General features: G+C 65.4%; 50 protein-coding genes (2 of these 50 running past the window's edge). 29 read left to right on the top strand and 21 right to left on the bottom strand.

Annotated elements, in window-relative coordinates:
• The 10 genes from clpA to QEP15_RS15440 form a co-directional block, all read left to right on the top strand.
• A protein-coding gene (gene clpA / locus QEP15_RS15485; RefSeq protein ID WP_056324674.1) for an ATP-dependent Clp protease ATP-binding subunit ClpA crosses the window boundary here: on the top strand, window positions 1-1389 show its 3' portion. Its footprint begins 924 nt before the window's first position; only the last 1389 of its 2313 coding nucleotides appear in the window; its start codon lies beyond the left edge, outside the window; its stop codon occupies window positions 1387-1389.
• Window positions 1389-2705 carry a paraquat-inducible protein A gene (locus tag QEP15_RS15480; protein WP_062840678.1) on the top strand — a complete coding sequence of 439 codons (1317 nt, stop codon included), beginning with the start codon at window positions 1389-1391 and terminating at the stop codon, window positions 2703-2705. Before clpA ends, QEP15_RS15480 begins: the two co-directional genes overlap by 1 nt.
• A 47-nt stretch (window positions 2706-2752) precedes the next feature.
• A complete protein-coding gene (locus QEP15_RS15475; RefSeq protein WP_253855748.1) occupies window positions 2753-4417 on the top strand; it encodes a PqiB family protein in 1665 nt (554 codons plus the stop codon).
• Window positions 4418-4423: 6 nt separating this feature from the next.
• The gene (locus QEP15_RS15470; protein ID WP_280147671.1) at window positions 4424-5107 is read left to right on the top strand and encodes a PqiC family protein; all 684 of its coding nucleotides are present in this window, start codon (window positions 4424-4426) and stop codon (window positions 5105-5107) included.
• A gap of 173 nt (window positions 5108-5280) precedes the next feature.
• Window positions 5281-9102 carry a trifunctional transcriptional regulator/proline dehydrogenase/L-glutamate gamma-semialdehyde dehydrogenase gene (gene putA / locus QEP15_RS15465; protein WP_223576068.1) on the top strand — a complete coding sequence of 1274 codons (3822 nt, stop codon included), beginning with the start codon at window positions 5281-5283 and terminating at the stop codon, window positions 9100-9102.
• 239 nt (window positions 9103-9341) lie between these two features.
• Entirely contained in the window at window positions 9342-10487 is a 1146-nt protein-coding gene (locus QEP15_RS15460) for a branched-chain amino acid ABC transporter substrate-binding protein (RefSeq protein WP_056324296.1), read from the top strand.
• A gap of 153 nt (window positions 10488-10640) precedes the next feature.
• Complete coding sequence (locus QEP15_RS15455) at window positions 10641-11570, top strand: branched-chain amino acid ABC transporter permease (protein ID WP_056324299.1); 930 nt, start codon at window positions 10641-10643, stop codon at window positions 11568-11570.
• A complete protein-coding gene (locus QEP15_RS15450; RefSeq protein WP_152384799.1) occupies window positions 11567-12655 on the top strand; it encodes an ABC transporter permease subunit in 1089 nt (362 codons plus the stop codon). The genes QEP15_RS15455 and QEP15_RS15450 overlap by 4 nt, the downstream gene beginning before the upstream one ends.
• Complete coding sequence (locus QEP15_RS15445) at window positions 12652-13455, top strand: ABC transporter ATP-binding protein (RefSeq protein WP_280147670.1); 804 nt, start codon at window positions 12652-12654, stop codon at window positions 13453-13455. The genes QEP15_RS15450 and QEP15_RS15445 overlap by 4 nt, the downstream gene beginning before the upstream one ends.
• The gene (locus QEP15_RS15440) at window positions 13452-14180 is read left to right on the top strand and encodes an ABC transporter ATP-binding protein (protein ID WP_056324308.1); all 729 of its coding nucleotides are present in this window, start codon (window positions 13452-13454) and stop codon (window positions 14178-14180) included. Before QEP15_RS15445 ends, QEP15_RS15440 begins: the two co-directional genes overlap by 4 nt.
• Window positions 14181-14226: 46 nt before the next feature.
• Here the strand turns inward: QEP15_RS15440 and QEP15_RS15435 are convergent, their stop codons facing one another.
• The 3 genes from QEP15_RS15435 to QEP15_RS15425 form a co-directional block, all read right to left on the bottom strand.
• Complete coding sequence (locus QEP15_RS15435; RefSeq protein WP_226846217.1) at window positions 14227-15501, bottom strand: CaiB/BaiF CoA transferase family protein; 1275 nt, start codon at window positions 15499-15501, stop codon at window positions 14227-14229.
• A 21-nt stretch (window positions 15502-15522) separates the two neighbouring features.
• Window positions 15523-16323: an enoyl-CoA hydratase/isomerase family protein gene (locus QEP15_RS15430; RefSeq protein WP_280147669.1), complete on the bottom strand. Its 801-nt coding sequence runs from the start codon at window positions 16321-16323 to the stop codon at window positions 15523-15525.
• Between the two features lie 90 nt (window positions 16324-16413).
• Window positions 16414-17409 carry a tripartite tricarboxylate transporter substrate binding protein gene (locus tag QEP15_RS15425; protein WP_152384797.1) on the bottom strand — a complete coding sequence of 332 codons (996 nt, stop codon included), beginning with the start codon at window positions 17407-17409 and terminating at the stop codon, window positions 16414-16416.
• Window positions 17410-17536: 127 nt separating this feature from the next.
• On the opposite strand from QEP15_RS15425, the gene QEP15_RS15420 reads away from it, so the two are divergent.
• On the top strand, window positions 17537-18238 hold the full coding sequence (locus QEP15_RS15420; protein ID WP_280147668.1) for a GntR family transcriptional regulator: 702 nt from the start codon (window positions 17537-17539) through the stop codon (window positions 18236-18238).
• Window positions 18239-18302: 64 nt separating this feature from the next.
• Here QEP15_RS15420 and QEP15_RS15415 read toward each other — a convergent pair whose 3' ends face one another.
• Complete coding sequence (locus tag QEP15_RS15415) at window positions 18303-19586, bottom strand: MFS transporter (protein WP_180098440.1); 1284 nt, start codon at window positions 19584-19586, stop codon at window positions 18303-18305.
• A gap of 127 nt (window positions 19587-19713) precedes the next feature.
• Here QEP15_RS15415 and QEP15_RS15410 point away from each other — a divergent pair, with 127 nt between their 5' ends.
• Together QEP15_RS15410 and QEP15_RS15405 are read left to right on the top strand one after the other, a co-directional pair.
• Window positions 19714-20340, top strand: a complete 627-nt coding sequence (locus QEP15_RS15410) for a TetR/AcrR family transcriptional regulator (protein WP_152384795.1) — start codon at window positions 19714-19716, stop codon at window positions 20338-20340.
• 172 nt (window positions 20341-20512) lie between these two features.
• On the top strand, window positions 20513-20734 hold the full coding sequence (locus QEP15_RS15405) for a hypothetical protein (protein WP_056324328.1): 222 nt from the start codon (window positions 20513-20515) through the stop codon (window positions 20732-20734).
• An 80-nt stretch (window positions 20735-20814) separates the two neighbouring features.
• Here the strand turns inward: QEP15_RS15405 and QEP15_RS15400 are convergent, their stop codons facing one another.
• Together QEP15_RS15400 and QEP15_RS15395 are read right to left on the bottom strand one after the other, a co-directional pair.
• The gene (locus tag QEP15_RS15400) at window positions 20815-22104 is read right to left on the bottom strand and encodes an Nramp family divalent metal transporter (RefSeq protein ID WP_280147667.1); all 1290 of its coding nucleotides are present in this window, start codon (window positions 22102-22104) and stop codon (window positions 20815-20817) included.
• A 129-nt stretch (window positions 22105-22233) separates the two neighbouring features.
• Entirely contained in the window at window positions 22234-22659 is a 426-nt protein-coding gene (locus QEP15_RS15395; protein WP_062840687.1) for an OsmC family protein, read from the bottom strand.
• A gap of 278 nt (window positions 22660-22937) precedes the next feature.
• Between QEP15_RS15395 and QEP15_RS15390 the strand changes: the two genes are divergently transcribed.
• The 6 genes from QEP15_RS15390 to QEP15_RS15365 all read left to right on the top strand — a co-directional run bounded on the left by QEP15_RS15390 (window position 22938) and on the right by QEP15_RS15365 (window position 28487).
• Entirely contained in the window at window positions 22938-24092 is a 1155-nt protein-coding gene (locus QEP15_RS15390) for an ABC transporter substrate-binding protein (RefSeq protein ID WP_280147666.1), read from the top strand.
• A 177-nt stretch (window positions 24093-24269) separates the two neighbouring features.
• Window positions 24270-25181: an ectoine/hydroxyectoine ABC transporter substrate-binding protein EhuB gene (gene ehuB / locus QEP15_RS15385; RefSeq protein ID WP_081101021.1), complete on the top strand. Its 912-nt coding sequence runs from the start codon at window positions 24270-24272 to the stop codon at window positions 25179-25181.
• A 9-nt stretch (window positions 25182-25190) separates the two neighbouring features.
• A complete protein-coding gene (gene ehuC, locus QEP15_RS15380) occupies window positions 25191-25844 on the top strand; it encodes an ectoine/hydroxyectoine ABC transporter permease subunit EhuC (RefSeq protein WP_180098443.1) in 654 nt (217 codons plus the stop codon).
• Entirely contained in the window at window positions 25841-26512 is a 672-nt protein-coding gene (gene ehuD / locus QEP15_RS15375; RefSeq protein WP_056324341.1) for an ectoine/hydroxyectoine ABC transporter permease subunit EhuD, read from the top strand. Before ehuC ends, ehuD begins: the two co-directional genes overlap by 4 nt.
• Complete coding sequence (gene ehuA / locus QEP15_RS15370) at window positions 26509-27279, top strand: ectoine/hydroxyectoine ABC transporter ATP-binding protein EhuA (protein WP_180098444.1); 771 nt, start codon at window positions 26509-26511, stop codon at window positions 27277-27279. The genes ehuD and ehuA overlap by 4 nt, the downstream gene beginning before the upstream one ends.
• A gap of 95 nt (window positions 27280-27374) precedes the next feature.
• The gene (locus QEP15_RS15365) at window positions 27375-28487 is read left to right on the top strand and encodes an NADH:flavin oxidoreductase/NADH oxidase (RefSeq protein WP_280147665.1); all 1113 of its coding nucleotides are present in this window, start codon (window positions 27375-27377) and stop codon (window positions 28485-28487) included.
• 22 nt (window positions 28488-28509) lie between these two features.
• Here QEP15_RS15365 and QEP15_RS15360 read toward each other — a convergent pair whose 3' ends face one another.
• The 9 genes from QEP15_RS15360 to QEP15_RS15320 all read right to left on the bottom strand — a co-directional run bounded on the left by QEP15_RS15360 (window position 28510) and on the right by QEP15_RS15320 (window position 39158).
• On the bottom strand, window positions 28510-29544 hold the full coding sequence (locus QEP15_RS15360; RefSeq protein WP_280147664.1) for a formylglycine-generating enzyme family protein: 1035 nt from the start codon (window positions 29542-29544) through the stop codon (window positions 28510-28512).
• On the bottom strand, window positions 29541-30575 hold the full coding sequence (locus QEP15_RS15355; protein ID WP_152384788.1) for a formylglycine-generating enzyme family protein: 1035 nt from the start codon (window positions 30573-30575) through the stop codon (window positions 29541-29543). Before QEP15_RS15355 ends, QEP15_RS15360 begins: the two co-directional genes overlap by 4 nt.
• Window positions 30572-31594, bottom strand: a complete 1023-nt coding sequence (locus QEP15_RS15350) for a formylglycine-generating enzyme family protein (RefSeq protein ID WP_152384787.1) — start codon at window positions 31592-31594, stop codon at window positions 30572-30574. The genes QEP15_RS15355 and QEP15_RS15350 overlap by 4 nt, the downstream gene beginning before the upstream one ends.
• Before the next feature lie 18 nt (window positions 31595-31612).
• Window positions 31613-33856 carry a hypothetical protein gene (locus tag QEP15_RS15345; RefSeq protein WP_280147663.1) on the bottom strand — a complete coding sequence of 748 codons (2244 nt, stop codon included), beginning with the start codon at window positions 33854-33856 and terminating at the stop codon, window positions 31613-31615.
• Between the two features lie 86 nt (window positions 33857-33942).
• Window positions 33943-34845, bottom strand: coding sequence for a DUF4123 domain-containing protein (locus QEP15_RS15340; protein WP_152384785.1), 903 nt, complete (start codon window positions 34843-34845; stop codon window positions 33943-33945).
• Window positions 34808-36862, bottom strand: a complete 2055-nt coding sequence (locus tag QEP15_RS15335) for a type VI secretion system Vgr family protein (protein WP_152384784.1) — start codon at window positions 36860-36862, stop codon at window positions 34808-34810. Before QEP15_RS15335 ends, QEP15_RS15340 begins: the two co-directional genes overlap by 38 nt.
• Window positions 36863-37210: 348 nt before the next feature.
• Window positions 37211-37837 carry a dUTPase gene (locus tag QEP15_RS15330; RefSeq protein WP_280148914.1) on the bottom strand — a complete coding sequence of 209 codons (627 nt, stop codon included), beginning with the start codon at window positions 37835-37837 and terminating at the stop codon, window positions 37211-37213.
• A gap of 117 nt (window positions 37838-37954) precedes the next feature.
• Entirely contained in the window at window positions 37955-38506 is a 552-nt protein-coding gene (locus tag QEP15_RS15325; protein ID WP_152384783.1) for a hypothetical protein, read from the bottom strand.
• Window positions 38507-38519: 13 nt separating this feature from the next.
• Window positions 38520-39158, bottom strand: a complete 639-nt coding sequence (locus QEP15_RS15320) for a DedA family protein (RefSeq protein WP_062840698.1) — start codon at window positions 39156-39158, stop codon at window positions 38520-38522.
• Between the two features lie 107 nt (window positions 39159-39265).
• Here QEP15_RS15320 and QEP15_RS15315 point away from each other — a divergent pair, with 107 nt between their 5' ends.
• From QEP15_RS15315 to QEP15_RS15290, 6 genes are all read left to right on the top strand, one after another.
• Complete coding sequence (locus QEP15_RS15315) at window positions 39266-40306, top strand: metal-dependent hydrolase (protein ID WP_152384782.1); 1041 nt, start codon at window positions 39266-39268, stop codon at window positions 40304-40306.
• 145 nt (window positions 40307-40451) lie between these two features.
• Window positions 40452-41219 (top strand): IclR family transcriptional regulator, encoded by a 768-nt coding sequence (locus QEP15_RS15310; protein WP_152384781.1) that lies wholly within the window; start codon window positions 40452-40454, stop codon window positions 41217-41219.
• 71 nt (window positions 41220-41290) lie between these two features.
• Window positions 41291-41995, top strand: a complete 705-nt coding sequence (gene pepE, locus QEP15_RS15305; protein ID WP_062840701.1) for a dipeptidase PepE — start codon at window positions 41291-41293, stop codon at window positions 41993-41995.
• Complete coding sequence (locus QEP15_RS15300; RefSeq protein WP_152384779.1) at window positions 41992-42921, top strand: DUF1177 domain-containing protein; 930 nt, start codon at window positions 41992-41994, stop codon at window positions 42919-42921. Before pepE ends, QEP15_RS15300 begins: the two co-directional genes overlap by 4 nt.
• The gene (locus QEP15_RS15295) at window positions 42918-43607 is read left to right on the top strand and encodes an AroM family protein (protein WP_152384778.1); all 690 of its coding nucleotides are present in this window, start codon (window positions 42918-42920) and stop codon (window positions 43605-43607) included. The genes QEP15_RS15300 and QEP15_RS15295 overlap by 4 nt, the downstream gene beginning before the upstream one ends.
• Window positions 43608-43720: 113 nt before the next feature.
• The gene (locus QEP15_RS15290) at window positions 43721-44710 is read left to right on the top strand and encodes a Bug family tripartite tricarboxylate transporter substrate binding protein (RefSeq protein ID WP_152384777.1); all 990 of its coding nucleotides are present in this window, start codon (window positions 43721-43723) and stop codon (window positions 44708-44710) included.
• Between the two features lie 148 nt (window positions 44711-44858).
• Here QEP15_RS15290 and coaBC read toward each other — a convergent pair whose 3' ends face one another.
• The 4 genes from coaBC to QEP15_RS15270 all read right to left on the bottom strand — a co-directional run bounded on the left by coaBC (window position 44859) and on the right by QEP15_RS15270 (window position 50567).
• Window positions 44859-46055, bottom strand: coding sequence for a bifunctional phosphopantothenoylcysteine decarboxylase/phosphopantothenate--cysteine ligase CoaBC (coaBC, locus tag QEP15_RS15285; protein ID WP_056324402.1), 1197 nt, complete (start codon window positions 46053-46055; stop codon window positions 44859-44861).
• 156 nt (window positions 46056-46211) lie between these two features.
• The gene (gene lspA, locus QEP15_RS15280; protein WP_152384776.1) at window positions 46212-46742 is read right to left on the bottom strand and encodes a signal peptidase II; all 531 of its coding nucleotides are present in this window, start codon (window positions 46740-46742) and stop codon (window positions 46212-46214) included.
• 2 nt (window positions 46743-46744) lie between these two features.
• Window positions 46745-49612 carry an isoleucine--tRNA ligase gene (gene ileS / locus QEP15_RS15275; protein WP_063955486.1) on the bottom strand — a complete coding sequence of 956 codons (2868 nt, stop codon included), beginning with the start codon at window positions 49610-49612 and terminating at the stop codon, window positions 46745-46747.
• Complete coding sequence (locus QEP15_RS15270) at window positions 49602-50567, bottom strand: bifunctional riboflavin kinase/FAD synthetase (RefSeq protein WP_063955488.1); 966 nt, start codon at window positions 50565-50567, stop codon at window positions 49602-49604. Before QEP15_RS15270 ends, ileS begins: the two co-directional genes overlap by 11 nt.
• 158 nt (window positions 50568-50725) lie before the next feature.
• Between QEP15_RS15270 and purN the strand changes: the two genes are divergently transcribed.
• Entirely contained in the window at window positions 50726-51382 is a 657-nt protein-coding gene (gene purN, locus QEP15_RS15265) for a phosphoribosylglycinamide formyltransferase (protein WP_175155981.1), read from the top strand.
• A 934-nt stretch (window positions 51383-52316) separates the two neighbouring features.
• Window positions 52317-53678, top strand: coding sequence for an RsmB/NOP family class I SAM-dependent RNA methyltransferase (locus QEP15_RS15260; RefSeq protein ID WP_342032965.1), 1362 nt, complete (start codon window positions 52317-52319; stop codon window positions 53676-53678).
• On the opposite strand, the gene QEP15_RS15255 is transcribed toward QEP15_RS15260, so the two are convergent.
• Both QEP15_RS15255 and QEP15_RS25990 read right to left on the bottom strand, forming a co-directional pair.
• Window positions 53662-54042 (bottom strand): hypothetical protein, encoded by a 381-nt coding sequence (locus QEP15_RS15255; protein WP_227741253.1) that lies wholly within the window; start codon window positions 54040-54042, stop codon window positions 53662-53664. The genes QEP15_RS15260 and QEP15_RS15255 overlap by 17 nt on opposite strands.
• A gap of 342 nt (window positions 54043-54384) precedes the next feature.
• The gene (locus tag QEP15_RS25990) at window positions 54385-54561 is read right to left on the bottom strand and encodes a hypothetical protein (protein ID WP_370458371.1); all 177 of its coding nucleotides are present in this window, start codon (window positions 54559-54561) and stop codon (window positions 54385-54387) included.
• Between QEP15_RS25990 and QEP15_RS15250 the strand changes: the two genes are divergently transcribed.
• Complete coding sequence (locus QEP15_RS15250) at window positions 54481-55617, top strand: DesA family fatty acid desaturase (protein WP_369818561.1); 1137 nt, start codon at window positions 54481-54483, stop codon at window positions 55615-55617. The two genes, QEP15_RS25990 and QEP15_RS15250, sit on opposite strands and share 81 nt — an antisense overlap.
• Window positions 55614-56545, top strand: the 5' portion of a protein-coding gene (locus QEP15_RS15245) for a UvrD-helicase domain-containing protein (RefSeq protein ID WP_280147662.1). 1363 nt of this gene lie beyond the right edge of the window; the window shows 932 of its 2295 coding nt (coding positions 1-932); the start codon lies at window positions 55614-55616; its stop codon lies off the right edge, out of view. The genes QEP15_RS15250 and QEP15_RS15245 overlap by 4 nt, the downstream gene beginning before the upstream one ends.

The following is a 56545-nucleotide window of genomic DNA, read 5'->3' as shown; positions in this document are numbered from 1 at the left end:
AACCTGCTCAAGCCGGCCCTGTCGTCCGGGCAGTTGAAGTGCATCGGCGCCACCACCTATACCGAATACCGCGGCGTCTTCGAAAAGGACCACGCGCTGTCGCGCCGGTTCCAGAAGATCGACGTGGCCGAACCCAGCATCGAGCAGACCGTGCAGATCCTGCGTGGCCTGAAGAGCCGCTTCGAAGAGCACCACAGCGTGCGCTATTCGGCCGCGGCGCTGTCGGCTGCCGCTGAATTGTCGGCCCGCTTCATCAACGACCGTCATCTGCCCGACAAGGCCATCGACGTGATCGACGAGGCCGGTGCCGCCCAGCGCCTGCTGCCGCGTTCGCGCCAGAAGAAGGTGATCGGCAAGGTCGACATCGAAAACATCGTTTCCAAGATCGCGCGCATTCCGCCGCAGTCCGTCTCCAACGACGACCGCAGCAAGCTCGCCACGCTGGACCGCGACCTGAAGACGGTGGTGTTCGGCCAGGACGGCGCCATCGATGCGCTGTCCGCCGCCATCAAGATGGCGCGTTCGGGCCTGGGCAAGCCGGAAAAGCCGATTGGCGCCTTCCTGTTGTCCGGCCCCACCGGGGTGGGCAAGACCGAAGTGGCGCGACAACTGGCCTTCACGCTGGGCGTGGAACTGCTGCGCTTCGATATGTCCGAGTACATGGAGCGTCACGCGGTGTCGCGCCTGATCGGCGCGCCGCCGGGGTACGTGGGTTTCGACCAAGGCGGCCTGCTGACCGAAGCGATCACCAAGCAGCCGCATTGCGTGCTGCTGCTCGACGAAATCGAAAAGGCGCACCCGGATGTGTTCAACATCCTGCTGCAGGTCATGGACCACGGCACGCTGACCGACAACAACGGCCGCAAGGCAGACTTCCGCAACGTCATCCTCATCATGACGACCAATGCGGGCGCCGAGACCTTGAACCGTCCGTCGATCGGTTTTGCGAATTCGCGGATGGTGGGCGACGAAATGGCGGAAATCCGCCGCATGTTCACGCCTGAATTCCGCAACCGCCTGGACGCGATCATCCCGTTTGCCGCCCTGGACCACGAGGTCATCATGCGCGTGGTCGACAAGTTCCTCATGCAGCTGGAAGACCAGCTGCACGAGCGCCGCGTGGAAGCAGTCTTTACCACGCGCCTGCGTGAACACCTTGCCAAGGAGGGGTTCGATCCGCTCATGGGCGCGCGTCCCATGCAACGCCTCATTCAGGACACCATCCGGCGCGCGCTGGCCGACGAGCTGCTGTTCGGCAAGCTGGTCGACGGCGGTTCGGTCACGGTGGATCTGGACGAGTCGGGCAAGGTCACGCTGGATTTTGACGAAAGCGGCAAGCCGCCTTCGTCGGACGCGCCGGACAAGCAGGAAGTCGAACTCGTCGACTGATGACCGCGGACCGCCAGCCGCTGATCGAGTGCGAACACTGCGCAAGCATTTATCGCCGACATCAGCTTGAACCTGGCGAGACCGCCAATTGTGCCCGCTGCGGCGCCGTGCTCTGGCGCTACAGCGGGCTTACTTTGTCCAATTGGCTGGCGCTCGCCATCACTGCCCTGATCGTCTTCGGGGTGGCCAACGCCTACCCGGTCGCGTCGATGTCCGTGCAAGGCATGGTCCAGCAGGCCTCGCTGCTGGACGCCATTTCCATCACCTGGCGCCAAGGTCATTGGGTGGTCTCCATCATGACCGGCCTGGCCGGTTTTGCGCTGCCGCTGCTGCAGCTGACCGTGCTGCTGTGGGTGCTGGGGCCGCTGTCGCAGCACCGCGAGCCCGCCGGGTTTCACGGCGCGATGCGCCTGTTGGGCCTGCTGCGGCCGTGGTGCATGGTCCCGGTGTTTCTGCTGGGCGTGCTGGTCGCGGTGGTCAAGCTGGCCGGGATGGCTGCGGTGTCGCCGGGCATTGGGCTGGCCGCGTTCGGCATCCTGACCGTGCTGCTCACGATGCTCGGCAGGCTGTCGCCGCACGTGCTGTGGCGGTATGCCGAATCCGTCGACGTGGTGCCCGTGCATGTGCCCGAGGCCGGGCCGGACGTCGTCCTGACCGGTTGCCACGTCTGTGGCCAGGTGCAGGCCCTGCCGCGCGATGCCGATCCCGAAGCGCACCATCACTGCGTGCGTTGCGACGCCGTGGTGCATTACCGCAAGCCCGATCATCTGGCGCGCACGTGGGCGCTGCTTTTGGCGGCCGTGGTGTTTTACATACCGGCGAACGTGCTGCCGGTGATGAACGTCAACTCGCTGCTTGGCGACAGCGCGCACACCATCCTGGGCGGCGTCGTCGAGCTGTGGCAAATGGGTTCCTGGGACATCGCGCTTATCGTCTTCATTGCCAGCGTGGCCGTGCCGCTGACCAAGCTGATGGCGCTGATCCTGCTGTTGCTGACCGAACAGTGGCGTAGCACAACCAATCTGGGGGCGCGTACGCGGTTGTATCAGATGGTTGAATTCATTGGCCAGTGGTCAATGCTGGATGTTTTTGTCGTTATATTGCTGGCGGCTCTGGCAGACTTCAAAGGTCTGATGGAAATCAGCGCTGGCGCGGGCGCCGCCGCGTTTGGCGTGGTCGTCATCCTGACCATGCTCGCGGCCATGAGCTTTGACCTGCGCCGTAGCTGGGACCTGGAAGGTCAGACCGAAATCGAATCAGCGCCGGTGGAGGGCCGGCATGCGCCGGCGTCTGCCGCCGGCAAGCAAGCGGGCTAGGAAAGGCCTCGCGCCGTTGTTTTCCGCTCAGAACAAGGAAAAAGTAGATGTCCGAGCAAGCACCCGGATCCGGTGAAGAGAAGTTCGCGTCACCCGCGATCTCGCGCAAGAAGAAGAGCCGGATCTCCTGGATCTGGCTGGTGCCTGTAGTGGCCGCATTGATGGGCCTGTCGCTGGTCGTGCGGACCTGGATGCAGGCAGGCCCCGACATTTCGATTTCGTTCAATACCGCCGAAGGGCTGGAGGTGGGCAAGACCCAGCTTCGCTACAAGGACGTGAACATCGGCACGGTCAAATCCATCGGCTTCAATTCGGACCGCAGCAAGGTCGTCGTGAAGGCCGAGCTGGCCAAGGACGTTTCCGATCTGGCGCGCGAAGGCACCAACTTCTGGGTGGTGCGGCCGCGGCTGGACGTCAGCGGCGTATCGGGCCTGGGCACGCTGCTGTCGGGCGCCTATATCGGCGTGGACGCGGAAGAGGGCAAGGACGGCACCGAACGGGCCACCAAGCTGTCTTTCGAAGGCCTGGAAACTCCGCCCGCCGTGACCCACGACCGCGCGGGCAAGCGCTTCATGCTCAAGGCATCGGACCTGGGCTCACTGGATATCGGATCGCCCGTCTATTTCCGCCGCATCAACGTGGGCCGCGTGATCGGTTATGCGTTGGACGAGAACGGCCGCGCCGTGAACGTCGAAGTATTCGTCGATGCGCCCAACGACAAATTTGTGACCAGCGGCACCCGCTTCTGGAACGCCAGCGGCGTGGACTTCAGCGTCAATGCCGACGGCCTGAAGGTGCGCACCCAGTCGCTCGTGTCGATGGCGGTGGGCGGTGTGGCCTTCGCAACCGTGCAGACCGCGCGCGACGGCGACACGCCGGCCCAGGCGGACTCCGAGTTCGACCTGTACGCCACCGAGGCCGCCGCCAAGGCCAACCCGGACGGCGAAGCCTTCCCCATCCGCATGCGCTTTGACCAGTCGATCCGCGGGCTGGCCGTGGGGGCGCCGATCGACTTCAACGGCATCACGCTGGGCGACGTCACGCAGATCACGCTGGACTTCGACCCCGAGACCAAGCGCTTCTATTCGCTGGTGGACGCCACGCTGTATCCCGAACGCCTTGGTCGCGTCTACGAAGAGGTGCGCGAGCGTGCGATCAAGGAAGGCGACGTGGCCGGCGGCCGCTTGCTGGGGGTGATGGTCAAGCATGGCCTGCGTGCGCAGCTGCGCACGTCCAACCTGCTGACCGGCCAGCTTTACGTGGTGCTGGACAACGTCCCGAACGCCAAGCCGGTCGAGTTCCAGATGTCTGAACCGGCGATCATTCCAACGGTGCCCGGCAATCTGGATCAGCTCCAGCAACAGGTCACCAACATCGTCACCAAGATCGAGAAGATTCCATTCGACAAGATCGGCGAGGACCTGCGCGCCACGCTGGCCAGCACGTCCAAGCTGATGAACCGCCTGGACAAGCAGGTGGCGCCCGAAGCGCAGAAGGCGCTCAAGGCGGCCAAGGACTCGATGGCGAACATCAACTCGCTGCTGGCCACCGACGCTTCGCTGCCGGTCAACGCGGAACGGGCCATGCAGGAACTGAGCCGGGCCGCCCGTTCGCTGCGGGCGCTGGCCGACTTCCTGCAATCCAACCCTGAAGCCCTGCTGCGCGGCAGAGGCGACGACCCCATCCCGGGCGCCGGCCCAGTCAGGAACTAGACGCTCATGAAAAGCCGACTCTCTTGCCTCGCAACCCCGTTTGCCCGCGGACGCAGCCGCGCCGCGCTGGCCGTTCTGGCGCTGTCCGGCGCGCTGGCGGCCTGCGGCTCGTCACCGCCCGTGCACTACTACACCCTGCAGACGCCCGAACGGGCAGGGGCGCCGGGCGCGGCGCCCGGTTCCGCCTCGTTCCTGATCGAGGTGCAGCCCGTCACGCTTGCCACGCAGGCCGACCAGCCGCAACTCATGGTCCGCACCGGCGACGGCAGCATTTCCGCCCTGTATTCCGAGCGCTGGAGTTCGCCGCTGGGCGACGAGTTGCGCAATGCGTTGTCCGACGCGCTCAAGCGCGAGCTGGGCGCGCTGGACGTGCAGATGGTCAAGCCCGGGCCGGGCGCGCCGATCTGGCGCATTCAGACCGACGTCCAGCGCTTTGAGATGGTGTCCGGGCGCATGGCACAGCTGGATGCCACCTGGCGCGTGCGCCCCGTGGATGCCAAGGGCACGGGCCTGTTGTGCCGCAGCGTCGTCACCGAAGCGGTGCATGACGACGCCATCCCCAGCCTGATCGCCGCGCAGCAGCGCGCGGTGGTGAGCCTGGCCGGCGTGATGGCGGCGGCAATCCGCGGCCAGACGCCCGCGGGATCGGGCTCGGTTCAGATGATGGGATGTTCCGCGCTCAAGGAATGATCCGACCCGACGATCCGGATAACCTCCGCGATCTCAATCGGTTAACTAGGGTTTAACCTAGGGTTAACCTTAATACAAACGCGGTTGCAACCTGTCTAGCATACGGTCCTACCCCTACTGGGTTCCGATCGGGCCCAGTTACACCTTTGCCATGCGACAGGAAGCAATCTCTTATGGCCAGCACGACCCTTGGCGTCAAAGTCGATGACGCACTCCGCGACCGCCTGAAAGCCGCCGCCCACAAGCTCAACTGCACGCCTCACTGGCTGCACAAGCAGGCGATCCTTTCCTATCTGGACAAGATCGAGCGCGGCCATCTGCCCGCCGAGATGTCGCACCTGAGCGCGGACGCCGCTGGCGAGGACGACGCGGCCGACGCCCATTCCGCGCCCACGCCGCCGTTCTACGAATTCGGCCAGGACGTGCAACCGCAATCCGTGCTGCGCGCCGCCATCACGGCGGCCTACCGCCGGCCCGAGCCCGAGTGCGTGCCGCTGCTGCTGGGCCAGGCCCGCGTGCCCAACCTGGAAAAGGTGCATGCGATGGCAGCCGGCCTGGTCAAGAAGCTGCGCGGCAAGCGCACCGGCGGCGGGGTGGAAGGCCTGATCCAGGAATTCTCGCTGTCCAGCCAGGAAGGCGTGGCGCTGATGTGCCTGGCCGAAGCGCTGCTGCGCATTCCCGACCGCGCCACGCGCGATGCGCTGATTCGCGACAAGGTGGCCCGCGGCGACTGGAAGTCGCACATGGGCGGCTCGCAGTCGCTGTTCGTCAACGCCGCCACGTGGGGCCTGATGATCACCGGCAAGCTGGTGGCCGTGAGCAGCGAGCAGTCGCTGTCCAAGGCGCTGACGCGCCTGATCGGCAAGGGCGGCGAGCCGCTGGTGCGCAAGGGCGTGAACATGGCCATGCGCATGATGGGCGAACAGTTCGTGTCGGGCCAGACGATCTCCGAGGCGCTGGCCAACAACCGCAAGATGGAATCGCGCGGTTTCCGCTATTCGTACGACATGCTGGGCGAAGCGGCCACCACGGCCGAAGACGCCGAGCGTTACTACGCGTCGTATGAGCAGGCCATTCACGCCATCGGCAAGGCCGCCGCGGGACGCGGCATCTACGAAGGCCCCGGCATCTCCATCAAGCTGTCCGCGCTGCACCCGCGTTATTCGCGCGCCCAGCGCGAGCGCGTCATGGCCGAGCTGCTGCCGCGCGTGAAGGCGCTGACCATCCTGGCGCGCAGCTACGACATCGGCCTGAACATCGACGCCGAAGAAGCCGACCGCCTGGAAATCTCGCTGGATCTGCTGGAAGCGCTTTGCTTCACGCCCGAACTCGAAGGCTGGAGCGGCATCGGTTTCGTCATCCAGGCCTATCAGAAGCGTGCGCCGTTCGTCATCGATTACGTGATCGACCTGGCCCGCCGCAGCCGTCACCGCGTGATGGTGCGCCTGGTGAAGGGCGCCTATTGGGATAGCGAAATCAAGCGCGCGCAAGTCGATGGCCTGGAAGGCTATCCGGTCTACACCCGCAAGCTGTACACGGACGTGGCCTACATTGCCTGCGCCCGCAAGCTGCTGGCCGCGCCCGAAGCCGTGTACCCGCAGTTCGCCACGCACAATGCGTACACGCTGGCGGCGATCTACCAGCTTGCCGGCCAGAACTACTACCCCGGCCAGTACGAGTTCCAGTGCCTGCACGGCATGGGCGAACCGCTGTACGAAGAAGTCGTCGGCCCACTGGCGCAGGGCAAGCTCAATCGCCCCTGCCGGATCTACGCGCCGGTCGGCACGCACGAAACGCTGCTGGCGTACCTGGTGCGCCGCCTGCTGGAGAACGGCGCCAACACGTCGTTCGTGAACCTGATTGGCGATGATTCCATCGCCGTCGAGACGCTGGTCGCCGATCCGGTGGAAGCCGCTTCGCGCATCACGCCCCTGGGCGCGCCGCACGAGAAGATCCCGCTGCCGCGCGAGCTCTACGGCAATCCGCAGGATGGCGCCCGCGCCAATTCGGCGGGTCTGGACCTGAGCAACGAACACCGTCTGGGCTCGCTGTCGGCGGCGCTCTTGGCCAGCGCCGGCACGCCGTGGCGCGCCGGTCCCATGCTGGGCGAAGGCGGCGAACACTGGGATGCCGCCAAGGCCATCGAGGTGCGCAACCCCGCCAACCTGCGCGACGTGGTGGGGCATGTCATCGAGGCCGATTCCGCCGATGCGGACATCGCCTTGCGCGCGGCCGCCAACGCCGCGCCGATCTGGCAGTCCACGCCCGTGGCAGAGCGCGCCCAGTGCCTGCGCCGCGCGGCGCAATTGCTGGAAGAGCAGATGCAGACCCTGTTGGGCCTGATCGTGCGCGAAGCCGGCAAGTCGCTGCCCAACGCCATCGCCGAAGTGCGCGAGGCCGTCGATTTCCTGCGTTACTACGCCGATCAGGCCGAGCAGGAATTCAGCAACGACACGCACCGTCCGCTGGGCACCGTGCTGTGCATCAGCCCGTGGAATTTCCCGTTGGCAATCTTTACCGGCCAGGTGGCGGCAGCGCTTGCGGCGGGCAATACCGTGCTGGCCAAGCCGGCCGAGCAGACGCCGCTGATCGCCGCGCAAGCCGTGGCCATCCTGCGCGCGGCCGGCGTGCCCGCCGGCGCCGTGCAGTTGTTGCCGGGCCGCGGCGAGACCGTGGGCGCGCAACTGGTGGCCAACCCTGGCGTGCGCGGCGTGATGTTCACCGGCTCCACCGACGTGGCGCGCATCATTGCCCGCACGCTCGCCGATCGCCTGGACGATAACGGACACACCATCCCCCTCATCGCCGAAACCGGCGGCCAGAACGCCATGGTGGTGGATTCGTCGGCCCTGTCCGAGCAGGTGGTGTTCGACGTGCTCAGTTCCGCGTTCGATTCGGCGGGCCAGCGCTGCTCGGCGCTGCGCGTGCTGTGCGTGCAGGAAGACAACGCGGACCACGTGTTGACCATGCTGCGCGGCGCGATGCGCGAACTCGCCGTCGGCAACCCCGACCGCCTGTCCGTCGATGTCGGTCCCGTCATCGACACCGAGGCGCGCAACGGCATCCAGCGTCACATTGAAGCCATGCGCACGGCCGGTCATCGCATCGACCAGGTCGAGCTGAACGGCGAATGCCGCCATGGCACGTTCGTGCCGCCGACCATCATCGAAATCGACAACGTCAGCGAGCTGACCCGCGAAGTCTTCGGGCCGGTCCTGCACGTGGTCCGCTACAAGCGCGACGAACTGGACGCGCTGCTCGATGCGATCAACGGCACGGGGTACGGGCTGACGTTCGGCGTGCACACCCGCATCGATGAAACCATCGCGCACGTGACGGGCCAGGTTCACGCCGGCAACGTCTACGTCAACCGCAATATCGTGGGCGCCGTGGTGGGCGTGCAGCCGTTCGGCGGCGAAGCCCTGTCGGGCACGGGTCCGAAGGCGGGCGGTCCGCTGTACATGTACCGCCTGCTCGGCACGCGCCCCGCAGGTCTGCCACCGGCGCTGGACGCCGCGGCGCCGCTGCCGCAGCGTATCGCCTTGCCGGGTCCGACCGGCGAGACCAATACCTACATGGTCGAGCCGCGCGGCGCCGTGTACTGCGTGGCCGCCACCGAGGCGGGCGCGCGTGCGCAGTGGTCCGTGGCGCGCCTGACCGGCAACCACGCCTGGTTTGCCGACACGCCGGCCGCGCAGGCGCTGCTGGCGACGCTGGACGCCGAACAGCAGGGCCAGGCGGGCATTCTGGCTGATACCGACGTCGACGACGCCGACTACCAGGCGGTGCTGTTCGAAGGCGATGGCGATGCGCTCAAGGCGCTGAATCAGCGCATCGCGCGTCGCCCGGGCGCCATTCTGGCGGTGCACGGACTCACGTCCGACGCGCTGGCGGCCGGCGCCAGCTACGTGCCGGAGCGCCTCTTGACCGAGCGTTCCGTCAGCGTCAACACGGCGGCGGCAGGCGGCAACGCCAGCCTCATGACGATCGGTTAATCGTCACCAGGGGTAACCCTTGGGCATCCAAGGGTTATCTCCAATATCGGGCTAGGTTGCACTGGAACGAAAATCCGGTCGCACCTCTGGTCTGGCTGCCGCAATCCGGCATTCAGACTCTGCAGAAAATGCATGCGCGGGACCCGGAGATCACTGGGCCCGCGGTAGTAAAAAACCAAAAGCCTGGCTAAAAGCTCAGGTATAACAAGGCCATAGTCCGATACCTCGGAGGATTCCCCATGAAGTTGCGCACCACTTTGAAGCTCCTCGCCGCCAGCATCGCCGCTGCCGGCATGACCGCCGCCGCGCAGGCCGCCGACATCAAGTTCGGCTTTGCCGCCCCGCTGACCGGTCCGCAATCGCACTACGGCGAGGACATGCAGAACGGTCTGAACCTGGCGCTCGAAGAAGCCAACAAGAAGGGCATCAAGGTTGACGGCGAGACGGCCAAGTTCGTGCTGGTTTCGCGCGATGACCAGGCTGACCCGCGCGTGGGCGTGCAGGTGGCCCAGCAGCTCGTCGACCAGGACGTCGTGGGCATCCTGGGACACTTCAACTCGGGCACCACCATTCCGGCATCGCGCGTCTACCATGAGGCCGGCCTGCCGCAGATCGCCATGGCGACCTCGCCCGAATACACCAAGCAGGGCTACGAAACCACGTTCCGCATGATGACCAGCGACACCCAGCAGGGCGCCGCGGTCGGCAAGTTCATCGTGCAAAACCTGAAGGCCAAGAAGGTCGCGATCATCGATGACCGCACCGCCTACGGCCAAGGTCTGGCCGACGAGGTCGAGAAGGCCGTCAAGGCCGCCGGCGGCCAGGTCGTGCGCCGCGAGTACACCACCGACAAGGCCAACGACTTCACGGCCATCCTGACCAACATCAAGGGCTCCGCGCCTGACGCCATCTTCTACGGCGGCCTGGACGCGCAGTCCGGCCCCATGAAACGCCAGCTCGCCACGCTGGGCCTGAAGGCTCCGCTGGTGTCCGGCGAAATGACGCGCAGCGACACGTTCATCAAGCTGGCGGGCGACGCCGCCGACGGCACCTACGCCTCGCTGGCCGGCGTGCCGCTGGACAAGATGGCCGCGGGCAAGGACTTCGAGCAGCGTTACCAGGCCCGCTTCAAGAAGGCCCCCGGCGTGTACGCGCCGTACGCCTACGACGGCGCCTGGAACATGATCACGGCCATCGAACAGGCCGGTTCCGCCGAACCCGAAAAGTATCTGCCCAAGCTGGCCAAGCTGAACCGCAAGGGCGCGACGAGCGAGCACATTTCCTACGACGACAAGGGCGATCTGAAGGAAATCTCGGTCACCATCTACGAAGTCAAGAACGGCAAGTGGGAGATGGTTGAAACGATGGTCAGCCAGGCCAACTAAGCCGGCTCGAAATCAGGGCGGCGCAGGCCACGCGCCACGATCCGCCCGCTTTTTTCCGCACGCGCCGTCCGGCGCAGCGGCGCGCGACGCGCGGCCAGGCCTTTGCGCCCTGGCCGCCCCGCGCGATTCTTCCAGGCTTATTCAGCGGCCCCTATGGATATCTTCATTCAACAACTGATTAACGGCGTCACGCTCGGCAGCGTGTACGCCCTGGTCGCCCTTGGCTACACCATGGTGTACGGCATCATCGGGCTGATCAACTTCGCGCATGGCGACGTCGTCATGATCGGCGCGATGGCGGCCACCACGATCGCCATTTCGCTGGTGGGCGGCGATCCCGGCGTCTCGGCCTTTGTGGTCCTGGGCGTGGGCCTGCTGGTCTCGGTGCCGCTGTGCATGGCGGTGGGCTGGACGGCCGAACGCGTGGCCTACCGGCCGCTGCGCCGCGCGCCCCGGCTGGCGGCCCTTATCACGGCCATCGGCGTGTCCATCATCCTGCAGAACGTGGCGATGATGGGCTGGGGCCGCAACTACCTGAACTTCCCGCAAGTGCTGTCGCCGCAGGTGTTCGAGTTTGCCGGCGCGCGGATGAGCACGCTGCAGATCGCCATCGTGGTGATCGCGGCGCTCATCATGGGCGGCTTGCTGGCTGTCGTGCACAAGACCCGGCTGGGCACCGCGATGCGCGCCACCGCGCAGAACCGCGAGGTCGCGGGCCTGATGGGCGTGAACATCAATACGGTGATTTCGGCAGCCTTCCTGATCGGGTCGGCGCTTGCTGCCGTGGCCGGCATGATGGTCGCCACGTATTACGGCGTGTCGCAATACACGATGGGCTTCATGCTGGGTCTGAAGGCGTTCACCGCCGCCGTGCTGGGCGGGATCGGCAACCTGGTCGGCGCCATGGCCGGCGGCTTGCTGCTGGGCATCATCGAATCGCTGGGCGCGGGCTACATCGGCGACCTGACCGGCGGCTTTTTGGGCAGCCATTATCAGGACGTGTTTGCGTTCTTCGTGCTGGTGCTGGTGCTGATCTTCCGTCCCTCGGGTCTCCTGGGTGAACGGGTGGGGGATCGCGCATGAACGCCCATCTGAAGAAAAGCGGGTTCTCCACCCGCAACCTGATCGGCATCGCGCTGATCGGCGTCGTCCTGGCCGTGCTGCCGTTCGTCATCGGCATGGCCGGCCAGAGCTGGGTCCGCATCCTGAACTTCGCGTTGCTGTACGTGATGCTGTCGCTGGGCCTGAACATCGTGGTGGGCTTCGCGGGTCTCCTGGACCTGGGCTATATCGCGTTCTACGCGGTGGGGGCCTACACGTGGGCGCTGCTTGCCTCGCCGCATTTCGGGCTGCACCTGCCGTTCTGGGCGATCCTGCCGATCGCGCTGGCGGTCGCGTGCTTGTTCGGGGTGCTGCTGGGCGCGCCGACATTGAAGTTGCGAGGCGACTACCTGGCCATCGTGACGCTCGGGTTTGGCGAGATCATCCGCATCTTCCTGAACAACCTGAATGCGCCGATCAACATCACCAACGGGCCGCAAGGCATCAACCGCATCGACACCTTCAAGGTGGGCGAGTTTGTTTTTGGCCGAACGCAGAACCTGATGGGCATCCGGTTCACCGGGCCGGAAAAGTACTACTACCTGCTGCTGGCGCTGACACTGATCATCATCCTGGTGTGCGTGCGCCTGCAGAATTCGCGCATCGGCCGCGCGTGGGAAGCCATCCGCGAAGACGAAATCGCCGCCAAGGCGATGGGCATCAACACCCGCAACATCAAGCTGCTGGCCTTTGCGATGGGCGCTTCGTTCGGGGGCGTCGCGGGCGCGCTCTTCGCGTCGATGCAGGGCTTTGTCAGCCCCGAGAGCTTCTCGCTCATGGAGTCCATTTCGATCCTGTGCATGGTGGTGCTCGGCGGCATGGGCCACATTCCGGGCGTCATCCTGGGCGCCCTGATCCTGGCCGCGTTGCCGGAATTCCTGCGCGCCGTCGTGGAACCCGTCCAGCACATGCTGTTCGGCGCCGTGGTGCTGGATCCGGAGGGCATCCGCATGCTGCTGTTCGGCTTGGCGATGGTGTGCGTGATGCTGTTCCGTCCGGCCGGCCTGTGGCCGTCGGCGGTGCGCAAGCGCGAACTTGCCACCAAGACGCAAGGAGGCGCGGCATGAGCAAGCTGTTGCAAGCCCAGGGACTGGGCAAGCGCTTCGGCGGGCTGCAGGCCCTGTCGGGCGTCAGTTTCGACATCGAACAAGGCGAGATCTACGGGCTGATCGGCCCGAACGGCGCGGGCAAGACGACGCTGTTCAACGTGCTGACCGGCCTTTACATCCCCGAGGAAGGCACCTGCACGTTCAACGGCGAATCCATGTCGGGCAAGAAGCCGCACGAGGTCGCGTACGCGGGCCTGGCGCGCACCTTCCAGAACATCCGCCTCTTCGCGAACCTGAGCGCGGTCGAGAACGTGATGATCGGCCGCCACATGCGCACCCGCGCGGGCGTGCTGGGTGCGGTGCTGCGCACCCGCGCGACCCGTGCCGAAGAAGCCGCCATCGAGGCGCGCGCGCAGGAGCTGCTGGACTACGTGGGCATCGGCCATCGCGCCAACGACGTCGCGCGGTCGCTGCCTTATGGCGACCAGCGGCGTCTGGAGATCGCCCGCGCGCTCGCGACGGATCCGAAGCTGCTGGCGCTGGACGAACCTGCCGCGGGCATGAATGCCTCGGAAACGGTCGTGCTGCGCACGCTGGTGGAAAAGATCCGCGCCGACGGGGTCACGGTGCTGCTGATCGAACACGACATGAAGCTCGTCATGGGCCTGTGCGATCGCGTGCTGGTGCTGGAATACGGGAAGGTGCTGGCGATGGGCAAGCCTGCCCAGGTGCAGCGCGATCCCAAGGTCATTGAAGCGTATCTTGGCGCCGGAGCTGCGCAGGATCCGCTCATCCACAACGAGGGCCAGGCAACATGACCGCATCCCAACCCCTGCTCGAGCTGCGGGGCCTGCAAGTGTCCTACGGCGGCATCCGCGCGGTGCGCGGCATCGACCTGCGCGTGGACGACGGCGAACTGGTTTGCCTGATCGGCGCCAACGGCGCGGGCAAGAGCACGACGCTGCGCGCCATCTGCGGCCTGGTGCCGCTGGCCGGCGGCGAGGTCGTCTATGCCGGGCAATCCATCGGCGGACAGAAGTCGCACGAACTGGTCCGCAAGGGCTTGGTGATGGTGCCGGAGGGCCGCGGCATCTTCGGGCAGCTCACCATCGAGGAAAACCTGGCGATGGGCGGTTACATCCGCCGCGACGCCGCGCAGATCCGCCAGGACACGGACCGCGTCTTCACCTTGTTCCCGCGCCTGGCCGAACGCCGCAAGCAGGCCGCCGGCACGCTGTCGGGCGGCGAGCAGCAGATGGTGGCGATGGGCCGCGCGATGATCGCGCGCCCGAAGCTGCTGCTGCTGGACGAGCCGTCGATGGGGCTTGCGCCGCTGATGGTCGAAAAGGTGTTCGACGTGGTGCGCACCATCGCCAGCGAAGGCGTGACGATTCTGCTCATCGAGCAGAATGCGCGCCTCGCCCTGGAAAACAGCCATCGCGGCTACGTGATGGAGTCGGGCGAGATCACCCTGTCGGGACCCGCGCGCGACATGCTGCACGATCCCAAGGTGCGCGCGGCGTACCTGGGCGAAGTGGAGTAAGCAAAACCTGACGCAAGGCGGGCTCCCGCCTTGCGTTTATTCAGCCTCAGGCCTGCACCGGCTCGCGGTCCACGGCCGCGACCACGCCGGCGTCGATCAGCGCGTCGATCTCCTGCCTGTCATAGCCGAATTCGCCCAAGATCGCGATGGAATCCTCGCCCAGCCGCGGCGCGGCGCGATGATACCGGGCAGGCGTGGCGGACAGTTTCACGGGCATGCCCACGGTGCGGACCTTGCCCGCCACGGGATGCTCCTGTTCCACCACCATTTCACGCGCCAGCGTCTGCGGGTGCGACAACGCCTGCGCGATCGAGTGCACCGGACCGGCGGGCACGCCGGCCGCGTCGAAGATGTCCAGCCATTCCTGCGCGTCGCGGGTTTTCAGGATGGCGGAAATCTCCTCCACCAGTTCGTCGCGGTTCTGCATGCGGTCGCGATTGCGCGCAAAGCGCGGATCGTCTGCCCATTCGGGCTTGCCCAGCGCCTGCGCGATGCGCTGCCAGTTCTTTTCGTTGGCGCCGCCGATGATGATCCAGTCGGTGCGCGTGGGAAACGCCTGATAGGGCGCGCTCAGCACGTGCGCCGACCCCGTGGGACCGGGCGAGACGCCGCTGCCGAAGTAGATGGCGGCATGCCAGTAGAGCTGCTGCAGGCTGGCCTCCAGCAGCGACGTCTCGACGATCTGGCCTTCGCCGGTGCGCTGCTTGTGCTGGTACGCCGCCAGCACGCCGAACGCCGCGAGCAGGCCCGCGTTGATGTCGGCCACCGAGTTGCCGGTGCGCAGCGGCGGCCCGCCGGGTTCACCGGTGATGGCCATCAACCCCGAGAAGCCTTGCGCCACCAGGTCGAATCCGCCCTTGTCGGCGTAGGGGCCCGTCGTGCCATAGCCCGAGACGGCGCAATAGATGAGACCCGGATTCTCCTTGCGCAGCGTGTCGTAGCCCAGGCCCAGCTTCTCCATCGTGCCCTTGCGGAAGTTCTCGGTCACCACGTCGGCGTCGCGGATCATGCGCAAGAGCACCTTCTTGCCGTCGGGATGCTTCAGGTCCAGCGCGATGGCGCGCTTGTTGCGGTTGAGCATCAGGAAAGGCGCGGAGATGCCGTTGATCTGCGGATCGCGGTATTGGCGCGAATCGTCGCCGCCGTCGATCTTCTCGACCTTGATGACATCGGCGCCCAGGTCCGCGAGCATCATGCCGCAGGTGGGGCCTGCCATGATCTGCGACAGCTCGATGACGCGCATGCCGGCCAGCGCGCCGGCGGCGGGGGCATCGGAAGCGGAAAAGGGCGGGCGGCCGGAGCCGCGGTTGTCGTTGTGCATGCGTGTTCCTCGATCGTTCGTTCAGCGGCCGCTGAATTGCGGTTTGGCCTTGGCCAGGAAGGCGCGGTAGCCGGCGCGGAAATCCTCGGTGTCGAAGCAGTCGAAAGCTTCGTCGCGGTCGGCATCGGTCAGCGCCTTGCCTTGCACCAGGTTGCGCACGAACTTCTTGTGCCAGCGGGCCACCAGCGGCGCGCCGTCCGCGATCCGGCGGGCCGTTGCCTGGGCGTCGGCCGCCACCTGGTCATCGGCCAGCACGCGCGAGACCACGCCCAGTCGCAAGGCCTCGGCGGCGTCGAAGATGTTGCCTTCCAGCAGCACCTGCAGCGCCACGGTGGGGCCGACCAGCCGAACCAGCGGGGCCAGTTCCGAATACGACATCACCAGCCCCAGGTTCTTGATGGGCACGCCGAACCGTGAGCTTTCCCCGCAGATGCGCACGTCGGCCAGGCTGGCGATCTCCAGCCCGCCGCCCACGCAGATGCCATGGATCTGCGCCACCACGGGGTGGCGGCACCCGCTGATCGCCTCGATCGTGCGGCGCATGACGGCGCCGTACTCCACGGCCTGCCGCTTGTTGCTGCGGGCCGTCTCGAACTCGCCGATGTCGTTGCCCGGCGAAAATGCCTTCTCGCCCGCGCCGCGCAGCAGCACGCAGCGCACGCCGTCGTCACGGTCCAGTTCGAGAAAGGTGTCGCCCAGCAAGCGCCAGCCGTCGATGGTGAAGGCGTTGAGCTTTTCCGGCCGGTTCAGCACCACGGTTGCGATGTCGCCGTCGCGGTGCAGCAGGATGGGCGAGGAGCCCGGGGTGGAAGTAGCGGTCATGGGATTCCTTTTGCATGCGCGGGGGGGAGCGTCCCCCGCCAGGTGAGTCGTGCCCGTTGTTGGGGCTTACTGCGGGGCTTGCTGCGGGCCTTACTGCTTCGTCAGGCCCAGGCTTGCGGTGAGCTTGCCGTACTTGCTCCATTCGTCCCGCACGTACGAGGCGAAGGCGGCGGGGGATTGCGGACCGCCGCCCAGGTCCATGCCCTGGTCGGCGAGCTTGGCGGCGACCTCGGGGTCGGCCAGCGTCTGGGCAAGCGCCCGGTCGAGCTTTTCCATGATCGGGTGGGGCAGCTTGGCCGGAGCAAGGACCGCGTACCACTGCACGACGTCCAGGCCCTTGATGCCGGATTCGGCCAGCGTCGGCACATCGGGCAGCCGCTTGCTGCGCTGCGGACTGGTCACGGCCAGCGGCCGCAGCTTGCCGGCCTGGATCTGGTTGATCGCGCCCGGCAGCGTGTCGAAGTTCAGGTCCACGCTGCCGCCCAGCAGGTCGGTCATGGCCTGGCCGCTGCCCTTGTACGGCACGTGCTCCATCTGCACCCCGGCAATCTGCGAGAAGCGCGCGGCGCTCAGATGCTGCGGGCTGCCCATGCCGGACGACGCGTACAAGAGTTGCTTGGGCTTGGCGCGGGCGTCGTCCACCAGGTTCTGCACCGTGGCATACGCGTGCTTGGCGGGATTGACGACCAGCACGTTCGGCACCGACCCGATGTACCGAACCGCCGTGAAATCCTTGTTGGGATCGATGTTGGACTGCACGACGTAAGGCGCCGCCACGGTGGACTGCATATTGGCCAGCAGCAGCGTGTAGCCGTCCGGATCCGCCTTGACTACATAGTCGGCCGCAATCAGGCCGGAAGCCCCCGGCTTGTTTTCGACCACGACCTGCTGGCCCAGCAGGGTGGACAGGCGCGCCGAAAGGATGCGGGCCGACACGTCGGTGCCGCCGCCGGGCACGAAGCCGACGACCAGCCGGATGGGACGTTCCGGCCACTTCACCGGATCCTGCGCCACGGCGGGGGTGGCCGCCGCAAGGCCGGCGGCCAGCATCAATACGCCGGTCCAGGCGCGAGCATGCTTGTTCATAGGGTCTCCTTTGGTGGATGAGTCCTGCCCAGGGGCTGCTTGCTCTATGATTGGGTCAGGTTGGTATGCCGTTGGTGTTTGGTATACCAGATACAAAAATAGTCGATGTTGCGAGCATGAACAACCCATGGCTAACCCTGAACCCTTGATTGCCGATGTCTCCGTCCCCGATTTGGCCATTCACCATCCCACGCTGCCGGCTGTCGTGGCGGAACGGCTGCGCCAGCTCATCATCGATGGCACGCTAAAGCCCGGCACGTGGCTGAACGAACGGGATCTGTGCGATCAACTGAAGATCTCCCGCACGCCGCTGCGCGAGGCGTACCGGATGCTGGCCTCGGATGGCCTGGTGACGCTGCAGCCCAAGCGCGGCGCAATGGTGATCGAGCTGTCCGCCGAGGACATCGAGAACATCTTCGATGTGCTGTCGGTGCTGGAAGGGCTGGCGGTGCGCAGCGCCGCCGAGCGCGCGTCCGACGCGGAGCTGGCGCAGATCGGGCGGCTGCATGCGCAGATGCTTGAAACCTATGAAAAGCGGGACATCTGCGCGTACTTCGCGGCCAGCATGGGCACGCACATCGCCATAAATCGCGCCGCGCACAACCCGGCGTTGTCACACTCCTACGACCGGTTGAACCTGCAGGTGCAGGCGCTGCGCTACAAGTCCAATTTCGACCTGGACGAATGGACGACGGCGGTGGCCGACCACGAGGCCTTTGTGCAGGCGTTGATGGCGCGCGACGGCGAACGCGCCGAAGCCCTCATCCGCAAACACGTGGGCGGCAAGAAGGCCTACAACCTGCGCGGGCGCACCGGCGGCGCGGCCTGAGGGCATGGCGGCGCGTCGCGGCCCGTTCGCATGCAGGCGCCTGCCTACAAGCGGACGGGCGAGTTCAGGCAGGTTGCGCCACGACGCGCTTTCTGCCGATCATGAGCGCCAGCACGGCGGCGATGATGCCGGTCGAGCCCGAGATCACAAAAGCCATCAGGTAGCTGCCCTGGGCTTCGCGCAGGGCGCCGGCCATCCACGCGGCGCTAGCCGCGCCCATCTGGTGGCCCGCGACGATCCACCCGAAGACGATCGAGGCGTCGCGTTCGCCGAAGGCTTCCGTCGTCAGGCGCAGCGTGGGCGGCACCGTGGCAATCCAGTCCAGACCAAAAAAGATCGCGAAGATCGACAGGCTGTAGAACGAGAAATCGGAATAGGGCAGGTACATCAGGGACAGGCCGCGCAACGCGTAGTAGACAAATAGCAGCTTGCGCGGGTCGTAGCGGTCGGTCAGCCAGCCGGAGGCCGTGGTCCCAAGCAGGTCGAAGATGCCCATCATGGCCAGCAAGCCGGCCGCCTGCACTTCGGGCATGCCGTGGTCGCCGCAAAGTGCGATCAGGTGCGTGCCCACCAGGCCATTGGTCGTGAACCCGCACACGAAAAAGGTGGCGAACAAATACCAGAACGTGCGCGTGCGGGCCGCGCGCGCCAGCGTGCCGAAGGTGGCGGCCACCATGCCGGTGCGCGGCGCGGCGGGGGTGGGAGCCGCGTGCGGATCGCTGCCGAACGGCACGAGGCCCACGCTGGAAGGTCGGTCGGGCACCAGCCACCAGGCCAGCGGCACCAGCGCGGCCGCGGCGCCGGCCACCGTCCAGACCACGCGCGTCCAGTCGCCCGACGAGGCCAGCGCGGCCAGCACCGGCAGGAACACCAGCGTGCCGGTGGCGGCGCTGGCGGTCAGAAGGCCCATCATCAGTCCGCGGTGCTTGACGAACCAGCGGTTCACCACGGTCGCGCCCATCACGATCGCCACGGCGCCCGAACTGATGCCCGAGAACACGCCCCAGGTCATGATCAGATGCCAGGGTTCGGTCATGTAGGCGCTGACGGCGCTGGAGGCCGACATCAGGATCAGCGCCGTGATCAGCACGCGCCGCAATCCAAAGCGCTCCATCGCGGCGGCTGCGAAGGGGCCAACCAGGCCGTACAGAAAAATGCCCAGCGCGGCGGCAAACGAGATCGAACTTCGGCTCCATCCGAACGTTTCTTCCAGCGGCACCAGCAGCACACTGGGAGACGATCGCAGGCCGGCCGCGACCAGCAGCGACAGGAAAATCACGGCAACCACCACGAACGCGTACTTCTGACCGGCGCGGCGGAAGGGGAACGGAGGCTGGGCTATACTCATGTTACTGACCGGTACGTATTAAGGTTTGCGGATAGTACGTACCGGTCAGTAACATCGTCAAGCGATTTTTGGCGACCCTGTTTTCGCAGATGGCCGCTCGCGCTGTTTCGCAGAAAAGGAGCCTCGTATGGCCAGCAAGAGTTCCCCCGCGTCCGCCGCCCCCGGCGCCACGCCATCCAAGCCGCTCCTGGCGGCCGACCGCATCCGCAAGACCGCGCGCGAGATGTTCTACCGCGACGGCATCCGCGCCGTGGGCGTGGACGCCATCGTCAACCAGGCTGGCGTGACGAAACCCAGCCTGTACCGCAGTTTTTCCTCGAAGGACGAATTGGCGGCTGCGTACCTGCGCGATTACGACGCCGAATTCTGGGCGCGCTTTGACGCCGCGTGCGCCGCCCATCCGGGCGATCCGCGCGCCCAATTGCTCGACTACCTGACCGGCATGGCAGGACGTGCGGTGCAGAACGGCTACCGGGGATGCGGGCTGACGAACGCCGCGGTCGAATACCCCGAACCCAATCATCCGGCCCGCGCCGTGGCCGTTGAACATAAACGCGAATTGCGCCGCCGGCTGAACGCCATGGCCGCCGAGATGGGCGCGGAAGATCCCGAAGCCCTGGCCGATGGACTGCTGCTATTGATCGAAGGCGCGTTCGTATCCAGCCAGCTTTTCGGGGCGGGTGGGCCCGCCGGACGGGTGGCTTCGATGGCCGACAAGCTGATTCAGGCGCACCTGCCCGGCCGATCAGCCTAGGCCGTCGCACAAACTCGGTGCGTAACCGCGTGCGGCATGCACCGTTGTGGTGGTGTTTGTACCCATTGCGCAACGCCGAAAAAAATGTTTGTGGTTTTTATTGCAACGCAGCATACGCGGATCTAAGATGGATTCACGTTGTTCCACATCGCGCTTTCTCAAGGAGAGAATCATGAGCGATACCGCGTTGAAAAATGCCCGTATGTCGGATGCGCTGGAGCGGTCCCTGATCCGCGAGGCCATCAAGGCGGAAACCCTGTCCGGTCCCACCGCACGCTCGCGCTGGTTGCGCCTGAAGCTGCGCATGGCTGCACTGGGCGGCGCTGTCGGCGAGGTCCTGCACAATATGGACGCCGGCCGCCGTCAACACCCCGTCGTGTCCGCGTACCACTGAAGCACCTCGCCAAAAAAAACGCCAGCTTTGATCGCTGGCGTTTTTTTTTTGCCTGCCGCTGGCAGGCGGCGCTGGCTCCGTCAGGCCACGATATCCAGCAGCAGATAGGCGTCCAGCACGATGATGCCCACGGTGGCGCCGATGGCGGCCCAGGCCCACGCGCCTTTCAGCACGTAGCGGCCCATCAGGCTCTTGCGGCAGGCCAGCACGACCAGCGGACCCAGGGCGAAGGGCAGGGCAAGGCTCAGGATGACCTGGCTCAGCACCAGCAACCCGTCCGGATCGTTGCCGCCCGTGAACGCCAGCAGGCCGACGGCGGCAGCGCCCGCCACCAAGCGCGACATCAATGCGCGGCGGCGGTCGGACCAGTTGCTGCCGACCTGGAATCCCTTGGACAGGATGCGTCCGGCCAACACGCCCGTGATGGTGGAGCTTTGGCCCGCGGCGTACAGCGCCACGGCAAACACGACCGCCGCCCCGATGCCCAGCGTGTGGCCGATCACCGCATGCGCATCGTCCAGACTGGACACCGTCATGCCGGATCCCGACAGCGAGGCGGCCGCCACGATCATGATGGCCGAATTGATGAGCATGGCCACGCCCAGCGACACGATCGTGTCGTTGCGCGCCACGCGCATCGCCATGCCCAGCGCCTGCGGCGGCAGATCCTGCGCCCGCTGCGCAAGCGAGCCCGAATGCAGATAGAGGTTGTGCGGCATGAGGGTCGCGCCCAGAATCCCCAGCGCGATCAAAAAGCCTTGCGGATCGCGCAGCGCGCGGCCGGTCTCGGTGACGCCCTGCGCCACTTCCGTCCAGGCGGGATTGGCCTTGAACAGCAGGAAGACGAACGACAGCGCGACCACGGACAACAGCAGGGCGATCACGCGTTCATGCCGGTCGGCATTGCCGCGCGTCATGGCCAGCACGGCAAAGGTGCCGATCCCCGTCACCGCGACGCCCGCGATGAGCGGCAGTCCGAACAGCAGCCGCAGCGCAATCGCGCCGCCGATCAGTTCGGCCAACGCGGTCGCGAGAATGGCGGCCTCGCCGGCCAGCCAGGCTGCCTTGGCCAAACGCGGGGAGAGGTGGCGGGCGGTGAGGGTGGCCAGATCCTGGCCGGTGGCAAGCGCCAGGCGCGACACCAGCACCTGAAAGCCCAGCGCCAGAAAGGCCGACGTGATGACGACCATCAGCAGGCCGTAGCCAAAGCCGCTGCCGCCGGCGATGTCGGTTGCCCAGTTGCCCGGATCGATGTAGCCGACGGCGACCAGGATGCCCGACCCGACCATGCGGCGCAGGTTCGCGGAAACCCGCGCGTCCTGCGCCAGGGCGGCATTGCCGCCTGATATTGCGTAGATGAATCCGGTCATGTGCTGCTCCTGAGAATGGTTCTCATTTTTCAGGAGCGCACCTGCACCGTCAAATTGATTTTGGCCACGCCGGGGATAGGGCGGGCCAATGATCCGGCCCCGTCCGGAGCCGGATGATCCTCGCGCCGGTCAGGACTTCAGCTTGGCGTCCATCGAGATCTTGGCGTTCAGCACCTTGGAAACCGGGCAGCCCTTTTCGGCTTTGCGGGCGGCTTCCTCGAACGCTTCAGCGGAAGCGCCGGGAATGACGGCCTCCACGGTCAGATGCACGGCGGTGATGGAAAAGCCGTCATCGACCTTGTCCAGCGTGACTTCGGCCTTGGTGTCCAGGCTTTGCGCGACCATGCCCGCTTCGCCCAGGATGTTGGACAACGCCATGGTGAAGCACCCGGCGTGCGCCGCGCCCAGCAGTTCTTCGGGGTTGGTGCCCGGCGTGTCGCCGAAGCGGGTGTTAAAGCCGTAAGGTTGGCTCTTGAGCGCGCCGCTCTGCGTGGAAATCGTGCCTTTGCCAGTCTTCAGATCGCCCGACCAGGCGGCGGTTGCGGTTTTCTTCATACGTGACTCCTGTGTGGGAACGCAGCCGCGTGCGGCGCGTCCGGGGTGGGGAGAGGCGCCGCCGTGGGGGCGGCGCGCCTTGCCTCAGGCGGCACCGTCGATGATACGGCCCGCCACCCCGCCCATCGCGTAAGACACCGGTACGCAACGGCAAGCCGATGTAACGATGGCCTGGCGGGGCATTCACCTCCAACAAGGGTTGGCCACGTCAATAACCGCCGCTGGCGCATCAGGCAAAATAGCGGCATCTCCTTCACTCCCATCCAAGAGCCGTAGTCATGCCTTGCATCCTTGCCCGCTACGCCTGCGCCGTCGCGCTGGCCGTCCCCGCCCTGTCCGCCCAAGCTGAAATCGTGATCGGCGTGGACGTGTCCACCACGGGCCCCGCCGCCGCCATCGGCATCCAGACCAACAACGCGATCCGCCTGTGGCCCAACACGCTGGGCGGCGAACCCGCGCGTTACGTGGTGCTGGACGACGGCACGGACGTCAGCCGGGCGGTCAAGAACATGCGCAAGCTGACCTCCGAGGACAAGGTGGACGCCATCGTCGGCCCCAACATCACAGCTTCCGCGCTGGCCGCCCTGGACGTGCTGGCCGAAACCAAGACGCCGATGATCGCGCTGGCCGCGTCCAGCGTCATCGTGGAACCGCAGTCGGACCCCAAGCGCACCTGGGCCTTCAAGATGCCGCAGAACGACTCGCTGATGGCCACGGTGCTGGTCGAAGACATGAAGAAGAAAGGCCTGAAGAACGTGGCCTTCATCGGCTTTGCCGATTCGTATGGCGACAGCTGGCTGAAGGAGTTCACGGCCGCGGCCGGGTCCGATCTGAAACTCGTCGCGCAAGAGCGCTTTCAGCGCACCGACGCGTCGGTGGTCGGCCAGGTGCTCAAGGTCATTGCCGCCAAGCCGGACGCAGTGCTGATCGCCGGCTCCGGCACGCCAGCCGCGCTGCCCCAGAAGACGCTGCTCGAACGCGGCTACACCGGCGCCGTCTACCAGACGCACGGCATCGGCACGCTTGAATTCCTGCAGGTCGGCGGCAAGGACGTGGAGGGCACCCTGTTCCCCACCGGCCCGGGTGTGGTGGCACGCGAGTTGCCCGATTCCAACCCGGTCAAGAAGGTGGCGGTGGCCTTTGCGGACAAGTACGAGCAGCAATACGGCCCCAATACGCTGACCCAGTTCGCCGGGGACGCCTATGGTGCCTGGATGCTGCTGGATTCGGCGGTGTCTCGGGCGCTCAAGACGGGCGCCAAGCCTGGCACGCCCGAGTTCCGCCTGGCGCTGCGCGACGCGCTGGAAAACACCCGTGACCTGGTCGTTCCCAATGGCGTCTTGAACATCACCAAGGAAAACCACCAGGGATTCGATGAGCGCGCCCGCGTGATGGGCACGGTCAAGAATGGCCGCTTTTCCTACGCCCAATAAACGGTGCCATATCTATCTACCGTTCGTAACGTGTCCTAACGCGTCATAGGGCATCGAACGTCAAAAGCAGGCTTAGGCCTGCTTTTTCACGTCTATATCATTCGTGTCGAAATCATTTCTTAGCGTATTATTTTTAGTGAAGCCATGTACCTAGAAATAAATTCGGGAGAAAGATTCATGACCCTCATCCAATCCAGACGACTGCTGTTGGCCCTTGGCCTGGGCGTTCTCGCGGCGTGTTCGGACTCGGGCGGCGACAAGACCGCGGCAGCAGGCGATGCGCCCGCCAGCAGCGCCAGCACGCTGGAAGCCGCCAAGTCGGCCGGAAAGATCCGTATCGGCTACGCCAACGAGGCGCCATTTGCCTACATGGACAGCAAAGAGGCCAAGGTCACCGGCGAATCGGTGGAAATCGCCCGCGTGGTGCTCAAGCGCATGGGCATCAACGAGGTGGAAGGGGTCCTGACCGAATTCGGTTCGCTCATCCCGGGTCTTGCGGCCAAGCGCTTCGACATCATTGCGGCGGGCATGTACATCACGCCCGAGCGCTGCCAGCAGGTGGCGTTTTCCAATCCCACCTATGGCGTGGGCGAAGCGTTCCTCGTCAAGGACGGCAATCCCAAGAACCTGCACAGTTACGAAGACGTGGCCAAGAACCCCGACGCCAAGCTTGGCGTGGTGGTGGGCGCCATCGAGGGCGATTACGCGCAGAAGGTCAACATCCCGGCAGGGCAGGTGGTCGTGTTTCCGGATGCGGTCAGCGCGCTGTCCGGTGTGCAGGCCGGCCGCGCCGATGCCTATGCCGCAACCGCGCTCACCATCAACGATCTGATGGGCAAGACGCAGGCGGGCAGCGGGCTGGAAAAGGCCGAGCCGTTCACGGACCCGGTCATCGACGGCAAGGGCGTGCGCGGTTACGGCGCCTATGCCTTCCGCACGGACGACAAGGCCTTCGCGGACGCCTTCAACGCCGAGCTCGCCAAGTTCATCGGCACCGACGAACACAAGAAGCTCGTCGAGCCGTTCGGCTTTACGGCCGACGAACTGCCCCAAGGGGTGACCGCGGACAAGCTCTGCAGCGGACAGTAAGGGGCGCCGATGCAGTTGATGTCTGAACATATCGCGCAGCTTGTGCCGCCCCTGCTCGAGGGGCTGGTCGTCACGCTGCAGATCATGGCGGGCGCCGTGGTCCTGGCGGTGCCGCTTGCGCTGCTGTCGGGGCTGGGCCGCCTGTCCACCCTGCGGCCCGTGCGTTGGGCGGCGTCGATCTACGTTGAGGTCTTTCGCGGCACGTCGGCCCTGGTGCAGCTCTTCTGGTTCTACTTCGTGCTGCCGCTCTTTGGCGTGCAACTGCCGGCCATGCTGGTCGGCATCGTGGTGCTGGCGCTGAATGCGGGCGCGTATGGGGCGGAAGTGGTGCGCGGCGCCATCCGGGCCGTGCCGCCCGGGCAGCGTGAAGCCGGCGTGGCGTTGAACCTCACGCGCCGTCAGATCATGCAGCGCATCGTGCTGCCGCAAGCCGTGCCGGCCATGCTGCCGCCCGCCGGCAACCTGCTGATCGAACTCCTGAAGAACACGGCCCTGGTGTCGCTGATCACCATCACCGACCTGACGTTCCGCGGCCAACTGCTGCGCAGCGAAACCCTGCGCACGACCGAGATCTTCACGCTGATGCTGCTGATGTACTTTGCCGTGGCCCTATTGATCACCGCGGGCGTGCGTCTGCTTGAGCGGAGGGTCCGAGTCCGATGACACCGATATTTGACTGGTCTTTCGCCCTGGAAATCCTGCCCACGCTAGGGTCGGCGCTCGTCATCACGATCCAGGCCACCGTGCTCGGCATGCTGGTGGCGGTGACGTTGGGGCTGGTGCTTGCCATGCTCCGGCGGTCGCGGCTGCGCATCGTGTCGATGCCCACGGCGTTTTTCATCGAGTTCGTGCGCAGCACGCCGCTGCTGGTGCAGATGTACTTCCTGTTCTATGTCTTGCCGCTGACCGGCGCCCAGATGTCGCCGCTCATGACGGGGATCGTGGCGCTCGGCCTGCACTACGCCACCTATTGCGCCGAGGTTTACCGCGCCGGCATTGAAGCCGTGCCACGCGGCCAGTGGGAAGCGGCCACGGCGCTGAACATGTCGCGCTGGCGCACGGCGGTGGGCGTGGTGTTGCCGCAGGCGATCCCGCCGGTGGTGCCCGCGCTGGGCAACTACCTGGTGGCGATGTTCAAGGACACGCCGCTGCTGTCGGCCATCACCGTGGTCGAGCTGCTGCAGCAAAGCAAGATGATCGGATCCGCGACGTTCCGGTACACCGAACCCCTGACCCTGGTGGGCCTGCTGTTCCTGGCGCTGAGCCTGGTCGCGGCCTGGGGCGTGCGCGGCCTGGAGGCCCGCCTGCAACGATATGGAGGAAAACGATGAGCGCCAGCGTGAGCATCAAGAATCTGCACAAGCGTTTTGGAGACGTGGAAGTCCTGCGAGGCATCAACCTCGAGATCCCGGCGGGGCAGACCGTGGCTGTCATCGGCCCGTCGGGTTCGGGCAAGTCCACGTTGCTGCGCGTGCTGATGACGCTGGATCCGCCCACCAGCGGCGACATCGAGATCGATGGCGAGCCGATGTGGACCGATGCGCAGGGCCGGCCTGCCGGCGTCAACTCCGCGCACCTGCGCCAGGTGCGCGGCAAGATCGGCATGGTGTTTCAGCACTTCAACCTGTTCCCGCACATGACGGCGCTGGGCAACGCCATGGAGGCGCCGCTGCACGTGCTGGGCATGCCGCGCGACCAGGCGCGCGATCGCGCCGTCGAGTATCTGGACATGGTGGGTTTGGGCGACAAGCTCGACGTTTATCCCGCGCAGCTATCGGGTGGGCAGAAGCAGCGGGTGGGCATCGCGCGCGCGCTGGCGATGTGCCCGCAGGTGATGCTGTTCGATGAAGTCACGTCCGCGCTCGACCCCGAGCTGGTCGGCGGAATTTTGCAGATCCTGCGCGACCTGTCTGCCCGCCGCAGCATGACGATGATCATCGTCACGCACCAGATGAAGTTCGCCGAACGCAGCTCGGACCGCACGCTGTTCTTCGACCAGGGCAACATCGTCGAGGATGCCGAGTCGTCCGTGCTGTTCAGCCAGCCCAAGGAGGCGCGCACGCGCCAGTTCCTGGATTCGGTGATCGAAGGGCAGTAGGCGATGCGGTAACCCTGCCGGGGGCGTTGGGATTGACGGCGTTTGCCCGGCCGGGCGCTATGCTGTGTCGTCCAACGCACCCGGAGCCTTTCCGCATGAGCCATCTGTTCAGCCCCACGTCAATCGGCAATGTCGCCTTGGCCAACCGCATCGTCATCGCACCCATGTGCGAATATTCCGCCGAAGCGGGCTGCGCCACGGATTGGCACATGATTCACTTGGGGCACCTGGCGCTGTCGGGCGCCGCGCTGCTTTTTACCGAAGCCACCGCGGTCGAGGCCGACGGCCGCATCTCTCCCGGAGACCTGGGCCTGTGGTCCGACGAGACCGAAGCCGCGCTGGGCAAGGTGATTGCCGCCGTGCGCCGTTACTCGCCCATCAAACTGGGCATCCAGCTGGGCCATGCCGGCCGCAAGGCTTCCAGTGACGCGCCTTGGAACGGCGGCCAGCTTGTCCCCGAAAGCGCTGGCGGCTGGCAGGGTTGGGCGCCGTCCGCCGTGCCGCACAACGCACACGAGCCCGCGCCGCATGCGCTGGACGCGGCGGGCCTCGAGCGCATCCGCCATGCGTTCGTCGACAGCGCCCGGCGCGCGCTACGCCTGGGCTTTGACGCCATCGAAGTGCATGCCGCGCATGGCTATCTGCTGCACCAGTTCCTGTCGCCGCTGTCGAATCAGCGCGACGACGCCTACGGCGGATCGCTGGAGAACCGCATGCGCTTTCCGCTGGAAGTCTTCCAGGCCCTGCGCGAGATCGTGCCGCAATCGGTGGCGCTGGGTGTGCGCGTGTCCGCGACCGACTGGGTCGAGGGCGGCTGGGACCTGGAACAGACGTTGACCTTCGCCGAAGCGCTAAAGGCGCGCGGCTGTGAGTTCATCGACGTCTCGAGCGGCGGCGTGTCGCCACAGCAGAAGATCCCGGTCGGGCCGAACTACCAGGTTCCCTTCGCCGAGGAAATCAAGCGCCGGATCGGCATGCCTACGATCACGGTGGGCCTCATCACCGAGGCCCAGCAGGCCGAGGACATCATTGCGCAGGGCCAGGCCGACATGGTCGCGCTGGCGCGCGGCATGCTCTACGACCCGCGCTGGCCGTGGCACGCGGCCGCCCAGCTGGGCGGCCAGGTCAGCGCGCCAAAGCAATACTGGCGGTCGCAGCCGCGCGAGTTGAAGGCGTTGTTCGGCGAGACGCGCTTCGGCCAGCGCTAGCGCCGATAGGGCATTGCGAGCTTCATTTTTTCAATGGCTCGGCTTGCTGGATGGAACAACGATAGCTGATTCCGGCGTAGTAGTCTTTCACTGTTGGCGTCTCAGGAAAGCGGAACGTGGTCATGGCTGAGAACTGAGTGGTTTCGTAATAGATGCCACCCCGCATGACTTTCTCTGTGCCGCTTTCCGGGCCGCGCGGATTGTCGACCGGCGAGTGCTGGTAGTACTGGGGGTCGTACCAGTCGTTCACCCATGATCTGGCATTCTCTCCCATTTCGTAAAGGCCAATCGGGTTCGGGGGGAATGAACCGACGTCGACCAAACGGAAGGTGCCGAACTCCGTGCTGTGCACATTTCGGCCATAGTCCAGGCTGCCGGTGTCGGTGGGATAGACGACATATCGGCCGCCAGAGCGGGCGGCATACTCGTATTGCGCTTCGGTGGGCAGGTCCACGGGCAGGCCGCTCATCTCGCCCAGCCACAGGCAGTAATCTTTGCCGTCCTGCCAATGAGCACGCGCCGGGAAGTCTGGCTTGAACTGCCTTGCTTCGCTAATGCGGTAGGGGGTTGTCAGGCCAAGTTTGCGTTCTTCTTCGGTGAGCTCCATGTCGCCCAGTGGCTTACCATTCATCAGACGATAGCGATCATCCTCGCCAACGGTGGTGTGGTACTTGGCCATGTAGAAGCTGTCGACGCGAACCTTGTGCAAGGGACGGGCATCGGCTTCGGGCACCAGCGGCAACAACGCGTCGAGCTCCTGCCCGCATGGCCATTCGCACATGTTGGTGGGGTCGTATTCGCTCACCCAGCCAAAATCGCCCATCTCGAAGGTGCCGCCTTCGATAAAGACCATGTTGTCGATGGCGGTGACGACCTGCTTGAGCAAGGCCAGGCGCTCTTGGGCAGGATGCTTGGGGTAGCGCTGTTCGATGCGCTTGGCGATGGCGGTGACGTGCGTCGCGGACAGGCTTTGGCTGTCGACTGGTGGGGCGTGACAGGCGCTCAGGGCAAACGCCCCCGCCACGGGCAATAGAAGACGGTGCATCGCGAGCTTCATTTTTTCAATGGCTCGGCTTGCTGGATGGAACAGCGATAGCTGATTCCGGAGTAGTAGTCTTTCATTGTCGGCATCTCAGGAAAGCGGAACGTGGTCATGGCTGAGAACTGAGGGGTTTCGTTGTAGATGCCGCCCCGCATGACTTTCTCTTTGCCGCGTTCCGGGCCTCGCGGATTGTCCACCGGCGAGTGCTGGTAGTACTGGGGGTCGTACCAATCGTTCATCCATGATCTGGCGTTCTCACCCATTTCGTAGAGACCAATCGGGTTCGGGGGGTATGAACCGACGGCAATCAAACGGTGTGTACCGAACTCCCCGCTGTGCACATTTCGGCCATAGTCCAGGCTGCCGGTGTCGGTGGGATAGACGACATATCGGCCGCCAGAGCGGGCGGCATACTCGTACTGCGCTTCGGTGGGCAGGTCCACGGGCAGGCCGCTCATCTCGCCCAGCCACAGGCAGTAATCTTTGCCGTCCTGCCAATGAGCACGCGCCGGGAAGTCCGGCTTGAACTGCCTTGCCTGGCGGACACGGTAGGGCTCGCTCAAGCCACTCGCTCGCTCTTCTTCCGTGAGTTCCGAACGGTACAGGGGCTTGCCGTTCATCAGTCGATAGCGATCATCCTCGCCGATGGTGGTGTGGTACTTGGCCATGTAGAAGCTGTCGAGGCGGACCTTGTGCAAGGGACGGGCATCGGCTTCGGGCACCAGCGGCAACAACGCGTCGATCTCCTGCCCGCATGGCCATTCGCACATGTTGGTGGGGTCGTATTCGCTCACCCAGCCAAAATCGCCCATCTCGAAGGTGCCGCCTTCGATAAAGACCATGTTGTCGATGGCGGTGACGACCTGCTTGAGCAAGGCCAGGCGCTCTTGGGCAGGATGCTTGGGGTAGCGCTGCTCGATGCGCTTGGCGATGGCGGTGACGTGCGTCGCGGACAGGCTCTGGCTGTCGACTGGTGGGGCGTGACAGGCACTCAGGGCAAACGCCCCCGCCACGGGCAATAGAAGACGGCGCATCGCGAGCTTCATTTCTTCAATGGCTCGGCTTGCTGGATGGAACAGCGATAGCTGATTCCGGAGTAGTAGTCTTTCAATGTTGGCGTCTCAGGAAAGCGGAACGTGGTCATGGCTGAGAGCCGAGTGGTATCGTAGTAGATGCCACCTCGCATGACTTTTTCTGTGCCGCTTTCCGGGCCGCGCGGATTGTCGACCGGCGAGTGTTGGTAGTACTGGGGGTCGTACCAGTCGTTCACCCATGATCTGGCGTTCTCTCCCATTTCGTAAAGGCCAATCGGGTTCGGCGGGAATGAACCGACGCCGACCAAACGGAAGGTGCCGAACTCCGTGCTGTGCACGTTTCGGCCATAGTCCAGGCTGCCGGTGTCGGTGGGATAGACGACATAGCGGCCGGCGGAGCGGGCGGCGTATTCGTACTGCGCTTCGGTGGGCAGGTCCACGGGCAGGCCGCTCATCTCGCCCAGCCACAGGCAGTAGTCTTTGCCGTCCTGCCATTGGCTGCGCGTAGGGAGGTCCGGCTTGAACTGCCTTGCCTGACGGACACGGTAGGGCTCGGTCAAACCACTCGCCCTCTCTTCTTCCGTGAGTTCCGAGCGGTACAGTGGCTTACCATTCATCAAACGATACCGGTCATCCTCGTCAACGGTGGTGTGGTATTTGGCCATGTAGAAGCTGTCGAGGCGGACCTTGTGCAAGGGACGGGCATCGGCTTCGGGCACCAGCGGCAACAGCGCGTCGAGCTCCTGCCCGCATGGCCATTCGCACATGTTGGTGGGGTCGTATTCGCTCACCCAGCCGAAATCGCCCATCTCGAAGGTGCCGCCTTCGATAAAGACCATGTTGTCGATGGCGGTGACGACCTGCTTGAGCAAGGCCAGGCGCTCTTGGGCAGGATGTTGGCGGTAGCGCTGTTCGATGCGCTTGGAGATGGCGGCGACGTGAGTCGCGGACAGGCTTTGGCTGTCGACCGGGGGGGCGTGACAGGCGCTCAGGGCGAAGAGCCCTGCCACGGAGAATAAAAGACGGTGCATCGATAAAGCTCCCTAAGTTCAGGCTTTCATGCTTGAGCCACGGCGATGAAGTTCTTCGTTGCGTGCCGTCACCAGCACATTATGTTTGTTATGAGGAAGGACGGGATTCCAGGGCGACATCGCCAACTGGGTGTTGACCGGGGCTTGACCGGGGTAAGCAGCCAGCGCATCAAGGAACCGCGAAAACTCCCTTGTCTGCTGATCATTCAGGAAGCTTCTGATGTGTTTGAGTCCATCCTTGGCCGATTCGCGCGTTCCACTTTCGTTCACGCGCTCCAGCGTCAAGTAGAAGTGCCGCCAGGTCCGCACGGCGCGCAGCAACTTGATGATTGCTCGTTCGCGGTCCTCGCTGTAGGTGAGCACATAGTCGACCCCCAACGTGTAGATTGCCGGCCCCATGACCTCGGGTGGGAGTTCATTGAGTGCAATACTTTGGCCATGAACGTCCAGGGGTTTGCCTTCGAGAATGCGCTTGGCGAGTCCCTGGGCTGCGCCGATACGATTGTTGCGTTCATCCCACCATTCTTCGATCGACCGTAACCCTCCCTTGAGTATCGATTCGATGGTGGCGCCGGGGGTGCTCAACGTCTTCATCACGACTTGAGCGAACAACGTAAAGGCTTTGTTATCAATGCTCAGAAGGTGCCGATAATCGATGCTGCTCAGGTTGCGGTAGACCACCATGATGAGGTTGCCGATGTGTTCCAGGTTGACCATGGTCGCGAAGCCGCCGGCTGCGCCGGGCCCGAGCACCACCTGCGCCCTGACGTGGAAATACAGCCGAAGGCCGGTCATTTCGATTTTGAAGTCCAGCTCCGCGCCTGCGCCGAAGGCCACGTTGCCTTCGCCCTTTACCTCAAGCAACGCCTGCCAGGTGGCGTCGGGGTGATGCTGGTTTTCGGGGGGCATCCATTCAAATGCACCTATCAATGAACCGCCCGCTTGTGCGCCGGCGAAGGCGCTTCCCTGCAGTCTGACCGCACCGCCGCGGCTGCTGAGCTCAGGCGATGTCAGCAGGGCGCTGCCACCCGCGGGGCTGCTTTTCCACTTGACGCCCGCGGTTGCGGACCCCGAGGCCACTGCCCCGACAAAGCAGCTCAGCTCCAGCGCGCCCTTGATGCGGAAGGCGCCGAAGCGGTGGTAAATCATTTGACGGTCGGCATTGCGATACGCAAAGAAGCAATCGTATCCGCCTTGGCTGGGAAGGTATCGCTCCAGGCTGATCTTGCCCTCGGCAAGCGAAAAGCTTGCCTGCGCCTTCACGCCAACGGAGATCTCCCCATTCTTGGGGTCAAAGCCCGTGAACCCCACACTGGCCTGCGCGGCAAATCGCAGCAAATGCGCTTCTGCGTTGGCGGCGTAAGGGGCGCTGTCGTGCCTGTTTGAGCTCAAGTTGATCGCTTCCAAGTGCAACGCATTGAGCGCGCAGTCGTCCTTGGCAGTCCATGTCACAAGCTTGGCTTCCAGGTTGCCAAGCGGTTTGGCGCTGTCTTCGTTCAGCCCGCGGGCCACCCGTTCGCGGATTCGGGTGATCAGCTGCTTGCCGCGAATCCGCAGGTCGTCGTCGTTTAGCGGGGATTTTGCATTAAGCACGCTGACATCCACGCGGAAGTGTTCGCGAAGCACGGCGAGGTAGCGCTGCGGGATGTAATAGTGCTTGTCGGGACGGCTGACGACGATGATTTCGACAATGCCGTTTCTGTCGGCGGCGACGGTGACTTGACGTTGCCGCTGCTCTCGGCCACCTTCCGAAACCGATGGCATGGTGGCGCTGGCGGTGGTTTCGGTGTCTTTGGCGGCGGCAGGCAGTTGTTTTTCGAGGTCGGCGATGATGCCATCGATGGCTGTCGGCATGTGCTGACCAATCTTGCAGGTGAGTTCCCGGTTCCACCAATTGCACATATCGTCAAATTCTTTGCGCTGTTCGCGCAGCTGAGACAGGCGCCCTCGGATGTCTTCGGCGGATTCGATTCTTTCCAGCTCGGCTGTTGGCGTGATGTCGTCGAGTGCCATCAAGCCCGCGGCTTCGGCTTGCCTGGCCCAACGCAGCTTGCGGCAGCCCTGGCAGGGACAGGTGTCTACGCTTGCCTTTCCGCTGGAGGCGGCGCAAGGAGTCGGCTTGACGGCGTCGGCGGTTATTTCCCGGAACCGCTTCATGAGCGCATCGACCGTTTCGATTTGCTTGCGAAGCGCAGCCTGCTGTTTTTCCGTCAGCACGTAGTAGATGTTGCCTTCGCCCGTGATGTGGACGATGTCGGCCATGGGTTCCGAACACCGCGGTGCGCATTCGGCCTTGCTGTCGAGATCGCTGTCGGCATGTTTGGGGGGAGGGAGCGTCGCGGCGCTTGTCATGAGGCCTTTCCTTCTTCAAAGAGGTCTTCCAGCAAGGAGAGGCGCTCCGACTGCAGGCGGGTAGCGTCGCGCAGCAGGGACTCGACGTGCGGATGGCGACGATGGAAGTCCTGGCCATGGACCAAGGCAAGGCGAAACCAGCGTTCCAGCCTTGCGAGCTGCGTGATGCCATAACAGGCGGCATCCGTCAGTGTCCGGTAGCTCCATCGATGATCCGCATCACTGTCTCCGCGCGGAAAGCATTGCTCGTAGTCCAGCGTCAGCGCGGCGGCGGTATCCCAACGGCGTTCATCATCCAGGCGGGCCAACAGCGCCTTGTCGAAGACGGGACGTGTCCATTCTTCCTCGGCATCGAGTGGGTCAGACGCCCAATGGTTCCAGCGCCCCATGTCGTGCCACGACAACGCCTGCCACGGACCGGCCAGGGCTTGGCGTTGTACCGGCGTCAGCACCGTCAGCAAGGCGCGAGTCCAGCGCGGGTCAAACCAGCGCAGCTGCATGGGCCTTTCACCTTCTCCCGTGACGCTGAGCCATGTTCGGCAGTGATTGCAGAGTTGCTCCCAGGTTGCGCCGTCCTTGGGGAACAAGGTGATGCCCATCGGTTCGTGTTCCATGCGGCTGAGGATGTCGCCGATGACACGGCTGCCGCGCCATGTCTGGACCAGATGTGGTCCCACGTTGCTCAAAGGTTGAAGCGGGGTGCCCAGAAAGAGCGGCTCGACCGCCCACCCCTCGGCATCGCGTTCCGCATAAAGGGATGCGAGCAAGTTGTCGTCAATTGCGGCATCCAGAAGCACACAATGGCGATCCAGGTCCGGCGGCAACGGAATTTCCGCCTGCTGGATCAACCCGGGTAACCGGTCAGTGGCGTAGGTGAATTTTGCAGCGTCCATCAGCATCGAACTCGCAGGTTGGGGAAACAAGCAGTGCGCCTTCCTGCGCCGCGCGCAGGTACTCGTGCGGTGCTAGCGTCAAGGGTTCGGAGTCCCATGAAGTCAGCGGACGCGGCGCGGCGCCTAAGCGGATGGGCACGCTGCTGTGGATTCCGCTTGGGTCCAGGCGAATTGCCTGCCCCCCGGCCTGAAGGGTGAGACTGATGCCGCCATCAAGGACGAGTTCGTCGCCCGCGTTAAGTTGCATGCGTCTGCCGGCACGGATGAGATAACTGCCGCCTATGCTCGTGGTTTGGTCCCCCCCGACATGCAGGACGTCGTCGGCTTGAGCATTTACCGTGCGTTTCCCCTCCACCAATAGCGTCGAGGTTGCCTGCACCTGGGTCGTGTCGGTGCCGGCGACGCTCAGGGCGCGGTTGCCGGCGATATGGATGGTCTCGTCGTTTCCGACGCGCTCCACGCGGTCATGCCCGATGAAGGTGGTTTCGTCGTTGTTGACGTGGTTGTTCTGATCCTTCTGGGCATGGAAGTAGATTTCTTCCAGCCCGGCCTCGTCCTCGAAGCGCATCTCGTTAAAGCCCTGGCCCTTGTGGGTCTGGCTTTTGATCGTCATCCGGGTCTTGTGCCGGGGCAGCTCGTAGGGCGGTGGCTGCGTGGCCATGTAGGTGCGGCCAACGATGATGGGTTGGTCGGGATCGCCATTCATGAAGTTGACCAACACCTCCTGTCCGATGCGCGGGATGGCCATGTGCCCCCATGCCGCGCCAGCCCAGTTCTGCACCGCACGTACCCAGCAGGAGCTTTGGCCGTCAAAGTTGCCCAGGCGGTCCCAGGGGAATTGAATCTTCACCCGGCCCCATTCATCACAGTAAATCTCTTCGCCGGGCGGGCCGACGACGGTGGCCGGCTGACTGCCGTCAATGCGCGGTTTGGGTAGCGGCTCGGCGCGCCATTCGGTGCAGTCGGTGACCAGTTCGGCAGCATAGCTGTAGCGGGTGCCCTGCTCGGAATCGGCGCCGTCCTCGGCTTGGCTGGTGTGCTGGATGCCATGGTGCTGGATGCGCACCGGGCGCCAGGCGCTGTTCCACTCATCTCGGGGGTGGCCTGTGAGCTCGAAGGAGATGCCGGGTAGCAGCCGTGGGTCGTCGCCTTCGACCCGGGCAATGCGCGCGTCGCGGCGGTGGCCGCGCAAGCGGTTCTCGGTGAAGGGTTTGCCAGCCTCGTTTCTCTTGTAGCGGCCGGGGTAATCGTAGCGCTCGTAAGGCCGACGGGCGTCCTGCGCAAGGTTACGGCCGCGCAGGCTGTGTTGCTGGTCGTAGCCGGGGTTGGTGAACACGTAGTCGCGCTGGGTTTGTTGCGCGGTGCGCACGTTCTCGACGTAGCGAAAGCGGCGCAGCGCTGGGGCGGCCGCGTCGCCGCCGGCGTTGGGGTTGTACAGCACCGGGGCGTCGCCGATGCTGCCCTGGACGGCCAGCCGGTCGCTGTGAATCAGCCGGTGGCCATCGGCGTTATGCAGGAAGGTGTAGTAGAAACCTTCCTCGCGTGCAATGCGCTCCAGGAATTGGTAGTCGGTGTCGCCAGCCTGCACGCAGTACTCGCGGGGCAGGTGCTGATTGGTGACGATCAAGCCATGGTTGAGAATGCCATGGCGCTTGAGCGCACCCTCGATGATCTCCGGGACGCTCTGGGTTTGGAAGACGCGCCAATCCGAGGACAGTTTGAGCCGTGCCAGTTCGGGCTCGATGACGGCACGGTAGCGGGTGCGGCGGAAACCAGTCTCGCCCTGTTCCAGCGCGCTGACCAGGCCGTGGACGTGGCGCACCGGCTGTTCGCCGTGCCACAGTGTGAACAGCGCGGGCCGGTCCAGCACTTGGCCGAAGTCGACCGCGGGATCGGAGCTGGCCAGGTCCAGTTCAAGGCGGAAGGTCTCGGACAGCGCTTCGTCCAGGGTAAATTCGATGACGTCGAATTCCATCCCGTCGACCACGCGGAAGGTGAAGCGCAAGTCACTCTGGTGGGCCATCCTTGTCTTCCATGGGAGTCAATCAAGTGTCAAACGTCACTTGTATTGCCAGGGACCATGCAAGGAAATCAGAGGATATCTAAACTGCGCTCAAATACGGGGGCTTTGGATTCGGCCGTGCCTGGAGCTCCCGGCCTCCCATGTGGAGGTCGGAGGCTGACATCGGTTCGTTTTTTTATTCCCACACCGAGGCAGGCCAGGCGCAACGCTGCCCCAAGGTTCGAAGTAATGTGGAAGTGCCGAGTGCGAGGGGGCCATGTACGGCACTAGGCGCCTACTATTCTTCGGCGCAGGAAGGCGGCATTTGGCTAAAGCTTGGCCGCGGGGTCTTAAGAGGGCAGCAGCGGCTTACAGCCGCGCGTAGGCCGCTTCCAGTTCGCGATGCAGGATCTCGGCAAAGTCCGCGCTGGCCGGATCCTGCTGCGACAGCAGGCGCGCGAGCACGACGTTATCTTCCTCGCCGTTCCAGATCTTGATGTAGGTGCCTTCCTTGTAGCCGTGCCGCTGGCGGAAGATGTTCAGCACGTTCTTGGACACGTACTGCGTGTAGGCGTCGTTCCAGGTCATGTCGCACGCGGTCATGGTCTGCTCCAGGACCTTGAAGCTGGCGCGGCCGCATACCGCCAAGCCGCCGATCAGCTCGAGCAACTCCGGCACGTTCAGGGCGGCGAGGTCATGGGACTTGCCGTCCAGCGTGACGGTGGCGGGCGAGGCCAGGTCAGCGACCAGCGCGCGCGCGGCGGCCTCGACGTCGCCCGCCGATTGAACGATCGTGTGCGACAGGTAAAAGTGCAGGATGTCGACCAGTTCCATCTGGACCTGGGGCAGGTCGATGGTTTGCTTCTTCCACCACTTCCAGCCGTAGTGTTCCAGCGCTTCGGCCGACTCGACGAAGGCGGCGCGCAGGAAGCGGGCGCCGCCATTGACCCAGTCCGGATTGATCATGCTGTTCAGGTGGCCTTGCAGCTTCAGCATCGTGGCCGCCTGGGCCTGGTTCAATCCGACTACGTTGTTCACTTTCACTCCGGGGATGGGGCTGATTCAATGGCCGGAAATGTTAGCACCAACGCCCGCCGGCCACGCGCCGGCGCGTCAGGCGCCGTCCTTGCGATACGAGGAAGGCGTCAGGGGCGGCAACTTGTTCAGGGGCGTCTTGCGGGGATTGCGGGCGCCTCGGGCTGCCTTGAACAGCATGAAGGCAAAGAACGCCAGGAATAGGGCGGGCATCAGCTCATCCAGTTCGAACTGGGGGCTGTGCAGCGCACGGAAGGCGATGTTGGCGGCGGCCCAGCCCGCCATGATGCCGGCCACGGTCAATACGACGCCGAGCTTGCGCCGTCCCGCCTGACGGGCAAGCGTGACGTTGGCTTCGTCGGGCTGGCCCGGCATGGTTGCCAGAGGCGCCTGTGATGCGGAGCGCGACTGTGGGGTGGATGACGCCGTGTTGCCCCACGGCGCTTCCGACAGCGAGCCCGAAGTGGGAGAGGGCGGCGCCGCAACCGGGATGGGCACTGTCACCGGGGACGTCTGCCTGCGGGCGTCGCGACGGCTTGCGATGCGGCCGGGCGAGGTGCCGCCGGCGCTGGTCAACTCTTCGATATAGCGCGCGAAATCGCCGTTCTTGGGCTCGGCATCGATGGCCATGACGCTCTCCGGATCAATTGCCTCGCCGCACGCGCACCGGTTGGCGGCGCTTGCGCACCATGGCGAGGAGAAGCCCGCATCCTAGCAAAACCGACAGCCCCGCGCCGATCATCATGGCGATCTGTTGGGCGTTTTCTGCTGTGCCCAGGCTGCGCGCGGTGATGTAGCCGGGCGCCAGCATCAGCGGCATCCAGAGCACGGCCGACAGCACGTTGGCCATCTGGAAGCGGCTGTGCGCCATGCCCATCACGCCCGCCACGGTGGGAATCGTGGAGCGGATGGGACCCAGGAACCGGCCGATCAGCACGGACGCAAAGCCGTACCGGTAGAAGAACAGCCGCGCCCGGGCCACGCCGGTGCGCTGCTGCTTGAGCGGCCAGCGCCGCAGCACGCTCGGGCCCGCCCAGCGCCCCAAGTAGTACGACAGCGCGTCGCCCACGATGGCGCCCGCGATGCCCCAGGCGATCACGCCCCAGGGCGCGAGCGTGCCGGAGCCGATGAGGCCGCCCGTGAGCAGCAGCAGCGCGGTGGCGGGAATGAACAGCCCCAGGAGCACCATGGACTCGCCCATCGTGAGGAGGAATGTGATCGGTCCGGCCCACGCCTGGTTGGCCTCGATGAACTGGCCGATCTGAGTGATGTATTCATCCATGAATGCAAAGTTGAAAATTAGCTGAACGCAATCGGGTATGTTAACGCCTGCAGGGCCAGCCGTATCGCGGGTAGGCCTTTTGGTGGAACGCTCGACGATGGAGAAACATGGATTCAGTTACACAAGCGGTGCTGGGCGCCGGCATCCAGGGCGCCATGCTGGGGCGCGTGCAGGGCAGACGCGCCCTTGTCTATGGCGGGGCGCTGGCCACCCTGCCGGATCTGGACGTCCTGATGCGCTATCCCGATCCGGTGTCGCTCATGACGTATCACCGGGGCTTTTCGCATTCCGTGTTCGTGCTGACGGGCCTTGCGATGTTGCTGGCGTGGCTGATACGCAAGTTCTGGCCCAATGCGCCCTATAGCGGGCGGCGGCTCTTTCTGACGATATGGCTGGTGCTGATCACGCATCCCATCCTGGATGCCTTCACGGTATACGGCACCCAATTGTTCTGGCCGCTGGCGCTGACGCCGGAGAGCTGGTCGTCCGTCTTCATCATTGATCCGGTGTACACCGTGCCGCTGCTCATAGGCGTCGTGTTTGCGGTCATCGCCGGCATGACCCGCATCGCTCGGCGCGTGCTGGTGGGGGCGCTGGTGTTCAGCACCGCTTATCTGGGCTTCGGGCTGGCAGGCAGGATGGCGGCCGAGCAGCGCGTGCACGAGGTGATGCAGGCGCAGGGCATTGCAGTCACACAGGTGCGGGCCATCCCCATGCCGTTCAACACGCTGGTGTGGCGGGTGATCGCCAAAAGTGGCGATGGCAGCTATTACGAATCGGTCAGCAGCATCTTTGATCGCCATCCGCCGGAATGGGTGCGGCTGCCGCTCAACCTGGAGGCGGGCCGCGTCCTGGCCGGTGTGCCGCTGCATGAACGCTTGCGCTGGTTCACGGACGACTGGCTACGCTACGACGTCATCGACGATGCGCTGGTGGTGTCGGATCTGCGCATGGGCATGGCAGGGCATTACACGTTCCGCTTCAAGATGGCCGAGCGTGCGCCGGACGGCGCATGGAACGTCATCACACCGTCGGTCTGGCCCACCAACCGCGGCGGCTGGGATGAAATGAAGCTGGTACTCGGCCGCATCCTGGATGCGCACCCGCCCTTGCCGTTGGCGCAATGGTCCGAGCTGGCCACGAAATAAGACCCGCCGGATACTCGTCGGCATTTTGAAGGCCTCCGCGAATGCGGGGGCCTTTCACTTTCCGGGGCCGTATTGACCTGTTTCCATCGCTTGCATTATTCTTGTTCTCTAATAAGGAACTTAGGTTCCGTTTTATGGAACAAGCATGAGTATTCTTGACGGCGTCCAGCGCGTGCTCTCGCTCTATGCGGAAGGCGCGGCCGAATTGAGCTTCACGGAGGTCGCGGCGCGGCTGTCCATGCCCAAAAGCACGGCGTCGCGCCTGTTGAACCAGATGCAGAACTACGGCCTGCTCGACCAGGACGCGGCCACGCGCCGCTACCGCCCCGGTGCGCTGCTGGCGCAGGCAGTGCGCGCCGGCATGGCCGCCACGCCGCTGGACGAAGCCTGCCGCGGCGTGCTGGCCCGCTTGTCCGACCACAGCGGGTTGACCGCCTATCTCTCCACGCTCAACCAGCGTGAAACCGTCGTGCTGCAACGCTTGAATGGCTCGCACCCCGTGCAGGTGTTGTCGCCGCCCGGCTCGCGCCGTGCCGCGTCCGGCACCGCGATGGGGCGCGCGCTGCTGTCGCGCCTGACCGATGCCGAATTCGAGGCGCTGTATGGCGCCGACCCCGCCCAGCCACTGCCCGTCGAAGGGCGCGACTGCCCGGCCACCGTGGGCGACCTGGCACGCCTGGTGGCGCAGACGCGCGCCGACCATTGCGGGGTCGCCATCGACCAGGCGATGCCCGGCATCGGCGCCGTGGCCGCCGCCGTGCGCGACCCGGCCACCGGCGAGCTGCGCGGGCTATGCCTGTCGTTCGTCTCCTTCCAGGCCGACGCGGCGCGCGTGGCCGTGCTGCGCGAATCGGTTCTGCAGCAGGTGGGCGCGCTGGGCCGCGAGTTGAACGATCCCTACTGGCTGAACTGACCGCCTGAATTCACGGCGCTGGCCGCAATGCGCCGCGCCCAGAACCCTTACCCCTTCGGACTCTGACTTCCATGAACCTTCTGCTCCTCAGCAATTCCAGCAGCGACGCCGGCTATCTGGTGCACGCCATGCCGGACATCCGCGAACTGATTGAATCCCTGCCGCAAGGCGCGCCGGCCGTGTTCGTGCCGTACGCCGGGGTCACGCGCAACTGGGACGACTACACGGCGCTGGTCTCGTCCGCGCTGGCCGACACGGGGCTGGCCATCCAGGGCCTGCATACGGCCGAAGATCCCGTTGCCGCGCTGGAGGCCGCGTCGGTCATCATCGTCGGCGGCGGCAACACGTTCAATCTGCTGGGCCAGCTGCGCCGCCAGGGCCTGCTCGAGGTCGTGACGCGCCGTGTGCGCGCGGGTGCGGCCTATCTGGGCTGGAGCGCGGGCTCCAACCTGACGTGTCCCACCATCTGCACGACGAACGACATGCCCATCACCGACCCGCAAGGCTTTGATGCATTGGGCCTGTTGTCCTTCCAGATCAATCCGCATTACACCAACGCGCACCCTCCGGGCCACCGCGGCGAAACGCGCGCCCAGCGTCTGGCCGAGTTCTGCACGCTGAATCCGGCCATGCCGGTGCTCGGCCTGCCCGAAGGCGCCGGTCTGCGCGTGCGCGGCCACAAGATCGCGCTGGTCGGTCCGCACGATGCGCCGCTCTTCCTGGGGCGCGAAGAACCGCGCATGTTCCGTCCCGGCCCCGTGGAAATCCCGGCATGAAGCAGGTCATCGACGTTATCGAATTGCTGTCGTCCGCGCACGTCACGGGCGAGTCCGTGGCGCAGGTGCTGCGCGACGCCGGCCATTGCGAAGTGCAGGTCACGCACCTGGAGCGTGACGGTCTTGCCACCGACTTCCTGTCCATCGTGATTCCCGGCGCGGATGCCTCGGCCCCGCAATTGGGCATCGTGGGCCGCTTGGGCGGCATCGGCGCGCGCCCAGCGGTGACGGGCCTGGTGTCCGACAGCGACGGCGCCGTCGTCGCAATCGCCGCCGCGCTCAAGCTGATGGCGATGGCGCAGCAGGGCGACGTACTGCCCGGCACGGTCCGCATCCGCACGCACATCTGCCCGCGCGCCGGCACGCGGCCGCATCATCCGGTGCCGATGATGCGCTCGCCGTTCCCCATGCGCGAAATGATGTCGCACGAGGTGGATCCGCGCATGGACGCGATCCTGTCGGTGGACACCACGCGCGGCAACCGCCTGGTCAACAAGCGCGGCGTGGCGCTGACCCCGGTGGCCAAGCAGGGCTACCTGCTGCGCATCCCCGAAACCATGCTCGACGTCATGGGCTGGGTCAGCGGTGAGCTGCCGGTCACGCTGCCGTTGACCACCCAGGACATCACGCCCTACGAAAACGGCTTGTGGCACGTCAATTCGCTGATGCAGCCGGCTATCGTCACGGACGCGCCGGTCGTCGGCGTGGCGTTGACCGCGCAGACCACCGTGCCCGGTTGCGCCACCGGCGTCACCAACGCCGTGGACGCGGACGTCGCCATGCGCTTCTGCATCGAGATCGCCAAGTTGTACGGCGAGCGCGCCATGACCTTCTTCGACGACGCCGAGTGGCACGCGCTGCAGGCCCGTTACGGCTCGATGGCGCACTTGCAGACCGTGGGCCGCGAAGACGGAGCCGCGCAATGAGCGCCCGCACACCGCGCCGCGTCGCGTTCTTCACGATCGGTCAATCGCCGCGCAGCGACGTCGTGCCCGAGATGGCGCCCGTGCTGGGCGCCCACGTGCGCATCGACGAGTTCGGCGCGCTGGACGGCCTGGATGCCGAAGGGCTGGCCGCGCTGGCGCCACGGCCCCGCGAATACCGCTTTGCCACGCGCCTGCGCGACGGTTCCCAGATCGAACTGGACGCCGCGGCCGCCGAGGCCCGGCTGGCGCACGTGATGCGAGAGGCCGACGGGCAGGGGTACGACGCGCTGGTGCCGCTGTGCACCGGCACGGCCATCGCGCCCATGCGCACGCTGGTGGTGGAGCCGCAGCAGGTCGTGGACCACCTTGTTGCTGGCCTTGCGCAGCACTGCCGCAAGGTCGGGCTGGTCGTTCCGCTTGAGGCCCAGGTCGACGCTTTTCACATGGCCGTGCCGCTGGAATGCGAAACGCAGGTCGTGCACGCCTCGCCCTACGAGGCCGACGCGCAGCAGGCCGCCCGCAACTTCGAGGCGGCCGGGCGCGAACTGGCGTCCTGCGACCTGATCGTCATGCACTGCATGGGCTACGCGCAGCGCATGCGCGATGCCGTGGCGCAGGCGTCGGGGCGACCCGTGCTGCTGTCCAACCGCCTGGTGGCCCAGGCCCTGGCACAAATACTGGAATAACGCCGCCGGACGCAATCCCGAAGCTCTGGCCGCACGGACTCGCGCGGCCGGTTCGGGCGAGCGGCGAGAGGAGACGAAGCCGACTTCGTCAATCAACTGTTGGGAGTTTTTTCATGATCAGCCGTACCCTGCACCGCGCCGCTGGCGCACTGTTCGCCGTTGCCGCGCTCTCGGCTGCCCCGGCCCATGCCGCCGACGCCTGGAAGCCTGCCAAACCCGTGCGCCTGCTCGTGGGCTTTGCGCCGGGCGGTTCGGCCGACACGCTGGCCCGCCTGCTGGCCGAGCCGCTGTCGGCCCGCCTGGGCCAACCCGTCGTGGTCGAGAACCTGGCCGGCGCCGGCGGCAACATCATGGCGTACCGCCTGAGCCAGGCGCCCGCCGACGGCTACACCATCGGCATCGCCGCCGCCGGTTCCATGGCCATCACCCATGTCCTGAACCCCCAGGGCACGAACTACAAGCCCACCGACTTCACGCCCATCACGCTGGCTGCCGTGCAGCCCAATGTGGTCATCGTCAACAAGGACGTGCCTGCCAATAACCTGGCCGAACTGAAGGAATACTTCCAGAAGACGCCGACGGCCACTTACGGCACCGCGGGCGTGGGCATCTCGAACCACCTGATCGCCGAGACCATGCTGTACAAGCTGGGCGTGAAAGTGCCGCACGCCGCCTACCGCGGCGCCGCGCCGGTCATCACCGACCTGCTCGGCGGCCACATCGCCATGACGATGGACAACATCTCGACCGCCGCGCCGCTGGCTTCGCAAGGCAAGGTCAAGGCGATTGCCGTCGCCTCGATCAAGCGCGCCGCCCAGTTGCCCAACGTGCCGACGCTGGACGAGCAGGGCCTGAAGGGCTTTGACATGCCGACGTGGCAAGGTGTCTTCGCGCCCGCCGGTCTGCCCGCTGACGTGCTGGCCGCCTATTACGCCGCGCTGCAGGACGTGCTGAAGCAACCGGCACTCGTCGAGAAGATGGCTGGCCTGGGTTCGGAGCCGGTCACCGGCATGACGCCCGAGAAGTTCAGCGCATTCCTGGACAACGACCGCAAGCAATGGGCGGACATCGTCAAGGCCGCGAACATCAGCCTGGAGCAGTAATGCGCGGGTGGCGGCTTCAGTCGCCATGGTCGCGAAAGTCGCCATAGAGCAAAACGCCGGACCCTTTCGGGACTGGCGTTTTTTTTGATGCGTGGCGCCGGATAAGCCGGCGCGCGTTAATGCAAGCCGGGGTATCCAAGATGCCCGGTCAGGCTGGCATGCGCGCCGCGATTTCGGCGATAAGCCGGCGTGCGGCGTCCAGCTTGTTGCCGGCAGGCAGCGGGTGGGTGCCTTGGGCATCGAACAGCACCAGCTCTGTGGTGTCGGCGTCCATTACCTTGTGCGCCAGATTGCCCACCAGCAGCGGAATGCCCTTGCGCGTGCGCTTGGCTTCAGCGTGCTCGGCCAGCTTTTCGGTTTCGGCGGCAAAGCCGACGCACCACGGGCCGTTCTCAAGCTTGGCCACTTCGGCCAGGATGTCCGGATTGGGTTCGAATTCCATCACCGGCGCGCCGCCGCCTTCGCTGGTTTTCTTGAGCTTTTGCGTGCTGACGTTTTTCACGCGCCAGTCGGCCACGGCGGCCACGGCAATGAAGATGTCCGCGTCGCCCACGCTGGCCATGACGGCGTCGTGCATCTGGCGGGCGGTCATGACAGGCAGGGCGGTCACGCCGCGAGGAATGGGCAGGAAGGTCGCGCCAGTGATCAGCGTGACGCGGGCACCGGCTTCGCGCGCGGCGCGCGCCAGCGCGTAGCCCGTCTTGCCGGATGACCGGTTGCTCAGCACGCGCACCGGATCCACGGGTTCGGACGTGGGGCCGGCGGTCAGCAGCACGTGGCGGCCGGCAAGCAGCTTGGGCTGAAAGAAGGCGATCAGGTCGGTCAGGAGCTCATGCGCTTCCAGCATCCGGCCATCGCCGGTCTCGCCGCAGGCCTGTTCGCCCGCTGCGGGTCCCAGCACCGTGACGCCGTCGCCGCGAAGGGTTTCGACGTTGCGCTGTGTGGCCGGGTTGGCCCACATCTCGCGATTCATGGCGGGCGCCACCAGCAGCGGACAGGCACGCGCCAGACACAGCGTGGACAGCAGGTCGTCGGCCAGTCCGTGCGCCACCTTTGCCATGAAGTCGGCGCTGGCGGGGGCGATCAGCACGGCGTCCGCGCCGCGCGTCAGGTCGATGTGCGCCATGTTGTTGGGCACCCGGGCGTCCCAGGCGTCCACAAACACGGGGCGGCCCGACAGCGCCTGCATGGTGACGGGCGTGATGAAGTGCGTGGCCGCCTCGGTCATCACCACGTCCACCGTGGCGCCTTGTTCGGTCAGGCGCCGCACCAGCTCGGCGATTTTGTAGCAGGCGATGCCCCCGGTCAGGCCGAGGACGATGCGTTTGCGGGCGAGATCGAGCATGAGGGCAGGGCGGCGGGTTCAGCGCCGTGTAATCGAGGAATTGAAAGGGATTTTATTCTGCATTGCGGCAACGCGCCGTTCGTCATGGATTAGAGGGGGCATCAATGCAGACGAAAACCGCTGGAAACGAAAGGGGGGCAACATGCCCCCCTTTTGTCATGCTTGCGGCTTGCGGGCGCGCAGCAGTTCGTCCAGCACCAGCAGCACCGCGCCGCAGGTGATGCCGACGTCGGCCAGGTTGAAGGCAGGGAACTGCCAGTCGTTCCAGTAGAAGAGCAGAAAGTCCACCACGTGGCCATACACCACGCGGTCGATGACGTTGCCGATGGCGCCGCCCAGGATCAGCGTCAGCGCCAGGCAAAAGCGCGGCTGGCCGTGCGTGCGGCGCAGCATCCAGACGATGACCACCGCCGCCACGCAACCAAGGCCGGTGAAGAGCCAGCGCTGCCAGCCTTCTTCGGAGGCCAGGAAGCTGAAGGCTGCCCCGCGGTTGAACACCAGCGTGAAGTCAAAGAAAGGCAGGATGTTGACGCGCTCGCCGTACTGGAAGGCCGTGTTGAAGTAGATCTTGGTCAACTGGTCCAGCACGATGATCAGCAAGGCCAGCGCCAGCCAGCCGCCCACGCGCGCCGGCGCGGCGCGGGCGGGGGCGGCGTCCGTCACCCCGTGTTCGGAGGGGCGGGTCATGTTCAAGCCTTGTCGCGGGCTTCGCCCGAGCCGAACAGGTTGGACACGCAGCGGCCGCAGATCTCGGGATGATCGGCGTCCTGGCCCACGTCAAGGCGCCAGTGCCAGCAGCGTTCGCACTTCTTGTGCGCCGACGGCGTGACCTCGATGCGGGTTTCGCCTTCGCCAGCGTGCACGGTGGCGCGCGAGACGATCAGCACGAAACGCAGGTCGTCGCCCAGGCTGGCCAGCAATTGCTGGTCTTCGCCGTTGGCGTACAGGTCGACCTCGGCTTGCAGCGACGAACCGATGTCGCCCGCCGTGCGCACTTCTTCCAGCTTGCGCTGGACCTCGGCGCGGATGGCGCGCAGGCGCGCCCACTTGGCGGTCAGCGTCTCGGCGTCGGCAAACGGCGGCAGCACGTGATAGACCTCGGTGAAGATCGTCGTGCGGGCCGCATCGGCCTGGTTCTTCAGTGCCGAGGCCGCCAGCTCCTTCCAGGCCTCTTCGGCCGTGAACGACAGGATGGGCGCCATCAGCTTGAGCAGCGTCTGCGTCACATCCAGCAGGGCCGTCTGCGCCGAGCGGCGCGCGCGGCTGTCCGGCGCGGACGTGTACAGGCGGTCCTTCAGGATGTCCAGATAGAACGCGCCCAGGTCTTCGGAGCAGAAGGTCTGCAGGCGCGAGACGGCCGGATGGAAATCGTAGCGCTCGTAGTTCGCTTGGACTTCCGCCTGCATCTGCGCCGTCATGGCGAGCGCGTAGCGGTCGATCTCGAAGAGCTCGCCGTAGGGCACCGATTGCGACACGGCGTCGAAGTCGGCCAGGTTGGCCAGCAGGAAGCGCAGCGTGTTGCGGATGCGGCGATAGCCTTCCACGACGCGCTTGAGGATTTCGTCCGAGATGGAGAGCTCGCCGGAATAATCGGTGGACGCGACCCACAGGCGCAGGATTTCGGCGCCCAGGGAATCGGACACCTTCTGCGGGGCAATCACGTTGCCGACCGACTTGCTCATCTTGCGGCCCTGGCCGTCCACCACGAAGCCGTGCGTCAGCAGGGCCTTGTAGGGCGGCTGGCCGTAGAGCATGCAGCCGGTGAGCAGCGACGAATGGAACCAGCCGCGATGCTGGTCCGAGCCTTCCAGGTAGAGGTCGGCGGGCCAGCCGAGTTCGGCGCCGTGCGAGCCGGCGAATTCGCCGTCCTTGCCGCCCAGCACCGTGGCGTGCGTGCTGCCCGAATCGAACCACACGTCGAGCGTGTCGCGGTTCTTTTCGTACTGGTCGGCTTCGTCGCCCAGAAGCTCGCGGGGATCGAGCGCCTGCCAGGCTTCGATGCCGCCTTGTTCCACGCGCTGCGCCACCTGTTCAAGCAGCTCGGACGTGCGCGGATGCAGCTCGCCGGTTTCCTTGTGGACGAAGAACGCCATCGGCACGCCCCACTGGCGCTGACGCGACAGGGTCCAGTCCGGGCGGTTGGCGATCATGGCATGCAGGCGGGCGCGGCCCCAGGCAGGGTAGAACGCCGTGGCGTCGATGCCGGCCAGCGCCGTTTCGCGCAGGGTCGGGTTGCCGTCCTTGGGCGCGACGTCCATGCCGGCGAACCATTGGCTGGTCGCGCGGTAGATGATGGGCGTCTTGTGGCGCCAGCAGTGCATGTAGCTGTGCTTGTGCTTTTCGACGTGCATCAGCGCGCCGGCTTCCTTGAGGGCCTCGACGATCTTGGGATTCGCGTCCCAGATCGACAGGCCGCCAAAGAGCGCCAGACTCTCGACGTACTTGCCGTCGCCCATGACCGGGCTGATGAAGTCGGTGTCCTTCATGCCGTGCTCCTTGCACGACATGAAGTCCTCGATACCGTAGGCAGGCGCCGAGTGCACCACGCCAGTGCCGGAGTCGGCCGTGACGTAGTCGCCCAGGTAGACGGGCGCCTTGCGGTCGTAGGCGGCGTTGAACTGCGCCAGCGGGTGGCGGAATTCAATGCCCGACAGCGCCTGACCAGGCGCCGTGGCGATGACTTCGCCTTCGAGCGCCCAGGACTTCAGGCAGTCTTCGACGCGTTCCTTGGCGATGAGCAGAAGGGGGCCGAACTTGGGCGGGGTTTCGGACGTGACCCGCACCAGCGCGTATTCGATTTCCGGATGCACGTTCAGCGCCTGGTTGGACGGGATGGTCCAGGGCGTGGTCGTCCAGATCACGATGGCGCCGTCTTCGACCGATTCCAGGCCGAAGGCCTTGGCCAGTTTGGCGGGTTCGGCAAACGGGAAGGCCACGTCGACAGCCGGGTCCACGCGATCGGCGTATTCCACCTCGGCTTCGGCAAGCGCCGAACCGCAGTCGAAACACCAGTTCACGGGCTTTAAGCCGCGGAACACATAGCCCTTGTCCAGGATACGGCCCAAGGCGCGGATCTCGTCGGCCTCGTTGCTGTAGTTCATCGTCATGTACGGACGATCCCATTCGCCCAGCACGCCCAGGCGCTTGAAGTCCTTGCGCTGGCGGTCGATCTGCTCGAGCGCGTAGGCCCGTGCCTTGGACTGCACTTCCGCCACGGGCAGGTGCTTGCCGTACTTCTTTTCGATCTGGATCTCGATGGGCATGCCGTGGCAGTCCCAGCCCGGCACGTAGTGCGCGTCGTAGCCGGCCATGTTGCGGCTCTTGACGATGATGTCCTTCAGGATCTTGTTGACCGCGTGGCCGATGTGAATGTCGCCGTTCGCATAGGGCGGGCCGTCATGCAGGACGAAGCGGGGCCGGCCGCGGCTGGCCGCACGGATCGCCTGGTAGACGTGGTTTTCCTCCCATTGCGCAATCCAGGCGGGCTCGCGCTTGGCGAGGTCGCCCCGCATGGGGAAGGGAGTATCGGGCAGGTTGAGGGTCTTTTTATAGTCCATGAACGGCAAAATAGGCGCGCGCGTTTCGCGCGTCTTCGGCGATGGCGGCAGTCAGGGAAGGGAGATCAGGAAATTTTTCTTCGTCCCGCAGCTTTTGCAGGAATTCGACGCGTACGAGTTTACCGTATGCGTTGACGGTCTCATCGAGCAAGTGTGACTCAAGCAGCACTCTGCCGCGGTCTTCGACCGTCGGCCGCACGCCCAGGCTTGCCACCGCAGGCAGCGCGCGGTCGGCCAACCCGTGAACCTGCACCACGTAGATGCCCGAACGCGCGGCGCATCTTTCCGCCACCCGGAGGTTCATCGTGGGATAGCCCAGGGTCCGGCCAAGCTTCTGGCCATGGATGACGTGGCCGCTGATATGGAAGGGGTGTCCCAGCAGATGACGGGCGCGCTCCAGGTCGCCCACCGCCAGCGCGGTGCGGACCTCGGAGCTGGAAATGCGGTGGCCTTGGCGGTCCGTGACATCGGCCAGCGTCTGGACCTCGAAACCATGCACCATGCCGGCCTCGCGCAGCAGATCGATGTCGCCGCTGCGCTTGTGCCCGAAACGGAAGTCCTCGCCCACCAGCAGCCATTTGGTCTGCAAGCCCTGCACCAGCAGGTGTTCGATGAAGGCATTGGCCGACATTTCGGCCAGCCGGGCATTGAATCGCTCGACCACGACCTGCGTGATGCCGTAGCGTGCCAGCGCGGCCAGCTTGTCGCGCAGCCCGGATATGCGGGTCGGCGCCAGCTCCGGACGCTGGTTCAGGGTGGCGAAATACTCCCGCGGGTGCGGTTCGAAGGTCATCACGGCCGGCGTAAGTCCGCGTTCGCGGGCCACCTGGCAGACGCGGGCAAGCATGGCCTGGTGGCCGCGATGCACGCCGTCGAAATTGCCGATCGTCAGCGCGCAAGGGGCGCGCCGGTCGGGCGGGGGCAGGGATCGGTAGATACGCAGCGATGGTTTCACGAGCGAGAGTTTACAATTTTGGATTACGGGTTTGTTCGTATCCCGCCAGCGTCCTCTCGCGCCGGCGCTTCCGCGCTGCGCGCGCGGGCCCTTTTCCGATTCCGGATCACGGGGGCGGACCCGCCCGATTTCCCTTGGAATTCTTCATCTTGCCGGAAATATCTTCTATCAAGCGCCGCCTCGTCATCCTGATCTCGGGACGGGGCAGCAACATGCAGGCGCTGGCCGAGGCCTGCCGCGACGAATCCTGGCCAGCGGAAATTGCCGCTGTCATCGCCAGCCGTCCCGACGCCGCCGGCCTCGAATGGGCCGCCGGGCAGGGTATCCCCACGGCCGCCCTGTATCACAAGGACTACGCCAGCCGCGAAGCCTTCGACACCGCGCTGGCTGCCGAAATCGACCGGTACGAGCCCGACTACGTCATCCTGGCCGGATTCATGCGGGTGCTCACGCCCGGTTTCGTGAATCACTACGCCGGCCGCCTGGTCAACATCCATCCTTCCTTGCTGCCCGCGTTTCCGGGGCTGCATACGCACGCCCAGGCCCTGGCGACGGGCGTGCGAGTGCATGGCTGCACCGTGCACTTCGTCACCCCGGTCCTGGACCACGGCCCCATCATTGCCCAGGGTTGCGTGCCGGTTCTGGCCGGCGACACCCCGGAGTTGCTGGCCGAGCGCGTGCTGGCCGTCGAACACCAGGCTTTTCCGGCTGCCGTTCGCTGGCTGGCCGAAGGCCGGGTTACCCTGACAAACGATCACCGCGTGGCCGTCCAGGGCGACCCCGTGCGCCTTTTTTCCTGGACGCCGACCGTCTGAACGGCCTGAAAAGCATTTATTGGGCGCGAGCGCCTGCGCCCCACTGGACTACACCATGACCAAACCCCAATCCCCGCGTTCCCGGCTGGCCGGCTCCTTCGGCGCCGCCACGGAAGGCCGCGACGGCCGATCCTTCTTCTCCCGCCCCAAGGGCGACGCCCGCAAGCCGGCGCCCCGCGACCGGTCCGAATCCGGCGACCGCGCCCGTGACGATCGCGGTGGCGATCGCGGCGGCTACGGCCAGGAGCGCGGCGAAGCTCGCGGTGGCGACCGCAATTCGTACGGCCAGGATCGCCGCGAAGGCCAGGGCCGCCCGGATTCGCGCTCGTCCTTCGGCGGGCCGCGTGGCGAAGCCCGCGGTGGCGACCGCAATTCGTACGGCCAGGATCGCCGCGAAGGCCAGGGACGCCCGGATTCGCGCTCGTCCTTTGGCGGCCCGCGTGGCGAAGGCCGCGGCGGCGACCGCAATTCGTACGGCCAGGACCGCCGCGAAGGCCAGGGCCGCCCGGATTCGCGCTCGTCCTTCGGCGGCCCGCGCGGCGAAGGCCGCGGCGGCGACCGCAATTCGTATGGCCAAGATCGGCGCGAAGGCCAGGGCCGTCCGGATTCCCGCGCGTCTTTCGGCGGCCCGCGTGGCGAAGGCCGCGGTGGCGACCGCAATTCGTACGGCCAGGACCGCCGCGAAGGCCAGGGCCGCCCGGATTCCCGCTCGTCCTTCGGCGGCCAGCGCGGCGAAGGCCGTGGCGGTGACCGCAATTCGCACGGCCAGGACCGCCGCGAAGGGCAAGGCCGCCCGGATTCCCGTTCCTACGATTCCCGTGCCTCCAGCGGTCCACGTGGCGAATACCGCGGCGGCGATCACGCCCCGCAAAAGCCCCAATCCAACCGCCCGCGCCTCTCGCACGGCGCCATCCGCATCGACCAGGTGCAGCGCGTGCTGGGCGAGATCCTGCAATGGACCTATCCGGCCGACGCTGCGCTGTCGCACTGGCTGCGCCACCACCCGAACCTGGGCGCGCGCGACCGCTCCGAAGTCGCAGAGGCCGTTTATGACGTGCTGCGTCACCTTCGCCGCTACCGCCAGTACGCGGAAAGCGGCGTCGGCCCCGCTTCGCGCCGCCTGGCCATCCTGGGTCTGAATGCCACGGTGGGCGCAGAACCCCTGCAAGAGGGCATGGACGCGGCCGAAGCCGAATGGCTGCAGCGCGTGTCGCGCATCGACGTGGCAACCTTGCCCCGCGCCGTGCGCGGCAGCATTCCCGATTGGCTGGACGAGCGTCTGAGCGCCATGGAAAGCCCGGACACGCTGGTCGAGGCCTTGAACCGCCAGGCCAGCCTGGACCTGCGCGTGAACCCGCTCAAGACCGAGCGCGATGCCATGCTGGCCGAACTGCAGCAAAGCGCGGGCCGCTATGAGCCGACGGCGATGCCTTTTTCGCCGTGGGGCATCCGCATGCAAGGGCGGCCCGCCATCAACCGGTGGCCCCAATTCGAGAACGGCAGCATCGAAGTCCAGGACGAAGGCAGCCAGTTGCTCGCGCTCCTGGTTGCTCCCCGGCGCGGTGAGATGATCATCGATTTCTGCGCGGGCGCGGGCGGCAAGACGCTGCTTCTAGGCGCGCTGATGCGTTCGACCGGCCGTCTGTACGCCTTTGATGTTTCGGCGGCCCGGCTGGCGCGCGCCAAGCCGCGTTTTGCGCGCAGCGGCCTGTCGAATGTCGTGCCGGTGGTGATCGACAATGAAAACGATGCGCGCGTGAAGCGCCTGGCAGGCAAGGCGCAGCGCGTGCTGGTCGATGCGCCCTGCAGTGGCATCGGCACCCTGCGCCGCAATCCGGACCTGAAATGGCGTCAGCACCCCGAGGCGCTGGCTGAACTGGGCCAGCTTCAAGAGCGCATCCTGAACAGCGCGGCGCGCTGCGTCGCGCCCGGCGGGCGCCTGGTCTACGCCACGTGCAGCCTGTTGGCCGAAGAGAACGAAGTCCAGGCCGACCGGTTCCTCGCCAGCCATCCGGATTTCGAACGCGTGGACGCCGCCGAAATCCTGGGCGCCCGGTGCGAGACCTTGAAGCTGGAAGGTCCTTACGTGCAGTTGCGCCCGGACGTGCACGGCACCGACGGGTTCTTTGCCGCCGTGTTCGAGCGCAAGAAGAAGGCAGCGGCTTCCGGTGCCGCTGAAGCTTCGGAAAGCGCCGAAGACGCCAAGGAGGCGGAGTTTGCCGAACCGGTTGTCGCCGAGGAAGCCGTCGCCGAAACGGCCTTACAGGAGGAAGCCGGCGTCAAGGACCCGGTGTGACCCCTACCGTCGCGCTGTAGCGGCGGGTTCCGATCGTCTTGTTCTGGTACTTCACTTCCCAGGACAGGGTGTCGGAGCCCGGCCGGTCGGCCTGGTAGACCACCTGCGCCACCGGCACCGACTTGTAGGCGCAGCGCCCGGAATCGTTGGATTGCCCGCGCGTCTGCAGGATGCTGGCCTTGCCCAGCGTCGGCATCTGGGTGATCGCGACGCGCGGCGCCCGCAACGCCAGGCAGTCCGAACCCCGGATCTCGTAGTAAGAGGCCAGGACGGCAACGTCCCCGGACTTCAGCGTTTGCGCCTGGGCAGAGGCCGAAAACCCCACGCCAAGCGTGGCGAGGGCGATGAAAAAACGGTGACGCATTAGATTCAGGGGCATTAGTGGGACAAAAGAGACAGTTTTGGGGCGCGACGGCGGGCAGTGTGCACGGCTATCGTGGCGTCTTCAAGACGGCGGGCTTGCCTGACTGGAACTTTAATCGCCAAATGTAGCCAAAACCCGGTGCCGTTGCGAAAGTCGCAGCTCTCCCTCCCGGGGGGCGTGGACACCGGAATGGCGCCATTGAAGGCTCTGCGTGCGCCCAAAGCGCCGCGAGCGCGGCTTTTTTGGTCAAAACCGCGGCTTAGTCCTTGATTTCTCTCAATAACTATTTTGAAACTAGATTGTCATCAGACGGCTAAGGTAAGCTAAACTTTCAGCCACTTCTCATGCGAGGCTCATAACAGCTTTATGGATTACATCCTCTCCTTCATTGCCGGCGGCCTGACCCAAGCGACTTGGTGGCAGATCGTCGTTTTCACTTTGGTCGTGACGCACATCACGATTGTTGCGGTCACGGTTTTTCTCCATCGCAGCCAAGCGCACCGCGGTCTGGATCTTCATCCGGCTGTCATGCACTTCTTCCGCTTCTGGCTCTGGATGACGACCGGCATGGTCACCAAGGAATGGGTGGCCATTCACCGCAAGCATCACGCCAAATGCGAAAAAGAAGGTGACCCGCACTCGCCCATGCTGTTCGGCATCTGGAAGGTGCTGTTCCGCGGCGCGGAGCTGTACCGCGAAGAGTCGAACAACAAGGAAACCATGGCCAAGTTCGGCCACGGCACGCCTGACGACTGGCTCGAGCGCAACGTCTACAGCAAGCACAGCCTGTGGGGCGTGCTGACCATGCTCGCCATCGACATCGCCCTGTTCGGCGCCATCGGCGTCACCGTCTGGGCTGTCCAGATGGCCTGGATCCCCTTCTGGGCAGCCGGCGTCGTCAACGGCATCGGCCACTTCTGGGGCTACCGCAACTACAACAGCCCGGACACCAGCACCAACGTGTTCCCGTGGGGCATCGTGATCGGCGGCGAAGAGCTGCACAACAACCACCATGCCCACGGCACGTCCGCCAAGTTCTCGGCCAAGTGGTATGAGTTCGACATCGGCTGGTGCTACATCAACATCCTGAAGTTCTTCGGCCTGGCCAAGATCAAGAAGGTTGCGCCCAAGCTCAAGCTGGACGACTCCCGCACGGGCATCGACCTGCGCACGCTGCAAGGCGTGATCACGCACCGCTACGAAGTCATGGCCCGCTATGCGGACGTGATCAAGAGCGCCGCCCGCGAAGAGCTGGCCAAGCTGAAGGCCTCGCGCCAGGAAGGCAACGCCGAGTGCGGCTACACCAAGCTGCACAGCGTGCGCCGTGCCATCCACCGCAACGAAGAAATCCTGCAGCCCGAGCAACTGGCTGCCGTGGACAAGGCCATTGCCCAGAACAAGTCGCTGTCGACGCTGGTTCAGATGCGCCGTGAACTCGGCCGCATCTGGGAAAGCTCCAGCGCCAGCAGCGAACAACTTCTTCATGACCTGCAGGCCTGGTGCCAGCGCGCCCAGCAAAGCGGCATCGCTGGGCTTGAGCAGTTCGCTCAACATCTGCGCCGCTACGCGGCATGATGCTAGAGAAGCTCAATCCTGAACAACGCGCCGCAGTAACGTTAGAACCGCAGCACGCCCTGGTCTTGGCCGGGGCGGGCAGCGGCAAGACCCGGGTGCTCACCACCCGCATGGCCTGGCTGATTCAAACCGGCCAGGCTTCGCCTTTTGGGCTTCTGGCGGTCACGTTCACCAACAAGGCAGCCCGCGAGATGCTGGCGCGCATGTCGGCCATCCTGCCGATCGATACGCGCGGCCTCTGGATCGGCACGTTCCACGGCCTTTGCAACCGCATGCTGCGCGCGCATCACCGCGACGCCGGCCTGCCGCAGAGCTTTCAGATCCTGGACGTCACGGACCAGCTTGCGGCCATCAAGCGCCTCATGAAGGCCAACGGCGTGGACGACGAAAAGTACCCGCCCCGCGATGTGCAGCGCTTCATCAACGGCGCCAAGGAAGAGGGCCTGCGCCCCGCCGACGTCGAAGCCTACGACGCGCACCGCCGCCGCCTGATCGAGATCTACCAGCTCTACGAAGCGCAGTGCCAACGCGAAGGCGTGGTCGACTTTGCCGAGCTGCTCCTGCGCGCCTATGAGCTGCTGTCGCGCAACGCGCCCGTGCGCGAGCACTACCAGCGCCGGTTCCGCCACATCCTCGTCGACGAGTTCCAGGACACCAACACGCTGCAGTACAAGTGGCTTCGCCTGCTGGCGGGCGGTGGCGCGGCCATCTTCGCCGTGGGCGACGACGACCAGTCCATCTACGCCTTCCGCGGCGCCAACGTCGGCAACATGGCTGACTTCGAGCGCGACTATGCGCATGGCACCGTGATCCGCCTGGAGCAAAACTACCGCTCGTACGGTCATATCCTGGATTCGGCCAACGCGCTCATCGGCCACAACTCGGGACGCCTGGGCAAGAATCTCTGGACCGACCAGGGCGAGGGCGA

It is taken from the genome of Achromobacter mucicolens, from assembly GCF_029866465.1.
In the GTDB taxonomy this organism is placed as follows: Bacteria; Pseudomonadota; Gammaproteobacteria; order Burkholderiales; family Burkholderiaceae_B; genus Achromobacter; species Achromobacter mucicolens.
This window is presented reverse-complemented; position numbering and strand designations above follow the sequence as displayed.

What these genes read in the sequence shown, in the direction of transcription:
- QEP15_RS15480 (WP_062840678.1), top strand. Translation starts at nt 1,389, where the DNA reads ATGACCGCGGACCGCCAGCCGCTGATCGAGTGCGAACACTGCGCAAGC.
- QEP15_RS15475 (WP_253855748.1), top strand. Translation starts at nt 2,753, where the DNA reads ATGTCCGAGCAAGCACCCGGATCCGGTGAAGAGAAGTTCGCGTCACCC.
- QEP15_RS15470 (WP_280147671.1), top strand. Translation starts at nt 4,424, where the DNA reads ATGAAAAGCCGACTCTCTTGCCTCGCAACCCCGTTTGCCCGCGGACGC.
- putA (WP_223576068.1), top strand. Translation starts at nt 5,281, where the DNA reads ATGGCCAGCACGACCCTTGGCGTCAAAGTCGATGACGCACTCCGCGAC.
- QEP15_RS15460 (WP_056324296.1), top strand. Translation starts at nt 9,342, where the DNA reads ATGAAGTTGCGCACCACTTTGAAGCTCCTCGCCGCCAGCATCGCCGCT.
- QEP15_RS15455 (WP_056324299.1), top strand. Translation starts at nt 10,641, where the DNA reads ATGGATATCTTCATTCAACAACTGATTAACGGCGTCACGCTCGGCAGC.
- QEP15_RS15450 (WP_152384799.1), top strand. Translation starts at nt 11,567, where the DNA reads ATGAACGCCCATCTGAAGAAAAGCGGGTTCTCCACCCGCAACCTGATC.
- QEP15_RS15445 (WP_280147670.1), top strand. Translation starts at nt 12,652, where the DNA reads ATGAGCAAGCTGTTGCAAGCCCAGGGACTGGGCAAGCGCTTCGGCGGG.
- QEP15_RS15440 (WP_056324308.1), top strand. Translation starts at nt 13,452, where the DNA reads ATGACCGCATCCCAACCCCTGCTCGAGCTGCGGGGCCTGCAAGTGTCC.
- QEP15_RS15435 (WP_226846217.1), bottom strand. Translation starts at nt 15,501, where the DNA reads ATGCACAACGACAACCGCGGCTCCGGCCGCCCGCCCTTTTCCGCTTCC.
- QEP15_RS15430 (WP_280147669.1), bottom strand. Translation starts at nt 16,323, where the DNA reads ATGACCGCTACTTCCACCCCGGGCTCCTCGCCCATCCTGCTGCACCGC.
- QEP15_RS15425 (WP_152384797.1), bottom strand. Translation starts at nt 17,409, where the DNA reads ATGAACAAGCATGCTCGCGCCTGGACCGGCGTATTGATGCTGGCCGCC.
- QEP15_RS15420 (WP_280147668.1), top strand. Translation starts at nt 17,537, where the DNA reads ATGGCTAACCCTGAACCCTTGATTGCCGATGTCTCCGTCCCCGATTTG.
- QEP15_RS15415 (WP_180098440.1), bottom strand. Translation starts at nt 19,586, where the DNA reads ATGAGTATAGCCCAGCCTCCGTTCCCCTTCCGCCGCGCCGGTCAGAAG.
- QEP15_RS15410 (WP_152384795.1), top strand. Translation starts at nt 19,714, where the DNA reads ATGGCCAGCAAGAGTTCCCCCGCGTCCGCCGCCCCCGGCGCCACGCCA.
- QEP15_RS15405 (WP_056324328.1), top strand. Translation starts at nt 20,513, where the DNA reads ATGAGCGATACCGCGTTGAAAAATGCCCGTATGTCGGATGCGCTGGAG.
- QEP15_RS15400 (WP_280147667.1), bottom strand. Translation starts at nt 22,104, where the DNA reads ATGACCGGATTCATCTACGCAATATCAGGCGGCAATGCCGCCCTGGCG.
- QEP15_RS15395 (WP_062840687.1), bottom strand. Translation starts at nt 22,659, where the DNA reads ATGAAGAAAACCGCAACCGCCGCCTGGTCGGGCGATCTGAAGACTGGC.
- QEP15_RS15390 (WP_280147666.1), top strand. Translation starts at nt 22,938, where the DNA reads ATGCCTTGCATCCTTGCCCGCTACGCCTGCGCCGTCGCGCTGGCCGTC.
- ehuB (WP_081101021.1), top strand. Translation starts at nt 24,270, where the DNA reads ATGACCCTCATCCAATCCAGACGACTGCTGTTGGCCCTTGGCCTGGGC.
- ehuC (WP_180098443.1), top strand. Translation starts at nt 25,191, where the DNA reads ATGCAGTTGATGTCTGAACATATCGCGCAGCTTGTGCCGCCCCTGCTC.
- ehuD (WP_056324341.1), top strand. Translation starts at nt 25,841, where the DNA reads ATGACACCGATATTTGACTGGTCTTTCGCCCTGGAAATCCTGCCCACG.
- ehuA (WP_180098444.1), top strand. Translation starts at nt 26,509, where the DNA reads ATGAGCGCCAGCGTGAGCATCAAGAATCTGCACAAGCGTTTTGGAGAC.
- QEP15_RS15365 (WP_280147665.1), top strand. Translation starts at nt 27,375, where the DNA reads ATGAGCCATCTGTTCAGCCCCACGTCAATCGGCAATGTCGCCTTGGCC.
- QEP15_RS15360 (WP_280147664.1), bottom strand. Translation starts at nt 29,544, where the DNA reads ATGAAGCTCGCGATGCACCGTCTTCTATTGCCCGTGGCGGGGGCGTTT.
- QEP15_RS15355 (WP_152384788.1), bottom strand. Translation starts at nt 30,575, where the DNA reads ATGAAGCTCGCGATGCGCCGTCTTCTATTGCCCGTGGCGGGGGCGTTT.
- QEP15_RS15350 (WP_152384787.1), bottom strand. Translation starts at nt 31,594, where the DNA reads ATGCACCGTCTTTTATTCTCCGTGGCAGGGCTCTTCGCCCTGAGCGCC.
- QEP15_RS15345 (WP_280147663.1), bottom strand. Translation starts at nt 33,856, where the DNA reads ATGGCCGACATCGTCCACATCACGGGCGAAGGCAACATCTACTACGTG.
- QEP15_RS15340 (WP_152384785.1), bottom strand. Translation starts at nt 34,845, where the DNA reads ATGCTGATGGACGCTGCAAAATTCACCTACGCCACTGACCGGTTACCC.
- QEP15_RS15335 (WP_152384784.1), bottom strand. Translation starts at nt 36,862, where the DNA reads ATGGCCCACCAGAGTGACTTGCGCTTCACCTTCCGCGTGGTCGACGGG.
- QEP15_RS15330 (WP_280148914.1), bottom strand. Translation starts at nt 37,837, where the DNA reads ATGCTGAAGCTGCAAGGCCACCTGAACAGCATGATCAATCCGGACTGG.
- QEP15_RS15325 (WP_152384783.1), bottom strand. Translation starts at nt 38,506, where the DNA reads ATGGCCATCGATGCCGAGCCCAAGAACGGCGATTTCGCGCGCTATATC.
- QEP15_RS15320 (WP_062840698.1), bottom strand. Translation starts at nt 39,158, where the DNA reads ATGGATGAATACATCACTCAGATCGGCCAGTTCATCGAGGCCAACCAG.
- QEP15_RS15315 (WP_152384782.1), top strand. Translation starts at nt 39,266, where the DNA reads ATGGATTCAGTTACACAAGCGGTGCTGGGCGCCGGCATCCAGGGCGCC.
- QEP15_RS15310 (WP_152384781.1), top strand. Translation starts at nt 40,452, where the DNA reads ATGAGTATTCTTGACGGCGTCCAGCGCGTGCTCTCGCTCTATGCGGAA.
- pepE (WP_062840701.1), top strand. Translation starts at nt 41,291, where the DNA reads ATGAACCTTCTGCTCCTCAGCAATTCCAGCAGCGACGCCGGCTATCTG.
- QEP15_RS15300 (WP_152384779.1), top strand. Translation starts at nt 41,992, where the DNA reads ATGAAGCAGGTCATCGACGTTATCGAATTGCTGTCGTCCGCGCACGTC.
- QEP15_RS15295 (WP_152384778.1), top strand. Translation starts at nt 42,918, where the DNA reads ATGAGCGCCCGCACACCGCGCCGCGTCGCGTTCTTCACGATCGGTCAA.
- QEP15_RS15290 (WP_152384777.1), top strand. Translation starts at nt 43,721, where the DNA reads ATGATCAGCCGTACCCTGCACCGCGCCGCTGGCGCACTGTTCGCCGTT.
- coaBC (WP_056324402.1), bottom strand. Translation starts at nt 46,055, where the DNA reads ATGCTCGATCTCGCCCGCAAACGCATCGTCCTCGGCCTGACCGGGGGC.
- lspA (WP_152384776.1), bottom strand. Translation starts at nt 46,742, where the DNA reads ATGACCCGCCCCTCCGAACACGGGGTGACGGACGCCGCCCCCGCCCGC.
- ileS (WP_063955486.1), bottom strand. Translation starts at nt 49,612, where the DNA reads ATGGACTATAAAAAGACCCTCAACCTGCCCGATACTCCCTTCCCCATG.
- QEP15_RS15255 (WP_227741253.1), bottom strand. Translation starts at nt 54,042, where the DNA reads ATGCGTCACCGTTTTTTCATCGCCCTCGCCACGCTTGGCGTGGGGTTT.
- QEP15_RS25990 (WP_370458371.1), bottom strand. Translation starts at nt 54,561, where the DNA reads ATGAAGATCCAGACCGCGGTGCGCTTGGCTGCGATGGAGAAAAACCGT.